Origin of the sequence: Arthrobacter sp. BB-1 (genome assembly GCF_006151685.1) — a bacterium.
Lineage (GTDB): Bacteria > Actinomycetota > Actinomycetes > Actinomycetales > Micrococcaceae > Arthrobacter.
Genome location: NZ_VDEV01000025.1, coordinates 1 through 57671, shown reverse-complemented (window position 1 = coordinate 57671; position 57671 = coordinate 1). Strand labels below are relative to the sequence as shown.

52 protein-coding genes, 1 tRNA gene and 1 pseudogene (1 of these 54 running past the window's edge) are annotated in these 57671 nt (G+C 66.4%); 34 read left to right on the top strand and 20 right to left on the bottom strand.

Translation table 11 applies throughout. The features are described 5' to 3' along the window. A protein-coding gene (guaB, locus tag FHJ30_RS13955; protein WP_139029878.1) for an IMP dehydrogenase crosses the window boundary here: on the top strand, nt 1-873 show its 3' portion. It extends 639 nt beyond the left edge of the window; the window shows 873 of its 1512 coding nt (coding positions 640-1512); its start codon lies beyond the left edge, outside the window; it ends in the stop codon at nt 871-873. An 84-nt stretch (nt 874-957) separates the two neighbouring features. Continuing rightward, the gene (locus FHJ30_RS13950) at nt 958-2835 is read left to right on the top strand and encodes an ABC transporter ATP-binding protein (RefSeq protein WP_139029877.1); all 1878 of its coding nucleotides are present in this window, start codon (nt 958-960) and stop codon (nt 2833-2835) included. Nucleotides 2836-2875: 40 nt separating this feature from the next. Here FHJ30_RS13950 and FHJ30_RS13945 read toward each other — a convergent pair whose 3' ends face one another. From FHJ30_RS13945 to FHJ30_RS13930, 4 genes are all read right to left on the bottom strand, one after another. After that, complete coding sequence (locus FHJ30_RS13945) at nt 2876-3379, bottom strand: hypothetical protein (protein WP_139029876.1); 504 nt, start codon at nt 3377-3379, stop codon at nt 2876-2878. A 5-nt stretch (nt 3380-3384) separates the two neighbouring features. Then, nucleotides 3385-4059: a hypothetical protein gene (locus tag FHJ30_RS13940; RefSeq protein ID WP_139029875.1), complete on the bottom strand. Its 675-nt coding sequence runs from the start codon at nt 4057-4059 to the stop codon at nt 3385-3387. 45 nt (nt 4060-4104) lie between these two features. Then, nucleotides 4105-4908: a hypothetical protein gene (locus tag FHJ30_RS13935; RefSeq protein WP_139029874.1), complete on the bottom strand. Its 804-nt coding sequence runs from the start codon at nt 4906-4908 to the stop codon at nt 4105-4107. A gap of 141 nt (nt 4909-5049) precedes the next feature. Next, nucleotides 5050-5697, bottom strand: coding sequence for a hypothetical protein (locus tag FHJ30_RS13930; RefSeq protein ID WP_139029873.1), 648 nt, complete (start codon nt 5695-5697; stop codon nt 5050-5052). A 49-nt stretch (nt 5698-5746) separates the two neighbouring features. Between FHJ30_RS13930 and FHJ30_RS13925 the strand changes: the two genes are divergently transcribed. From FHJ30_RS13925 to FHJ30_RS13895, 7 genes are all read left to right on the top strand, one after another. Continuing rightward, the gene (locus FHJ30_RS13925) at nt 5747-6883 is read left to right on the top strand and encodes a GuaB3 family IMP dehydrogenase-related protein (protein ID WP_139029872.1); all 1137 of its coding nucleotides are present in this window, start codon (nt 5747-5749) and stop codon (nt 6881-6883) included. Nucleotides 6884-6958: 75 nt separating this feature from the next. Next, on the top strand, nt 6959-8698 hold the full coding sequence (locus FHJ30_RS13920) for a glycerol-3-phosphate dehydrogenase/oxidase (protein ID WP_139029871.1): 1740 nt from the start codon (nt 6959-6961) through the stop codon (nt 8696-8698). A 41-nt stretch (nt 8699-8739) separates the two neighbouring features. Then, the gene (locus FHJ30_RS13915) at nt 8740-9228 is read left to right on the top strand and encodes a PTS sugar transporter subunit IIA (protein ID WP_139029870.1); all 489 of its coding nucleotides are present in this window, start codon (nt 8740-8742) and stop codon (nt 9226-9228) included. 53 nt (nt 9229-9281) lie between these two features. After that, complete coding sequence (locus FHJ30_RS13910; protein ID WP_139029869.1) at nt 9282-10133, top strand: SURF1 family protein; 852 nt, start codon at nt 9282-9284, stop codon at nt 10131-10133. Next, nucleotides 10130-10654 (top strand): DUF3817 domain-containing protein, encoded by a 525-nt coding sequence (locus FHJ30_RS13905; protein WP_139029868.1) that lies wholly within the window; start codon nt 10130-10132, stop codon nt 10652-10654. Before FHJ30_RS13910 ends, FHJ30_RS13905 begins: the two co-directional genes overlap by 4 nt. Nucleotides 10655-10746: 92 nt before the next feature. Beyond that, nucleotides 10747-12342, top strand: coding sequence for a glutamine-hydrolyzing GMP synthase (gene guaA, locus FHJ30_RS13900; RefSeq protein ID WP_157241662.1), 1596 nt, complete (start codon nt 10747-10749; stop codon nt 12340-12342). A 130-nt stretch (nt 12343-12472) separates the two neighbouring features. Further along, nucleotides 12473-16642, top strand: coding sequence for a DUF4011 domain-containing protein (locus FHJ30_RS13895; RefSeq protein ID WP_139029866.1), 4170 nt, complete (start codon nt 12473-12475; stop codon nt 16640-16642). A gap of 90 nt (nt 16643-16732) precedes the next feature. On the opposite strand, the gene FHJ30_RS13890 is transcribed toward FHJ30_RS13895, so the two are convergent. From FHJ30_RS13890 to FHJ30_RS13880, 3 genes are all read right to left on the bottom strand, one after another. Next, the gene (locus FHJ30_RS13890; RefSeq protein ID WP_139029865.1) at nt 16733-17518 is read right to left on the bottom strand and encodes an RcpC/CpaB family pilus assembly protein; all 786 of its coding nucleotides are present in this window, start codon (nt 17516-17518) and stop codon (nt 16733-16735) included. A gap of 104 nt (nt 17519-17622) precedes the next feature. After that, a complete protein-coding gene (locus FHJ30_RS13885) occupies nt 17623-17895 on the bottom strand; it encodes an FmdB family zinc ribbon protein (protein ID WP_139029864.1) in 273 nt (90 codons plus the stop codon). Nucleotides 17896-18020: 125 nt separating this feature from the next. Further along, a complete protein-coding gene (locus FHJ30_RS13880) occupies nt 18021-18644 on the bottom strand; it encodes a 5-formyltetrahydrofolate cyclo-ligase (protein WP_139029863.1) in 624 nt (207 codons plus the stop codon). A gap of 136 nt (nt 18645-18780) precedes the next feature. Between FHJ30_RS13880 and galU the strand changes: the two genes are divergently transcribed. From galU to FHJ30_RS13860, 4 genes are all read left to right on the top strand, one after another. Continuing rightward, the gene (galU, locus tag FHJ30_RS13875; RefSeq protein ID WP_139029862.1) at nt 18781-19686 is read left to right on the top strand and encodes a UTP--glucose-1-phosphate uridylyltransferase GalU; all 906 of its coding nucleotides are present in this window, start codon (nt 18781-18783) and stop codon (nt 19684-19686) included. Between the two features lie 4 nt (nt 19687-19690). Continuing rightward, nucleotides 19691-20311: a GNAT family N-acetyltransferase gene (locus FHJ30_RS13870; RefSeq protein ID WP_139029861.1), complete on the top strand. Its 621-nt coding sequence runs from the start codon at nt 19691-19693 to the stop codon at nt 20309-20311. Between the two features lie 105 nt (nt 20312-20416). Continuing rightward, on the top strand, nt 20417-21334 hold the full coding sequence (locus FHJ30_RS13865; RefSeq protein WP_139029897.1) for a hypothetical protein: 918 nt from the start codon (nt 20417-20419) through the stop codon (nt 21332-21334). Nucleotides 21335-21458: 124 nt separating this feature from the next. Further along, a tRNA-Ala gene (locus FHJ30_RS13860) sits at nt 21459-21531 on the top strand. Between the two features lie 85 nt (nt 21532-21616). Here the strand turns inward: FHJ30_RS13860 and FHJ30_RS13855 are convergent. From FHJ30_RS13855 to FHJ30_RS13840, 4 genes are read right to left on the bottom strand one after another with little or no spacing between them, the layout of a single operon-like run. Continuing rightward, a complete protein-coding gene (locus FHJ30_RS13855) occupies nt 21617-22141 on the bottom strand; it encodes a hypothetical protein (RefSeq protein WP_139029860.1) in 525 nt (174 codons plus the stop codon). A gap of 2 nt (nt 22142-22143) precedes the next feature. Further along, on the bottom strand, nt 22144-23139 hold the full coding sequence (gene corA / locus FHJ30_RS13850; RefSeq protein WP_139029859.1) for a magnesium/cobalt transporter CorA: 996 nt from the start codon (nt 23137-23139) through the stop codon (nt 22144-22146). 37 nt (nt 23140-23176) lie between these two features. Beyond that, on the bottom strand, nt 23177-23602 hold the full coding sequence (locus FHJ30_RS13845; RefSeq protein WP_139029858.1) for a DUF1761 domain-containing protein: 426 nt from the start codon (nt 23600-23602) through the stop codon (nt 23177-23179). Nucleotides 23603-23633: 31 nt separating this feature from the next. Continuing rightward, a complete protein-coding gene (locus tag FHJ30_RS13840) occupies nt 23634-24113 on the bottom strand; it encodes an Lrp/AsnC family transcriptional regulator (protein WP_139029857.1) in 480 nt (159 codons plus the stop codon). Nucleotides 24114-24284: 171 nt separating this feature from the next. Between FHJ30_RS13840 and FHJ30_RS13835 the strand changes: the two genes are divergently transcribed. Next, complete coding sequence (locus tag FHJ30_RS13835; RefSeq protein WP_139029856.1) at nt 24285-25538, top strand: MFS transporter; 1254 nt, start codon at nt 24285-24287, stop codon at nt 25536-25538. A gap of 18 nt (nt 25539-25556) precedes the next feature. Here FHJ30_RS13835 and FHJ30_RS13830 read toward each other — a convergent pair whose 3' ends face one another. After that, the gene (locus tag FHJ30_RS13830) at nt 25557-26060 is read right to left on the bottom strand and encodes an Lrp/AsnC family transcriptional regulator (RefSeq protein WP_139029855.1); all 504 of its coding nucleotides are present in this window, start codon (nt 26058-26060) and stop codon (nt 25557-25559) included. A 130-nt stretch (nt 26061-26190) separates the two neighbouring features. Continuing rightward, nucleotides 26191-27423 (bottom strand): MFS transporter, encoded by a 1233-nt coding sequence (locus tag FHJ30_RS13825; RefSeq protein ID WP_171059050.1) that lies wholly within the window; start codon nt 27421-27423, stop codon nt 26191-26193. 175 nt (nt 27424-27598) lie between these two features. Between FHJ30_RS13825 and FHJ30_RS13820 the strand changes: the two genes are divergently transcribed. Together FHJ30_RS13820 and FHJ30_RS13815 are read left to right on the top strand one after the other, a co-directional pair. Further along, on the top strand, nt 27599-28573 hold the full coding sequence (locus FHJ30_RS13820; RefSeq protein WP_139029854.1) for a LysR family transcriptional regulator: 975 nt from the start codon (nt 27599-27601) through the stop codon (nt 28571-28573). A 62-nt stretch (nt 28574-28635) separates the two neighbouring features. After that, entirely contained in the window at nt 28636-29565 is a 930-nt protein-coding gene (locus tag FHJ30_RS13815; protein WP_139029853.1) for an N-acetylglucosamine kinase, read from the top strand. 14 nt (nt 29566-29579) lie between these two features. Here the strand turns inward: FHJ30_RS13815 and FHJ30_RS13810 are convergent, their stop codons facing one another. Next, nucleotides 29580-30596, bottom strand: a complete 1017-nt coding sequence (locus FHJ30_RS13810; protein ID WP_139029852.1) for a pirin family protein — start codon at nt 30594-30596, stop codon at nt 29580-29582. A 247-nt stretch (nt 30597-30843) separates the two neighbouring features. Here FHJ30_RS13810 and FHJ30_RS13805 point away from each other — a divergent pair, with 247 nt between their 5' ends. The 6 genes from FHJ30_RS13805 to FHJ30_RS13780 all read left to right on the top strand — a co-directional run bounded on the left by FHJ30_RS13805 (nt 30844) and on the right by FHJ30_RS13780 (nt 36676). Further along, nucleotides 30844-31941 carry an ABC transporter ATP-binding protein gene (locus tag FHJ30_RS13805; protein WP_139029851.1) on the top strand — a complete coding sequence of 366 codons (1098 nt, stop codon included), beginning with the start codon at nt 30844-30846 and terminating at the stop codon, nt 31939-31941. Beyond that, nucleotides 31941-32684 (top strand): ABC transporter permease, encoded by a 744-nt coding sequence (locus FHJ30_RS13800; protein ID WP_139029850.1) that lies wholly within the window; start codon nt 31941-31943, stop codon nt 32682-32684. Before FHJ30_RS13805 ends, FHJ30_RS13800 begins: the two co-directional genes overlap by 1 nt. After that, nucleotides 32681-33424, top strand: coding sequence for an ABC transporter permease (locus FHJ30_RS13795; protein WP_139029849.1), 744 nt, complete (start codon nt 32681-32683; stop codon nt 33422-33424). Before FHJ30_RS13800 ends, FHJ30_RS13795 begins: the two co-directional genes overlap by 4 nt. Next, a complete protein-coding gene (locus tag FHJ30_RS13790; RefSeq protein WP_139029848.1) occupies nt 33421-34383 on the top strand; it encodes an ABC transporter substrate-binding protein in 963 nt (320 codons plus the stop codon). The genes FHJ30_RS13795 and FHJ30_RS13790 overlap by 4 nt, the downstream gene beginning before the upstream one ends. A 166-nt stretch (nt 34384-34549) precedes the next feature. Next, the gene (locus FHJ30_RS13785) at nt 34550-35770 is read left to right on the top strand and encodes a pyridoxal phosphate-dependent aminotransferase (RefSeq protein ID WP_139029847.1); all 1221 of its coding nucleotides are present in this window, start codon (nt 34550-34552) and stop codon (nt 35768-35770) included. Nucleotides 35771-35821: 51 nt separating this feature from the next. After that, nucleotides 35822-36676, top strand: coding sequence for a polyphosphate kinase 2 family protein (locus FHJ30_RS13780; protein ID WP_139029846.1), 855 nt, complete (start codon nt 35822-35824; stop codon nt 36674-36676). Between the two features lie 29 nt (nt 36677-36705). Here the strand turns inward: FHJ30_RS13780 and FHJ30_RS13775 are convergent, their stop codons facing one another. Together FHJ30_RS13775 and xseA are read right to left on the bottom strand one after the other, a co-directional pair. After that, a complete protein-coding gene (locus tag FHJ30_RS13775; protein ID WP_139029845.1) occupies nt 36706-36924 on the bottom strand; it encodes an exodeoxyribonuclease VII small subunit in 219 nt (72 codons plus the stop codon). Further along, nucleotides 36917-38257, bottom strand: a complete 1341-nt coding sequence (gene xseA, locus FHJ30_RS13770; protein WP_139029844.1) for an exodeoxyribonuclease VII large subunit — start codon at nt 38255-38257, stop codon at nt 36917-36919. Before xseA ends, FHJ30_RS13775 begins: the two co-directional genes overlap by 8 nt. Before the next feature lie 202 nt (nt 38258-38459). Between xseA and FHJ30_RS13765 the strand changes: the two genes are divergently transcribed. Together FHJ30_RS13765 and FHJ30_RS13760 are read left to right on the top strand one after the other, a co-directional pair. After that, nucleotides 38460-39311 carry a hypothetical protein gene (locus FHJ30_RS13765; RefSeq protein WP_139029843.1) on the top strand — a complete coding sequence of 284 codons (852 nt, stop codon included), beginning with the start codon at nt 38460-38462 and terminating at the stop codon, nt 39309-39311. Between the two features lie 9 nt (nt 39312-39320). Beyond that, a complete protein-coding gene (locus FHJ30_RS13760) occupies nt 39321-40400 on the top strand; it encodes a 4-hydroxy-3-methylbut-2-enyl diphosphate reductase (protein WP_139029842.1) in 1080 nt (359 codons plus the stop codon). 15 nt (nt 40401-40415) lie between these two features. Here FHJ30_RS13760 and FHJ30_RS13755 read toward each other — a convergent pair whose 3' ends face one another. Beyond that, nucleotides 40416-41657, bottom strand: a complete 1242-nt coding sequence (locus FHJ30_RS13755) for a DNA recombination protein RmuC (RefSeq protein WP_139029841.1) — start codon at nt 41655-41657, stop codon at nt 40416-40418. A 114-nt stretch (nt 41658-41771) separates the two neighbouring features. Here FHJ30_RS13755 and ychF point away from each other — a divergent pair, with 114 nt between their 5' ends. From ychF to FHJ30_RS13725, 6 genes are all read left to right on the top strand, one after another. Next, the gene (gene ychF / locus FHJ30_RS13750) at nt 41772-42857 is read left to right on the top strand and encodes a redox-regulated ATPase YchF (RefSeq protein WP_139029840.1); all 1086 of its coding nucleotides are present in this window, start codon (nt 41772-41774) and stop codon (nt 42855-42857) included. An 85-nt stretch (nt 42858-42942) separates the two neighbouring features. Beyond that, on the top strand, nt 42943-44715 hold the full coding sequence (locus FHJ30_RS13745; RefSeq protein ID WP_139029839.1) for an ABC transporter family substrate-binding protein: 1773 nt from the start codon (nt 42943-42945) through the stop codon (nt 44713-44715). Nucleotides 44716-45003: 288 nt separating this feature from the next. Further along, complete coding sequence (locus FHJ30_RS13740; protein WP_139029838.1) at nt 45004-46689, top strand: ABC transporter substrate-binding protein; 1686 nt, start codon at nt 45004-45006, stop codon at nt 46687-46689. 122 nt (nt 46690-46811) lie between these two features. Then, entirely contained in the window at nt 46812-47741 is a 930-nt protein-coding gene (locus FHJ30_RS13735) for an ABC transporter permease (RefSeq protein ID WP_139029837.1), read from the top strand. After that, nucleotides 47731-48675, top strand: a complete 945-nt coding sequence (locus tag FHJ30_RS13730) for an ABC transporter permease (protein WP_139029836.1) — start codon at nt 47731-47733, stop codon at nt 48673-48675. The genes FHJ30_RS13735 and FHJ30_RS13730 overlap by 11 nt, the downstream gene beginning before the upstream one ends. 11 nt (nt 48676-48686) lie before the next feature. Next, the gene (locus FHJ30_RS13725) at nt 48687-50393 is read left to right on the top strand and encodes an ABC transporter ATP-binding protein (RefSeq protein WP_139029835.1); all 1707 of its coding nucleotides are present in this window, start codon (nt 48687-48689) and stop codon (nt 50391-50393) included. 67 nt (nt 50394-50460) lie between these two features. On the opposite strand, the gene FHJ30_RS13720 is transcribed toward FHJ30_RS13725, so the two are convergent. Then, nucleotides 50461-51303 (bottom strand): SGNH/GDSL hydrolase family protein, encoded by an 843-nt coding sequence (locus tag FHJ30_RS13720; protein ID WP_139029834.1) that lies wholly within the window; start codon nt 51301-51303, stop codon nt 50461-50463. 271 nt (nt 51304-51574) lie between these two features. Between FHJ30_RS13720 and typA the strand changes: the two genes are divergently transcribed. Continuing rightward, entirely contained in the window at nt 51575-53503 is a 1929-nt protein-coding gene (gene typA / locus FHJ30_RS13715; RefSeq protein WP_013601707.1) for a translational GTPase TypA, read from the top strand. Nucleotides 53504-53867: 364 nt separating this feature from the next. On the opposite strand, the gene FHJ30_RS13710 is transcribed toward typA, so the two are convergent. Continuing rightward, a complete protein-coding gene (locus FHJ30_RS13710; RefSeq protein WP_139029833.1) occupies nt 53868-54107 on the bottom strand; it encodes a hypothetical protein in 240 nt (79 codons plus the stop codon). Nucleotides 54108-54244: 137 nt separating this feature from the next. On the opposite strand from FHJ30_RS13710, the gene fdxA reads away from it, so the two are divergent. From fdxA to FHJ30_RS13695, 3 genes are all read left to right on the top strand, one after another. Further along, entirely contained in the window at nt 54245-54571 is a 327-nt protein-coding gene (fdxA, locus tag FHJ30_RS13705) for a ferredoxin (RefSeq protein WP_013601705.1), read from the top strand. A gap of 14 nt (nt 54572-54585) precedes the next feature. Beyond that, entirely contained in the window at nt 54586-55734 is a 1149-nt protein-coding gene (gene dapC / locus FHJ30_RS13700) for a succinyldiaminopimelate transaminase (protein ID WP_139029832.1), read from the top strand. Between the two features lie 245 nt (nt 55735-55979). Continuing rightward, nucleotides 55980-57266 (top strand): citrate synthase, encoded by a 1287-nt coding sequence (locus FHJ30_RS13695; protein WP_139029831.1) that lies wholly within the window; start codon nt 55980-55982, stop codon nt 57264-57266. Nucleotides 57267-57413: 147 nt separating this feature from the next. Here FHJ30_RS13695 and FHJ30_RS13690 read toward each other — a convergent pair. Continuing rightward, nucleotides 57414-57671: pseudogene (locus FHJ30_RS13690) on the bottom strand (UDP-glucose 4-epimerase GalE); the annotation flags it as partial.

The window sequence follows — 57671 nt, the reverse complement described above, 5'->3', positions numbered from 1 at the left end:
TACCCCCTGGCCACCAAGGACGACGAAGGCCGGCTCCGCGTGGGCGCCGCCATCGGCTTCTTCGGGGACGGCTGGGAGCGGGCCATGGCGCTGGTTGACGCCGGCGTCGACGCCCTGTTCGTGGACACCGCCAACGGCCACTCACAGGGCGTGCTGGACATGATCCGCCGGCTCAAGTCCGATCCCGTTGCCGCACACGTGGACATCATCGGCGGCCAGGCAGCCACCCGCGAAGGTGCGCAGGCCCTGATCGACGCCGGCGCCGACGGCATCAAGGTGGGCGTGGGGCCCGGCTCCATCTGCACCACCCGTGTGGTTGCAGGCGTGGGTGTACCGCAGATCACCGCCATCTACGAGTCCGCCAAGGCCGCCATCCCGGCCGGCGTGCCGCTGATCGCCGACGGCGGGCTGCAGTACTCCGGCGACATCGGCAAGGCGCTGGTAGCCGGAGCCGACACCGTGATGCTCGGCTCCCTGCTTGCGGGCTGCGACGAGTCCCCGGGTGAGCTGATCTTCGTCAACGGCAAGCAGTTCAAGTCCTACCGCGGCATGGGCTCGCTGGGTGCCATGCAGTCGCGAGGCAAGAACACGTCCTACTCCAAGGACCGCTACTTCCAGGCGGACGTCTCCGGTGATGACAAGCTCATCCCCGAGGGCATCGAAGGCCGCGTGGCCTACCGCGGTCCGCTGTCCTCCGTGGCCTACCAGCTGGTGGGCGGCCTCCGCCAGACCATGTTCTACACCGGTGCGCCCACCGTTGCCGAGCTGAAGGCCCGCGGCAAGTTCGTCCGGATCACCCCGGCCGGCCTGAAGGAATCGCACCCGCACGACATCCAGATGACCGTCGAGGCGCCGAACTACGGCTCCCGCTGACCGCGCGTTCAGCATGATCCGGCAGGCCATGGGGTTTTCGAACTCCATGGCCTGCCCGCGTCTGTACGGAACTAGGCTGATTGCATGTCCGCACCACGCCATCCGGCGGAACTGACCCCCAAACGCGACCCCCAGCGCCGGCTGGCCCTGCGGCCGTATGCCCGGGCCGTAGCCCAAGTGCTGCGGGTCAGCTTCCGTGCCTCCCCGGGCGCGGTTGTCATGAAGGTCCTGGGCTCCCTGATCTCCGCCGTCCTTCCGCTGGTCACCACCTACTTCGCCGCGCTCACCACCACGGCGCTGGCAGCGGCCTACGCCGGTGATGCCGGCGCAGGGCAGTCGGCCATCATCTACGTCATCATCACCGCCGCGCTCGGCCTGTTCTGGGGCGCCTTCACCAGCGTGGACCGCTATATCCAGCAGCTGATGAGCTTCAAGGTGGGCGCCATCGTGGGCGACCAGATGTACGAAAGGTTCCTCGCGCTCGAGTTCTGGCGGTATGACGACAAGGAAACCGTTGACCTGTACGACCGGGCCAAGAGGTTCTCGGACTCCTACGCACGCGTCCTGGACCGGATCGCCGCCATCTTCACCCAGCTCGTCTCGGTGGTCCTCGCCGTCGGGGCGCTGCTGCTGGTGAGCTGGTGGATCGCGGTGATCGTGCTGGTGGCCATCGTGCCGAGCGTCTACCTGCAGTTCAAGCTGTCCAGGGAGCAGATTGCGCACTGGAATACACAGGTGGACTCGCGCCGGCAGCGGAGGATGATCGAAACGAACCTCCTCCGGCCGCAGCACATCGCGGAGATGCGGCTGTACGGCATCGTCGGCTTCCTGATGGACCTCCGCTCCCGCCTGCGGGACGCGGACGAGCGCCGCCGCCTTGATTACCAGCGGCGGTACATCCCCAAGCAGCTGGCCGCCGATTCCCTCCAGTACGGCGCAGAGGTGGTGTCCCTGGTCTGGGTGGTGGGGCAGATCATCGCCCGCGCCCAGCCCGTGGGGCAGTTCCTCTACGTGCAGCAGATTGTCAGCAGGGCGCTGTCCACCGCGAACAACCTCGTCTCCTCCCTCAGCTCGATTGACGAGGACCTGGCCAACCTCAAGGACTACGAACTGTTTATGGCCCTGCCCGTGCATTCGGAGCATGCGCCGCCGCTGCTGCAGTCCCCAAAAACCGTGGAGCTTAGGGACATCCGCTTCACCTATACCGGCAGCGACATCGAAGTGATCCGCGGGATCAGCCTCACCATCCGCGAGGGCCAGCACATCGCCATCGTGGGGGAGAACGGTGCCGGAAAGTCCACGTTGATCAGGATCCTGGCCGGGCTGTACCGCCCGGACTCCGGGCAGGTAATGCTCGACGGCGTGGACCTCGCCGCCGTCGACGTCACCTCCTGGCACCGCCACCTGGCGGTGCTGAGCCAGGAGTTCCTCAAATACGAGTTCGCCACCGCCGCCGAAAACATCTACTTCGGCGATGTCGACTCGCCGCGTGACGACGCCCGCATCCGCAGGGCCGCCGGAGATGCGGAGGCACTGGAATTCATCAACAAACTGCCCAATGGCCTGGAAAACCACGTCAGTAACTGGATGGAGGACCCGCGCGGCCGGAAGGGCAGCGGTCTCTCCGGCGGACAGTGGCAGCGGCTCGCGATGGCCCGCAACTTCTACCGGAACGCTTCATTCATGGTGATGGACGAGCCGACGTCGGCCATCGACGCCCTCGCTGAGCACCGGATCTTCACCCGCCTCTTCGCGGACCGCAGCAGCACCATCATCGCCATCAGCCACCGCCTGGCAACCATCGAGAAGGCGGACATCGTGTACATGCTGGAGGACGGCCGGATCGTTGAGCAGGGCACGCACACGGAACTGGTGGCGCTGCGCGGGCGGTACTTCCGGATGTTCGAGTCCCAGCTCAGCGTCCCCGCCAGCCCCGGCCAGGGACCAGCCGAAGCCGGTTGAGTCCCCCGGGCTCCGGCCGGGCGCCCTCGCGGCCGCCCACTCACCGGCGGCTGAGCCAGCCTTTGTAGAGACGGTCCCGGTGCCGGTGCAGGTGGCGCGAGTACAGCATTCCTGCTCCAACGGGCAAGGGAAACGCCGCCAGGAACGCAAGGATGGGCAGGACGTCGGGGGAGGTTCCCCGCGGTGCGGCCAGCATCACGGCTGCAACCAGCACCAGCATGGCCGCCACCATGCCGATCACGGTCCCCGGAACAATCCTGATGTACTGCTCAGCGCGGTTGACGTCATTCGCCGGGCGGGGCTCGCTGCGCGTAAAGCGTGGTCCCACGGCCATCAGCCACCCGGCTCCCGAGATGGCCAACCCCAGGAACGCCAGCACCAGCCCGTCCTCCGGGTTCTGGCCTGTGCCGGCCAAAACAGCGGCCTGGACCGTGCCTGGCACGGCGAAAACCATGCCCATCCACCAAAACCAGAAAACGCGGGCCCGGCGGTGGGCGTACCCCAGGGCCATTTGCGGGAAGCCTTCAGTGTTGGTCGCAGCCATGTTCCTCATGCCGGGGCCGCCAGCAGCGCCCGCACGGCCAGGCCGGGCTGCTGGGCCTCATCCAGGTCCCGGACTCCGAGTTGTCCGTCCTCGTCCAGTGGCGCCGAGGCAAGCTGAAGTGTGCCGTCCTCCAGGACCTTGATGTTGGCAATGACGGGGTCGGCTGTTTCGGCGCTGTACCGCCTTGAGCTCACGATGCCGCCGCCCTGGTTCCCCAGGGCTGCTGCCGCTTCATCCACCTGGGCCTGGACGAAGTCCAGCAATTCCACGTCCTCCCGGAGCGGAAGGCACAAATACTCGCTGAGGGGTCGGAGGAACACAGCCGCGCGGCCGGCGGGGGAGCCCACCAGGTAGCTCGGGGACGTGTACCCGGGACCAATCCGGGTCACGTCGTACCACTGTGATGATGTGCTGAAGATCTGCGCAAGAACCTTGGCCTCCCCCCGGAGGGACACTTCCTCGCCGTTGATCTCCAGCATGTCCCTGACGTTCAGTGTTCCCAGGCCGGCACGGACAAGATCGTGGTCATCAGCAAGTTCGGCCAGCCCAAGGACCCGGCGGGTCAGTGAAGTTCCGGCCCCGGGCACGAAGGCGAGCAGCGTAAGGATTTCGTGGCTCGTGATCCGGTAGGCGGGTGTGGCGGAGCCGGTCTCCGTTTCCGTACTGCTGGGGTCTGTCATTGTTTCCTCACAGGATCAGGTTGCCGGGTTGGTCCAGGCTCGGCCTCAGCCGAAACCGAGCTTACCGCCCACCCATCCAAGGGCGTCCTGGGCGCCGGAGGCCACATCCTTGGCGGCGCCTACCACTCCTGCGCCGAAGTCCCAGATCCGCTTGGTGACCGGAACATCCCCCGACATCATTCCCAGGAGTCCCCAGCCGAGGGCAAGTCCGCCCAGGACTACACCGGCAGGTGCTCCCACAATGGTCCCTGTCGCAACAACGGCAGCCACGGAGAGGCCGCCACCAATGAGGCCGTCCGCGATCCTGAAGGGGTCCTTTCCATCGATTCCGGAGAGGACGTCCAGGACACCGGTTGCCCCGCCCAGGACGCCCAGCACCTTCCCGGTGCCCTTCATGAAGTCGAAGAATTTACTGACGCCCGGCTGGACCTGCGCGAGCTCCAGGTTCCAGTTGAATTTGTCGGCAACAAACACCATGGCCGCAGCAATTCCTGATGCCGCGCTGCCGTCGTCAACTCCGATTTTTTCGAGGAGCCACTCGATGCCGGAGGGAGCATGCTGATAGTCCGGGTCCGTGAACGCATCACCCCACCCGCCTTCCGGGGCGGAACCCGCGGGATTTGTGCTGGTCCCGTTCCCGGAGGCGGGTGAAGAACCAGCGCCGCCCTGGTTGCTGGCGGTTTCCTGTTCGTCAGCGTGTTTCAACAACGCTGAAGACTGGTTTTGCAGGGACTCCGACGTTTTGTTGAGCATGGGACGGAGGGTGGAGGACCATTCGCTGCGGAACCTGTCGCCGTCGGTGCCCTTCCAGGCAGCGCACTGCACCAGCGCATTCACGGTCGATTCCACACCCTTCAGGCTCGACCCGGATGTTGCCAGTGACCGGGACAGCGTCCGCAGCTGATCGATGTCAGCCCCATATATTCCTGGCGCCACAGTTTGCCCCCAATGTTGTTGCCACAGTCCAAAGACCCCACAGCAAAACCTACGTCACTCCTGGGACCGCCGCGATGGGGAGTTGTCCCCGCTGCCACCAGTTTGCAGGATGGTCGTCCGGACCCGGGCGAGGCTTGGCTGGGGCGGAACACTGCTGAAACCGAACGTCACGGCGGGGCGGATGGGCGCCAGTGCGCCGGCGTCCGTGCCGTTCCAGCTGACGACGGCGGACGTGATGTTGTGGAGGTCGCTCACCCCGTAGTACTCCCGGCGGCCGCTTCCGGCCGTTCCGGCGGTCCGGGAGCCGCCGCTGAGCAGCCCCGCGACAGGACTGACCGCCCCCAGCCAGCGGGGATGGACGGCGAGGGGCCGGGGAACCGCCCGCAGCCCGCGGCCCAGGAAGGTCCGGCTGCCGATGCCGGCGCTCACGGCGAGCGGGCCGGCGTCGACCCTCAATGAGCCCCGCTCCAACCGGGCGGACACGCCGACCAGCACAACGTCGTCGAACGCGTAGGTGCCGGAGATGAAGTCCGCCACCTCTGCGGTGGGCGCCAGCAGCAGCCGCCGCCCGGACGGCTGCTGGAGCATCACGTCGGAAAACGCGCCGAACGGGGACTGTTGCCAGAGGCCCACCACCGCACGCAGCCCGGAGGAGGTGCCCAGGCCCGCAATGTGTCCATCAAAGATCCAGCGTCTGCCCACCGTGCCACTCTAGCCAAGGACACCGCAGCGGCTGGGATAACCTAGAGCAGTGACTTACGAGATCGAGATCGGCCGTGGCAAGCGTGGGCGTCGTGCCTACTCCCTGGATGACATAGCAATCGTCCCCAACCGTCGCACCCGCGACCCGAAGGACGTCTCCGTCTCCTGGCAGATCGACGCCTACCAGTTCGACATGCCGGTGATCGCCGCCCCGATGGACTCGGCGATGTCCCCGGCTACGGCCATTGCCCTCGGCAAGCTCGGCGGCCTCGGTGTCCTGGACCTCGAAGGCCTGTGGACCCGCTACGAGGACCCGCAGCCCATCCTGGACGAGATCGGAGCGCTGGAGGACGAAACCAACAGCCCCGCCGTGACCGGCCGCATGCAGGAGCTGTACCAGGCGCCCATCCAGCCTGAGCTGATCACCTCCCGCCTCGCCGAAATCCGGGAGGCCGGCGTGACGGTGGCGGGATCGCTCACCCCGCAGCGCACCCAGGAGCACTACAAGACCGTCCTCGCTGCCGGCGTGGACATCTTCGTCATCCGCGGCACCACCGTCTCCGCCGAGCACGTCTCCAAGGACCACGAGCCGCTCAACCTCAAGCAGTTCATCTACGAACTGGACGTCCCCGTCATCGTGGGCGGCGCCGCCGGCTACACGCCCGCCCTGCACCTCATGCGCACCGGCGCCGCCGGCGTCCTGGTTGGCTTCGGCGGCGGGGCCACCACCACCACCCGCCGCGCATTGGGCATCCACTCGCCCATGGCCTCCGCCATTTCCGACGTCGCTGCCGCCCGCCGCGACTACATGGATGAGTCCGGCGGCCGCTACGTCCACGTGATTGCCGACGGCGGCATGGGCACCTCGGGTGACATCGTCAAGGCCATCGCGATGGGCGCCGACGCCGTGATGCTCGGCAGCGCGCTGGCACGGGCGGAGGAGGCGCCCGGCAAGGGCTGGCACTGGGGCCAGGAAGCCCACCACCTCGAACTGCCCCGCGGCGACCGCGCCAACGTGGGCACCGTGGGCCCGCTGGAGGAAGTCTTGTTCGGGCCGGGACACCACACCAACGGCACCTCGAACCTCATCGGTGCGCTGCGCCGCTCCATGGCGACCACCGGCTACTCTGACCTGAAGGAATTCCAGCGGGTCGACGTCGTGGTTTCCCCTTACGCCGGAAACTGACGGACGCCTGCCCAAGCGTGCCGCCAGCAAGTAGGGTGGTTTTACTACCGGCACAAGAGGCACTGGAGGCGTTCAATGAAGAGATTTCCTGTTAACGGCGGGGCCCTCGGCCCGGAAGCCAGGGAAGCATCCATCCAACGGCTGCGCGCCACGTCGGAGCCCGGCCAGGAGCTGGACATCCTCATTGTCGGCGGCGGAATCGTGGGCACCGGAGCCGCCCTGGACGCCGTCACCCGCGGCCTGACGGTGGGCATCGTTGAGGCGAGCGACTGGGCGGCAGGCACGTCCTCCCGGTCCTCGAAGCTCATCCATGGCGGCCTCCGCTACCTGGAGATGCTTGATTTCGGCCTGGTGAAGGAGGCCCTGCAGGAGCGGGGCCTGCTGCTCTCGGAACTGGCGCCGCACCTGGCCCGGCCGGTGCCTTTCCTGTACCCGCTGACCAAGCCCTTCATCGAGCGCCCCTACGTGGGTGCCGGCATCGCACTGTACGACGTCATGTCCATCTCCAGCGGGCACAGCAGGGGAGTGCCGTTCCACAAGCACCTCACCCGACGTGGCACCCTGCGCGCCGCCCCCAGCCTCAAGAACGACGCCTTCGTGGGCTCCATCCGCTACTACGACGGCCAGGTGGACGACGCCAAATACTGCGCCAATTTGGTGCGGACTGCCGCCTACTACGGCGCCCACGCCGTCAACCAGATGAAAGTGGTGGATTTCCTCCGCGAGGGCGAACGGGTAGTGGGGGCCAAGGTGGTCAACCACGAGGACGGCACGCAGTTCAACATCAAAGCCAAGCAGGTCATCAACGCCACGGGCGTCTGGACGGACGAAACGCAGGCCATGGTGACCGACCGGGGCCAGCTGAAGGTGCGTGCCTCCAAGGGCATCCACCTGGTGGTGCCGCGCGACCGGTTCCAGTCAACGGTGGGGCTGATCCTGCGCACCGAGAAATCGGTGCTGTTCGTCATTCCCTGGGGCCGGCACTGGATCATCGGCACCACGGACACCGACTGGAACCTGGACAAGGCCCACCCGGCCGCCTCCAGCAAGGACATCGACTACATCCTGGAACACGTCAACAAGGTCCTCAAGCGGCCGCTGACCCGGGAGGATGTGGAGGGCGTCTACGCCGGCCTGCGTCCCCTCCTCGCCGGCGAAAACGACTCCACTGCCAAGCTGTCCCGTGAGCACGTGGTGGCCCATCCCGTTCCGGGCCTTGTGGTGGTGGCCGGGGGCAAGTGGACCACCTACCGCGTGATGGCCAAGGACGCGGTGGATGAAGCTACCCGCACCATGGACGAGCGGGTTCCGCCCAGCTGCACGGAAACCATCCCGCTGTTGGGCGCAAGCGGCTTCCGGGCGGCATGGAACCGGCGCAACCGGACCGCGGAGGAATCCGGAGTGCATGTGGCCCGCGTTGAGCACCTGCTGAACCGGTATGGCTCCATGACCGACGAGGTGCTGGCCATCATCGAAGAGAATCCGGCCCTGGCTGAGCCGATTCCCGGCGCTGACGACTACCTCCAGGCCGAGGCCGTGTACGCCGCCACCCACGAGGGCGCGCGGCATGTGCACGACGTCCTGACCCGGAGGACACGGATTTCCATCGAGGCGTGGGACCGCGGCGTGTCCGCGGTGCCGGTTGTCGCTAAACTAATGGGTGACGTTCTTGGCTGGAGTGACGCACAGCGCGAAAACGAGGTCCGGCACTACATCGCACGGGTGGAGGCCGAACGCCTCAGCCAGCAACAGCCGGACGACGAATCCGCAGACGCCGCCCGCCTGGGCGTGGAAGACATCGTGCCCTTGCGCTGAGGGATTCACGGCAACAGCACTCCTGACCGAAGGGATACGCCTTGGCGGAACCACTAGACCGGTACGACGCCGAGCTCACCACTCCCGAAATGGTGATCCTGGAGCTGGAGGCAACGGACAAGGCCGACGCCGCCACTCAGCTCGCCAAGCGGATGTACGCCGCCGGGCGCATCTCGGACCTGGACGGGTTCCTCAAGCATGTGAATGCCCGGGAGCACCAGCTGGCCACAGGACTCCCGGGCGGCATCGGCCTGCCGCATGCGCGCAGCGAGTTCGTCTCCCAGACCTCCATCGCCGTGGGCATCGCCAAATACGGGCATGCCTTGGATTTTGGCGCCGCCGATGGCCCTGCCACGGTGATCCTGCTGATCGCCACCCCCGCCAGTTCCTTCTCGGACCACCTTGAGGTCCTCGCAACGCTGGCCCGGTCGCTGTCCAAGGAGTCGTTCAGGGAATCGCTGCGCCGGGCCTACGATCCCGAGGTGATTGCGGAGCTCATCAACTCGAGCCTGGTGTTCTTCGATCACTGAGCAGCAGCTCCGGCGTTTAGTTGTTCTACAGCGGTACGAAGTACGGTTAAGACGTGTGGAAAACAGCCCTTAAGCCCCGATGGATCGCCGGTTTTGTCTTCGCGATCGCCATCTCCGGGGTCTTCGTGCTGCTGAGCCAATGGCAGTTCGGGCGGTCCACGCGGCCGGAAATCCCCGCCAACCCTGCCACTGAACAGGTCAAGCCACTGACGGACACCCTCCGGCCCGGCGAGTTCTTCCACGGGACCGATGCCGACCAGATGGTCTCGGCGCAGGGGTCCTATGACCCCGCAAAACAGCTCCTGGTCCCCGGCCGGCTGCATGACGGCAAGCCGGGCTACTGGGTAGTTACCGCCTTCGCCGTCTCCGGCGCCCCCACCCTGAGCGGCGTTGCCGCCTCACCCCAGACGTGGATTCCCGTGGCCCGCGGATGGGTGGCGGACCCCGCAGACGTCCCGGCGCCGCCGTCGGGCGTCCTCGAACTGACGGGGCGGCTCCTGCCGTCCGAGGCACCTGTGCCGGGAACGGCACCCCGGCCGGGCGAAGCCACCGCAGTGTCCGTGGCTGAGCTGATCAATTACTGGGAAGTCAGCAGTTACCCGGGCTTCGTCGCTGCCACTGCTGAACTAGCCGGCGGCGAGGACGTCAGCCCGGCCGCCGTGCCCGGCGGACTCCTTCCCCTGGATATCGGCCCGCAGCCGCCCGCCCAGCAGATCAACTGGCTCAACCTCTTCTATTCCCTCGAATGGGTGGTCTTCGCCGGCTTTGCCCTCTTCATCTGGTGGCGCCTGGTCAAGGACGACTACCACCGGGACCTTGAGGAGGCCCTCGATCATGATGGCGACCACCCTCTCCCTGAACAACCCGAGCATCCTGAACAGAACCAGCAAAAGGTACAGCCATGATTGATCCAAAACCGGCCACTCCCGCCGCCGGCACCAACGCAGGCACCAACACTGCAGGGAAGCCCCCCGGCAAGAAGCGGCGCTTCGGCGGCACGGAAGCCCAGATCCGCTCGGCCCTGAAGTTCTACAAAGTGCTCGCGTACCTCACCGGCACCATGCTGCTGCTCCTCTGCGCGGAACTGGCCGCCCGGTACGGCTTCGGGCAGTACCTGTTCGCCGGCGGCACCAACGCCGTCACCGGCCAGCCTTTCGGCTTTGGCTTCGCTGACGCGGAGCCCCCCGGGGTTCTGGGCGGAGTGAACCTGTCCGTGGCCGTCCTGATCGTGCACGGCTGGATGTACGTCGTCTACCTGATCTCGAACTTCCGGCTCTGGTCCCTGATGCGCTGGCCGTTCCTCAAGCTGATCCTGCTGGCACTGGGCGGCGTGGTCCCTTTCCTTTCCTTCATTGTGGAAAAGAAGGTCCACGCGGAGGTTGAGGCCGAGCTTGCCGCCAACCCGCAGGCCCCCCAGCGCTACTGACCAGCGCTTGCCCGGCGATGCCCGCCGGGGGAGTCTGCTGCGTCACAGCACCGCTTCTCAAGGTGCGCCGGCGCAACGGCGCAAAGTAGGCTATGACGGTGACTACTCCCACTGCATCCCAGACTTCCCAGAAGCCGGTGCTGGTTGTTGACTACGGTGCCCAGTACGCGCAGCTGATTGCCCGCCGCGTCCGGGAAGCGAACGTGTATTCGGAAGTGGTTCCGCATACGTACACCACCGAGCAGCTCCTGGCCAAGAACCCCGCCGCCATCATCCTGTCCGGCGGCCCGTCCAGCGTTTACGCGGACGGTGCCCCGAGCGTCGGGGCCGACCTCTTCGAGGCCGGGGTCCCGGTCTTCGGCATCTGCTACGGCTTCCAGGCCATGGCCAACGCCCTGGGCGGCAAGGTGGACAAGACCGGGCTGCGGGAGTACGGCTCCACCCAGACCACCATCATCGGCGAAGGCCGCTCGGTCCTGGAGGGCATGCCGCAGCACCAGAACACCTGGATGAGCCACGGCGACTCCGTGCACGAGGCCCCTGAGGGCTTCGAAGTGCTGGCGACGACGGCGGGCGCTGAGGTGGCTGCCTTCGCCAACGAGGAGAAGGGCCTGTTCGGCGTGCAGTGGCACCCCGAGGTCAAGCACTCCGCCTACGGCCAGCAGGTCCTGGAAAACTTCCTCTTCAAGGGCGCCCGGATCGAGCCCAACTGGACCACGGGCAACATCCTGGAGGAACAGGTGGAGCGGATCCGGAAGCAGATCGGCGACGCACGGGTGATCTGCGGCCTCTCCGGCGGCGTGGACTCCGCCGTCGCGGCTGCCCTGGTGCAGCGCGCTGTCGGTGACCAGCTGACCTGTGTGTTCGTGGACCACGGCCTGCTGCGCGAAGGCGAAGCCGAGCAGGTTGAGCGCGACTTCGTTGCCGCCACCGGCGTGAAGCTGTATGTCGCCAACGAGCAGGAGCGCTTCCTGTCCGCGCTTGCCGGTGTCAGCGATCCCGAAACGAAGCGCAAGATCATCGGCCGCGAGTTCATCCGCGCGTTCGAGGAAGCCGAGCTGGCCATCATCGCCGAGGCCGCCGCCCACGGCGAGAAGATCAAGTTCCTGGTGCAGGGCACCCTCTACCCGGACGTTGTCGAATCCGGCGGCGGCGAGGGCGCAGCGAACATCAAGAGCCACCACAACGTGGGCGGCCTGCCCGAGGACCTGCAGTTCGAGCTCGTGGAACCGCTCCGGGCACTCTTCAAGGACGAGGTCCGTGCCGTGGGCGCCCAGCTGGGCCTGCCGCAGGAGATTGTGGGGCGCCAGCCCTTCCCGGGGCCTGGACTTGGAATCCGGATCGTCGGCGAGGTCACCAAGGAACGCCTTGACCTGCTGCGCAAGGCGGACGCCATCGCCCGTGCCGAGCTCACTGCCGCGGGCCTGGACAACGAGGTCTGGCAGATGCCCGTGGTGCTGCTGGCCGATGTGCGCAGCGTTGGAGTCATGGGCGACGGCCGCACTTACGGCCACCCCATCGTGCTCCGCCCCGTCTCCTCTGAGGACGCCATGACGGCGGACTGGTCACGGCTTCCGTACGAACTGCTGGCCAGGATCTCCAACCGCATCACCAACGAGGTGGAGGGCGTCAACCGCGTGGTGCTCGACGTCACCAGCAAGCCGCCGGGAACCATCGAGTGGGAATAGCATCCTGAGTGGCCGGCCTCCGTCAATGGAGGCCGGCCACTGGTGTTCCGGGGTGAAATCCTCCGGAATTTCGGGCTTTGCAGTGTTGCGGTCTCTCAGTCCCGCCGCCTGAGCGGCTACTCTCGAACCTATGCCCGTATGGTCCAGGACGTCACGTGCAAGCGCAGAAAAGAAGGCAGTAGTGTCAGTTGGTCAAGGCCACCCGGAGGGCTCCGAGGAGCTCCGCAAATGGCTGTCCGGGCTTAAACCCGTCACCGGGGCAGACACCATGCTGCGCTTCACCAAGACGCCCGAGGGCTCCATCGACCTGACGCACGCCCATCCGTCAGGGCTGGCCCAGCTTATGGCGGGCCGCAAGACGCGGCTGTCCACCCTGATCCGGGACCGCCAGCAGTACGTCGTCGCGGCCAGGGCATCCCGGAACATCCGGTCCAAGATCTTCGAGCTGTCCAACGAGCGCGGCATTGACGCCGGCTATCTCTCCGCAGGCACCGTGGTGTGGACGTCGGCCGTCGGCGGCAAGCCCCAGCGCGTCTCGGCCCCGGTCATGCTCACCGCCATTTCGCTCACCGTCCGGCCGGGGGAGGACGACTACGAACTCCAGCTGACCGAGCAGGCGCACATCAACCCCGCCCTGGTGCGGCACCTGAAAAACATCCATGGCATTGTTTTTGACGTCAACGCCGTCACGCGGCTCGCCTACAGCACGGCCCGCTTTGATCCCCAGCCCGTCCTGGACCGGCTGGGCACGCTGATCAGGCCTATTCACGGCGCCGAGGCGCAGCACAACCTGCTGGTTTCCACGTTCGCGGACCTGTCCGGCAACCTGGACGACCCGTGGATCAATGACTCCAACCCGCTCATTTCCGCGCTGGCCACCGCCGGCGGAGGCGAAGTGGTGGACGTCGAGGAGCCGGACCCCTCACGGTTTCCTCCGCTGGACAGCAGGCACCCGAAGGACGAACTGCTCCTGCTGGACGCGGACACGGACCAGCAGTACGTCATTGACGCTGCCCGTGCCGGTGATTCCCTGGTGGTCAGGACCCCGCCGGGCACCGGCCAGACCCAGACCGCCATCAACACCATCGGCGCACTGGTGGATGCCGGCAAGACCGTCCTGGTGGTGGGGGACCGCCGCGCCAGCCTCAACGAAGTGTCCGGCCAGCTTGAGGGCCTGGGCCTGGAGTCCATCCTCTTCCAGCTGTCCGGGAACGTCACCGCCCAGCAGCTCAAGGCGCAGCTGGTCCGTGCCATCGTCCGCAACGAAAAGTCGCTGGAACCCCAGCTGGGGAACCTGCACAACACGCTGACTGAGCACCGCCACGCGCTGATGGACCATGTGGCATCGCTCCACAACGTCCGGCAGCGGTGGGGCTGCTCCCCATACCAGGCCATGCAGTCGCTGGCGGAGCTCACCTCGATCCACCCCGCCCCGGCCACCACTGTGCGGCTGAAGCGGAGCGTCCTGGACAGCATCCGGGACCGTGACGAGCTTGCGGGGAGGCTCCGCCGGGCAGCTGAGCTGGGAAGCTTCAGCAAGGCCTCCACCGCCAGCCCGTGGCACGGTGCCCGGCTGCTGACGCGGAAAGAGACCGAGGAAGCACAGGAGCTTGTCCGCTCGGTGGAAAAGAGCCTGCCGGCCCTCCGCGACCGCATGGAAGCCGTGGCTGAACATGCGGAAATCCGGCTGGGAGCCTCCTTCGCTGAATGGGGTGAACAGCTCGAGCTCCTGGTGGCGGTGCGGGGCAGCCTGGACAAGTTCACGCCGGACATTTTCGACCGCCCCGTGACGGACCTCATTTCGGCCACCGCGCCGTCGGCCTGGCGCAAGGAGCGCGGCATCGAGATGACCTCCATGCAGCGCTCAAGGCTGCGGAGGGTCGCGAAGGAGTATGTCAGGCCCGGGGTCCACATCGCCGACCTGCACACGTCCCTCCTGCTGGTACAGGAGCAGCGGGCGCTGTGGGCGGGTTATGCCACCACGCAGCGGCATCCCGCCGTGCCGTCCGGGCTCGCCGAGATGAACGCCATGTACCGCTCGCTGGACAGCGACCTTGCCCGCCTGGGCGAGGCCCTGCGCCACACGGCGGCCGGCGGTTCCCTGGCAGCCGTCCGGTACGAGGAACTCATGGAGCGCCTTGAACGGCTGGTGGCGGACACCGACACGCTGAAGACACTGCCCGAGCGCACCCTGCTCGTCGAGAACATGCGCGAGCACGGGCTCGGCGAGCTGCTGGCCGACCTCGCGGAGCGCGAGGTTCCCGCCAGCTCCGTGGCGGCCGAACTTGAGCTGGCATGGTGGCAGTCAGCCCTTGAGGCCATGATCAGCGGCGACGACTACCTGGCCATGTCCGATGGCGACGCGCTGCGGAAGCTGGAGGCCGAGTACCGCCTCGCGGACAATGCCCACATCGCCAGCGGCGCCGCCCGCCTCCGCTGGGACCTTGCCGAGCGGTGGCGCAGCGCCATTGCAGCCCATCCCCGCCAGGCTGACCTCCTCCGGAGCCTGCTCAAGGACGGGAGGGTGTCGCTGCCGTCGCTGACGGCGCAGGCACCTGAACTGATCGGAACGCTGGTTCCGGTCTGGTCCGTGAGCCCCTATCTCATGACCGGCCTGCTGCCGGCGGAACAGCGGTTTGACGCGGTAGTCATCCTGGACGCGGAGGCGACCTCGCTGCAGGCCGTGCTTCCGTCCATCGCCCGTGCCCGGCAAGTCATTGCCTTCGGCGATTCCCGGATTGCCAGCCCCCGCACTTTCACGGTAGGCGTTGAGCGCCTGGCACCGGGCGAATCGGCGCACCAGCGGGTGGAGAGCGCCTTCGGTGCCCTGTCCAAGGTCCTTCCGGTGTGGAGGCTCAACTTTGTCTATCGGGCGGTGGACGAGGACCTCGTCCTCCAGCTGAGCAAGAACTTTTACGACGGCGGCCTCCGCCGGCTCCCGGAAGGGCAGTCCGCCACCGGACTGGACCGGTCCCTGCTGGTGGAATACCTTCCGGACGGCACCGGGTTGCCCAGTGCGGACCACGAAGGCGTGGAATCCGTGGTGGCGGAAGTCAACCGGGTGGTCCATCTGGTCTTCGAGCACGCCCGGCTGCGTCCGCGTACGTCGCTGGCCGTGGTCACGGCCAGCCTCCGCCACGCGGCCAGGATCGGGGAATCCATCCGGCTCCAGCTGCCCAACTACCCGGCCCTGGCGGGCTTCTTCGGGGCCGGTCCGGAGTCCTTCCGTGTTGTTGACCTTGAACGGGCCCAGGGGCTGGTGCGCGACCATGTCATCTTCTCGCCCGGCTTTGGCCGGACACCCCACGGACGCGCCCTGCACAACTTCGGGCCCCTCTCTGCCGAAGGCGGCCGGGAGAAGTTCGCCCTGGCCATGACCCGCGCCCGCAGGTCGATGCATGTTCTCACGTGCTTCCGGCCGGAGGACCTGGACCAGACCAGGCTGACGCACGGTGCGGTGGACCTGTACGCCCTCCTTGACCGTGAAATCGCGGGAAACACGGACCTCGGAACTCCGGCTTCGCGCGCCGCGGCAAGCGAGCAGGCACTCGGAGCCGATCCGCTGGTGGCTGATCTCGGCGACCGCCTGCGCGCCCGCGGCGCCCGGGTGTGGCACCAGTACGATGGCGCCATCGACGTCGTGGCGGCCGCCGATCCGCTGAGCACCATGGGCCAGGAGGACGCAGACCTCCCATGGCCGGTGGCGATCGAATCGGACGGCACCGAACAGTACCGTGCCCTGAGCGTCCGGGAGCGCAGCCGGCTGCGTCCCCAGCTGCTGGAGCGCCTTGGCTGGCGCTACATGCCGCTGTGGACCATCGAGGTGTTCACTGATCCGTCCGCCTGCGCCGACCGCATCGCAGGGTACCTTGGCCTCGAAAAAAATGCGCTCTCCGGGCGAACGGCCACATCCATCGCCTTCCTGGACGACGACGTGGACCAGGCCCTCAACGGAATAGATGCCGTGTCCCGGCACACGGCATCGAACCATGAACCAATGCAGGCCGAAGGCCCGGACAGCAAGGAGGCGGGTGCCATGGCGCCGGACCACCAGGACAACGACGCTTCGGACAGCGGGCAGGCCGCCGCTGCACCTGCGCCCGGGCAGGACGAGGAGGGCGCCCGCGGCGCTGTTCCCGGCAGCGGGTCCACGGCTGCCCAGCCCGGCACGGCCGCCCAGCCCGGTGCGCCTGCCCTGCCAAAGAAGGCAGCTGAAGACGAACCCCGGGGCTGGGGCGACCGCGAAGACGACGACCACGATGCGTGGCTGAAGGAACAGAAACCTCCCCACTGGGGCTGAGGTTAGCTCCTGGCTGAGGCAAGTGCCTGCCCGTTGTGGAAGAAGCCGGCGCTGCGCCTCCGGCGCTGGCGCGGACCACAGACCCAAGGGCTACGGCCCCACCAGGACGAAAAAGAGCTTCCCCTGGGTGGAGGCGCCGGCAAGCCGGGCCGCCTGTTCCGCATTGGCTGCCACCACGATGAGTCCGTCAGTCTCCGCCGTGCCCAGCCACTGGCCGCCCTGCCCGCCCTGGCCGCCCTGCCCGCCCTGGCCGGACGTCCACAGCACAGGCACGCCAGAAGCCAAGACCTCCGGTGGTGCCTGCTGGTCGTAGCCGCTGGCTGCCGTCAGCACCACGTTCACGAGCTGACCGGGGGAAACGAGCTGGATGGACGATGGATCCGCCATGCGGAGGGGAACAGCCGCTGATCCGGGTGGAGTGCCCGCCAGGAGCCCCGGACCGAGCAGTTGGGCATCCGTCAGTAGCTGCCCCTTGCGCAGCGGGGCCGCGAGTTGCTTCCCTGCCGCCTCGCCCGGTTCATGGAGGAATCCGTCGGCCAGCATGCCGGGCGGGACCTGGACGGAGGCGAGGTCAGCGGACGCCATGGCGGTGCCTGCGGGCAGGTCCCGGGCGGCGGCCAGGGCGGAGACGGTGTAGACCGGCGCCGGCGTAAGTTGCTGGACCGTGATGGCGGCTGCGGCGCACAGGAGCAGCGCGGCCGCCAGCCTCCTGTTGCGGCTCAGCCAGCCGGCAAAGCGGGCCGGCGGGCGGCGGCTTGCGTTGCGGCCGGCGCCGGGGCCCCTGCCGTGGGGGCCACCGCGCTGTTTTTTCCCCGGGAGTCCACGTCTGTGTGGCGTGCGTGGGCTGACCAGGCGTAGCTGTCCGTTTGCAGGCATGTGCCCACGCTAGGGCGCATCTGAGGACCGCGGCAGGAGCCATGGCAGCTATGTGGACAACCGGGTCCAAACGCAGGCAGCCGCCCGGGCGGAGGAACCTTGGATCAGCTCGCGGCGGCCGCCGGAGCCGGAGCAGCAGACGCAGGAGCCGGCGTTGCTGGCGGCGCCGCGGGGGCGGCCGATACCGTGCTGCCCTTGGCGTCCCGGGAGTCCGTGCGGTAGAAGCCGGAACCCTTGAAGACGACGCCCACGCTGTTGAACTTCTTGCGCAGGGTCCCCTGGCACTCGGGGCAGGACGTCAGAGAGCTGTCCGAGAACGACTGGACGATGTCAAAGGCATGGCCGCAATCCTTGCAGGCGTACGCATACGTTGGCACTGGTGCTCCTCCTCTTGGGCAAACGAGAGGTCCCGGACTGCCGCACGGTCATCCAGCTGGATGTCTATTAGCAGTCACAGGGCCTGAGTGCTAATTCTACCATCCTCCTGCGCCGGCCTTCCCGGTCAGGCGGCCTCCGTTAGGCTCCGGAATCCGGAAGGAAGCACAACGCCCGGCACGGGCCGGTCGAATTCCTCTACAGGAATCCTGCCGGCAGGCAACAGTTCACCGTCGTAGATCACCGCGGCCAGCGGAATATGCTTCCCGGCTGATGCGAGGTGGCCCAGGAACTTGTCGTAATAACCGCCGCCCTGGCCCACCCTGCTGCCTGCAAGATCAATCGCGGTGGCAGGGATGAAAAGCGCGGCAGCTTCGCCGGCCACCTCAATCTCATGCCGTGTCCCCACAGGCTCCAGGATGGGGGCAAAGCTGCTCCTCACCAGGTCGACGCCCGGCGTCCAGAAGACCCACTTCAGCTCCCGCCCCGGTTCGCAGACGGGAAGGAGGACCTTGTGGCCGGCATCGTGGAGGGCCGCGATCAGCGGCAGCGTAGGCGGTTCCGCCCCGACGCCGAGGTAGGCGCAGACTGTCGCTGCGTTCCCCTGGGTTACTGAATCTGCCCACGCTGCGCCATGCTTCGCCAAGGCTTCCCCCGCGTCCTGGCGCTCCTGGAGCGTCAGGGAAGCCCGGCGGCGGCGATGGGCAACACGTATCTGGTCCTTGGCCGCCTTTATTTCCTCGAGCGTCATATCTTTCCTCCATAGCTGCCGCGCGGCGTCGGCCAATGCCCGGGCCAACGCGGTGCGCCGGTCCGTCCGGCAGCACCGGACATCGCTGGCCATCCAATGATTACTGAATGCTTGACGCTGACGTTAGATTAGTCCGGTGACTACCAGTAACCCGAGAGTGCGCAAAGCCGTCATTCCTGCCGCCGGACTTGGCACCAGGTTCCTGCCGGCAACCAAGGCGATGCCCAAGGAAATGCTTCCCGTTGTGGACAAGCCTGCCATCCAGTACGTGGTTGAGGAAGCCGTGAACGTCGGCCTCAACGATGTCCTGATGATCACCGGGCGGAACAAGCGGGCGCTGGAAGACCATTTCGACCGTGTGCCGTCACTGGAGTCCACCCTTGAAGGCAAGGGGGATGCCGAGAAGCTGGCGTCCGTCCAGGCCGCAAGCAACCTGGGCGACATCCACTACGTCCGGCAGGGGGACCCGCACGGACTGGGCCATGCAGTACTCCGGGCCAAGCAGCACGTTGGCAATGAAGCCTTCGCCGTGCTGCTGGGCGATGACCTCATCGATGCCCGGGACGAACTGCTCGGCACGATGATTGACGTGCAGGCCAAAACGGGCGGGTCCGTCGTCGCACTCATCGAAGTGGAACCGTCGCAGATCAGTGCCTACGGCTGTGCTGACATCGAACCGATCGACGGTGAGTCATACGTGCGGGTCAACCGGCTCGTGGAGAAGCCGAGCGCGGAGGAAGCGCCCTCCAACCTGGCGCTTATTGGCCGCTACGTACTCCACCCCGCAGTCTTCGACGTCCTCGAGCGCACGGGTCCGGGACGGGGCGGCGAAATCCAGCTGACAGACGCACTCCAGGAACTGGCCACGAGTGGCGGCGAAGGGCGCGGCGTCTACGGCGTCGTGTTCCGGGGGCGGCGTTACGACACCGGGGACAAGCTGAGCTACCTCAAGGCCTGTGTCCAGCTGGCCATTGACAGCGAGGACCTCGGCCCCGGCTTGCGGGAATGGCTGCCCGGCTTCACTGCCAGCCTGTCCAAGTAGTGCCATGCGTCCTGGTCCCATCTGGCCCGTAACACTGGAATGCGGGGATCTGGTCCTGCGGCCCATCCGGTACCGGGACAAAAAGGAATGGACCGAGGTCAGGTCCCGCAACAGCCAATGGCTGGCCCCGTGGGAAGCATCCAACCCGGATCCTTCCGGCGGCTTGCCGGACTACCGGCAAATGGTCCGGTCATTAAAGGCGCAGGCCGCCCAGGCAACGGCCTTGCCCTTCGTCATTACCGAGCGGCGGCCCGGCAGCGTCAATCCGCCCATTGTTGGCCAACTGACTGTCTCCTCCATTGTGTGGGGCTCGGCCATGATGGCGACCCTCGGCTACTGGGTGGACCAGGCCCGTGCGGGCCACGGCATTGCGCCCACCGCCGTCGCCATGGTGACGGACCATTGCTTCAAGACCCTGGGCCTGCACCGGATGGAAATCAACATCAGGCCGGAGAATGGACCCAGCCTGCGCGTGGTGGAGAAACTGGGATTCCGCGATGAGGGCTACCGGCCGCGGTACCTTCACATCAACGGTGAGTGGGCCGACCACCGCTCGTTCGCCCTGACCTCGGAAGAGGTCCCGGATGGACTCCTCCGGCCGTGGCTGGCCTCACACCCGTCATAAATCCAGTGAATTGCGGGCTGTACCACGACACACCGCAGCTAATGCTGCGGCAGCGGGTCGGATGCTCATACGGTTTTGAGTGTGGACTTCCCCCTTAGCAGCTCAGTGATCCTTGTGGTTGCCGTTGTGCTCTGGATTGTGTGGGTTGCGCCCTACGTCCTCCGGAACCGCAGGCACCAGTTTCAGCCCGCCGGCGATTTCCTGGCAGAGACCGCAGCCGATGAAACACCGGAACCGCCAGCCGCTTTGGTTTTGAACGTCGCCGCCCAGCAGGAGAAAGCCATGGACACCAGGAAGAGCGCCGGACCCGGGACCGCTGCTGCCGGCTCGCCGGCCGGAGACAAGTTCCGCATACGCTATGGCCGGACCGCAATTGCCCTGATCGGGCTGCTGTCGCTGGCCACAGCCTTCGTGTCCGGGGTGCTTCTCCTCTTCGGCTTGGGTTCCCCGGTCCTTCCGCTGGTGTGCGTGGCACTGACGGTCGGATCCTTGGTCCTGCTGCGTGGGCTTGCCGTCCGGGACAGAAGGGCCAAGGTCAATGCAGCCTTCCGGTCCGCGATGACCGCGCCTGCCCGGCAGCCCGCCGCTGCCGGGAACGTCCCGCCGAAACCGGAAGCAGCACCGGCAAAGAAGGACAACCCGCTGTTCGACGCCGAGGCGCACCAGCCGAAGGTCAAGCCGCTGACGGCAGTGGAACTGCGCGAGGCCGCCCTGGCCGTCGCTGTGGCCGCCGGGGATCCAAGTGCCGCAGCAGCCAGTGCCGCGGCCGCTGCGCCGGCTTCCGCAACGTGGGAGCCCGTGGAGGTCCCCAAGCCGGTCTATGTTGAGGCTGCAAAGGCCGAGCGCCCGGACCCCGAGCCGCTGGAGCTCCCGGCGGCGCCCAAGGCTGTTGGCAAGCCGTCCCTGAAGCAGGGTGCGGCCGCGCCGCCGGCGGCTCCTGCTGCCGCGGAGGGCCCCCAGCTGTCCAAGGCGCAGAGCGCCCTCAGTAATCTCGACGACGTGCTGCAGCGCCGCCGCGCCTGACAGGTGTTGTGCCGCCCAGGCTATGCCGTGCGGTTTCGCGACCGGGTTGGGCATGGCGGTTTGGCATTCCGCCGGGAAAATTTGTAGCCTAGGGTCACCCGTGCCCGCCAGGCGCGGATGTTCCGGGGCTATAGCTCAGTTGGTAGAGCGCTTCGTTCGCATCGAAGAGGTCAGGGGTTCGAATCCCCTTAGCTCCACAAAGAAGGCCCCGCTTGTGCGGGGCCTTCTCCGTTAACGGGGGCGGCTGTCCCCGTCAACGGACCGCCGTCGGAAGTTCTCCTGCTAACTCCCGGACACGCCCTCAACGGCGACGGTCTCGTCCGATTCAATCCTTTTAAGGCCCGCCAGGAGCCGGCTGATGCCGTCCAGGGAGGCACGCAGCAGGGCATCTTGGGCCGCAGAGGAGGCGGCTGCCCACTCCATCCGCCTGTTGCCCACAATAAAGACCGTCGCATTCCGGGCCGCGAGGACGGCAAGAACGGCGGCAAACTGCTCCCAGGCTTCCGCCCGAAACCCTGCATCCGCCGCCTCCGGTGCGGGTACGCCGTCAATAACGCACAGCTCCGGCCCGGCCGCCAGGCCGGTGTAGTCATCCGACGTGGTGCCCGGCGCGCACAGTTCGTCGAAGCTGATCCACAGCAGTTCGTGCTCCAGCGCCTTGGCATGGAACGTACGGGAGCCGGAGTGGAGGATCCGGTGCTGGTCGGGCTGCGGAAGGAACAGGCCGTAGGCGGCCAACTGGCGGCTGCTGCCGGGAACAATAATGCGGCCTTGCCGGAGAACCGGCGACTTCGGCCCTGTTTCCATGCCTAGAGCCAGCCCTTCCCCTTGAAGATGCCGTACATGAGGGCCGCCGTCGCGATCATCAATCCGATCGCCATCGGATACCCGAGCTCCCAGTGGAGCTCGGGCATGTGGTCGAAATTCATCCCGTAGACACCGGCAACGAAGGACGGCGCAAAGAGGATCGCAGCCCAGGACGAAATCTTCTTCACCTGTTCGTTCTGCTCGGCGCTGGCCTCGTTCTGCCGGTTGGCTGTGAGCGTGCCGTCCAGCGTCAGGGCGTTCTGCAGCAGGTCGCGGAAGGAGTCGGCCCGGGAAATGACCCGTTCCACGTGGTCTTCCACGTCGCGGAGGTTGTGCCGGAGGTCGGCCTCGACGTCGTACTTTTCAAAGCCCTGCTTGAGCTGGCGCATGATGTCCGGGAGGGGATGGATGGCCCGCTGGAACTGGATGACCTCGCGGGCAAGCTCATAGATGCGCCGGGATACGGCGGTGTCGCCGCTGAAGAGCTGGTCTTCAATCTCGTCGATGTCGTTTTCAAGTCCGGCCACCACGGGCCCGTAGTCATCCACAACCCTGTCCAGCAGTGCGTAGAGCACGGCCTCGGGCCCGTGCCGCAGCAGGTCCGGCCGGCCTTCCAGCCGCTGCCGTACCCGTGCCACGCCGGCCGTCTCGGCGTGCCGGACCGTGACCACGAAGTTCTTCCCCGTGAAGATGTGCAGTTCGCCGAATTCAACCGTTTCAGTCGCGTCCAGGTACCGTGCGGGCCGGAGGACGGTGAAGAGGTTGTCCTCATAGCGCTCGATCTTGGGGCGCTGGTGGGCGGAGATGGCGTCCTCCACGGCAAGCGCGTGCAGGCCGAACTCGGCGGCAACGGCTGCCATTTCCTCCGCCGTGGGCCGGTAGAGCCCGATCCACGCCATGCCTCCGTGCCGGGCAAGGGTTTCGAACGTCTGCTCCAGGTTTTCGGGCTCGGCGTGGCGCACGCCGTTCACGTAGACGGCGTTGTCGATGATGGTCATGGGCGGCGGCCTCCCGCCGGCAGGTCAACGGCGGCCATCAGGACATTCCGCCGATGATGGCACCGGCCACTGTCATGGCCACCAGGTCATGGCCGGAGTCGATCAGCGTGACGGCTGCGGGGCGCCCGGCAAAGCCGTTGTGGATGACGTGCCCGCCGGCCCTGAACACCAGTCCCAGGACCAGGGCGAACCAGCCGCCTGCCACGGCGCTGTCCAGGCCGAGCTTGGCGATCAGGATAGCGAGCAGGACCGAAGTCAGGGCTGCGGCCGCCATCATCGGGAGCCAGATTCCTGCCCCGCCGCTGATGTTCTTGAGATCGTCCTCGGTCTTGCCGATGGCAGCCATCCACCGGTTGCCCAGGACTGCGGGCATGTACCAGACAAAGCCGATGGCCATGGTCGCGAGGAAGGCCAGCAGCACGGCGAGCCAGTTGATCTGAGAAACGTACGAGAGCCAATCCATTCTGGAAATCCTAGCCGCCCCGGCCCGGACGTCAGGTGTTTGACGCCTTGGCCAGGCCGCTGATCAGCGGCTCGGTGCGGTAGGGGATATGGGTATGCAGCGCCAGCACGGTTTCGGTCCGGATCACGCCCTTGATTCTCAGGACCTGCCGCAGGGAGGACTGGAGGTTGTGGGTGTCCGTGGCCACCACGCGGCACCAGACATCGCCGCGGCCTGAGATCTCATGAACTTCCAGGACCTGGGGGATCAGGCGCAGCGCGGCCACCACACCGTCCAGCTCGCGGTGCGAAACTTCGATCGTCACGAAGGCCACCACGTCATAGCCCACGGCCTCCAGGTCCACTTCGCGGCCGCCCGGCCTCAGTACTCCTGCCCGGATGAGGCGCCGCAGCCGCGTCTGGGCCGTGTTGCGGGCGATGCCCAAGGATTCGCTGAGTTCACCGACCTGGATCCTGGGGTCCTGGATGAGGGCCAACAGGATTTTCAGGTCGGTGGCATCAAGATTGTTCATATGGTCATTCTGCATCACGTTGCCGGGCAAAATTTGATGGTTTTGCTCAATAGGTGCTCGGATCACCGACCAGTGGAGCAGAAGTGCCGCATTCTGGTGCCATCGGATACCCACCCCGCGCCGGGCTCCCACAAGGACAACCTGCCGCGGTAGACCCAAAAGGCGGCCCACATGACGGTCTTCAGTGAACTCCGGATGCGCCCCGCCCCGGCTGCTGCCAGGGGAGGCTGGGATGCATCCACCACGGCGCGGCTGGTGATGGCAGGCGCCGTCATTTTCGTTCTGCTGGTGGGAGCCAACCTGGCCACGCCGCTGTATCCGCTCCTGCAGGCGGAGCTCGGGCTGTCCAGCCTGGGCGTGACCGCCGCGTTCGCCAGCTATGTCCTGTCCCTCGTGGCCACGCTCATGCTGGCAGGGCACTGGTCGGACCACATCGGGCGCCGGGCTGCGCTCATCCTCGCCGTCGTCGTCGGGCTGGCAGGAGGCTGGGTCTTTGCGGAAGCGCAGACGCTCGCTGCCTTGTGCGCCGGGCGGGCGCTGCAGGGCACAGCCGTGGCGCTGGCAACCGGAGCCAGCGCCGCAGCGCTGCGGGAGCTCCTCCCGTCCCGTCCCGAGTGGGCATCCCGGTTCACCTTGCTGGCATCGTCCGGGGGAGTTGCGGCCGGACCGGTTATCGGGGGACTGCTGTCCCTCCTCCCGGGCCCCACCACAGCCCCCTATTACGTCCATTCCCTGGTTCTGGCCGGCCTCCTGGTGCCGCTGTACCTGCTTCATGCCCGCCCGGCAATCAACCCTCCAGCCCCGTCCAGGCCGCTGCAGGCCTTGGCGCCCCGCCGTCCGTCCGTATCGCGGGAGGCGAGGGGCGCCTTCTGGCTCGCAGCCGGCGTCGGCTTCCTCAGCTTTGCTGTTTTCGGCTTCTCCCTGTCGCTTGCCCCCGGCTACTTCGCGCAGGTCCTGGAGACGGACTCCCGCCCCCTGGTCGGCGTGCTGGCCGGCCTGGCCCTGGGGTCCTCGGCGCTGAGCCAGCTGCTGACCCTCCGGGGCCGCTTCGTGGTTCCGGCCGGGCTTGCGGTCCTGGGCGTGTCCGTGCTTCTCCTGGGGGCCGCGGGCGCCTGGCAGAGCCCGCTGCTGCTGGTGGCAGCCGCCGTTACGGCCGGGGCAGGGCAGGGCATCGCCTTCCGCACTGTTTTCAACGAGGTAGCGGCCAAGGTGGAGGCATCACGGCATGCGCAGATCGTCAGCACTGTCTACGTCATCACGTACCTGGGAAGCGCAGTGCCGGTCCTGGGCCTGGGCTGGGCCTCCGGCGTGGTTGGGGTGCCCGCCGCCGTGGCAGGTTTCGTTGTGCTGTGCGGCGCCGCTGCGTTGGCCCTCTCAGCGGTGACACTCCGCCTTGCCGTCACCGGCCGCAGGGCCGCCGCTTGACGCGTCCCGGCGGGGCGCTCACTCAGGGAGCGGCCCGTGGTTGCCCTGGATGTGTTCAAACACCAACGTGGTTTCCGTGTGCCCCACCACCGGATCCGTTGCCAGGTTGTCCAGCACCCAGTCCCGCAGGTCCTCGGTAGTGGCGACGGCGATATGCAGCAGGTAGTCCACGGAGCCTGAGGTGTGGAACGTGGACAGCACCGCGGGCAGGTGTGGCACACGGGCGGTGAAGCGGTCAATCTGGTCCCGGTCGTGGGCGCGCAGGCGCACGGCAACCAACGCCTGCACCGACCGTCCGATGGCGGAAAGGCTGAGCTTTGCCTCATAGCCCTGCACGATCCCGCGCTCGGACAGGGCACGCGTGCGCATCAGGGCGGTGGAGGGGGCAATCCCGACAAGTTCCGCCAGTTGCTTGTTGGAGATCCGCGCGTCCGCCACCAGCGCGGCCAGGAGCCGTTCGTCAATCGCATCCAGCGGCTCGAGGTGCGCCCCCGGCCTGGGAATCCTGGCGTTCGTGCTCACTGCAACTCCTCATTGGTCCTCTGTTCATCCTAGACCCGCGAATATGCGCTTTCACGTTCCCACGGAGCGCGCAGCCGAATTTTTGCACTGCCGCTTCCTTCGGAGGGGCAGATAATTCGTGCGGGGCGCTTTACGCTTCAGCCCGGGGATGGACGACGGCGACAGCGGCCGCAGTGAGGCAGGCCAGTATCATGACTGCCGCGGCCAGCGCGTTCCAGCCGAGGGACTGGAAGGCCAGGCCGCCCGCCCAGCCGATGATGCTGGAGCCCAGGTAGTAGGCCAGGTTATAGAGTGAGGCAGCCTGCGCCCGGCCGGTGCTGGCGAGGGCACCTGTCCAACCCGCCCCGATGCTGTGCGCGGCGAAGAAGCCGCCGGTGAACACCACGAGCCCCGCCAGTATCAGGGGGAGGGACTCGGTCAGCGTCAGGGCGAGGCCCGCCGTCGACAGCGCCAGGCCGGAGAGCAGGACGCTGCGGCGCCCGAAGCGAAGGGTCAGTCCTGCGGACCAGCGTGAGGTCACTGTCCCGGACAGGTAGGCCAGGAAGATCAGGCTGATCAGCGTTCCCGGCAGGCTGAACGGTTCGCCCGAAAGCCGGAACCCCAGGTAGTTGTAGACCGCCACGAACCCGCCCATCATCAGGAAGGCCTGACCGTAGAGGACCAGCAGACGGGCATTGCGCAGGTGGCCGCCCAAGGTCCGGAAGGCGCCGCGCAGGCCGGATGCGGGGGCGGAGACGAAGCCCCGGGCGCGCGGCACCAGGACCAGGAAGGCCACCGCGGCCACCGTGGCCAGGATCGAAACCGCCAGCGCGGCGGCGCGCCAGCCCCACAGCTCGCCGGCCGGCCCGGCCACCAGCCGGCCGGCAAGGCCGCCCAGCGTTGTTCCGGCGACGTAACTTCCCGCCGCCAGGGCCGCATGCGCTTTGGTGACCTCCTCGTTGAGGTACGCGATGGCAATGGCCGGAATGCCGCCCAGCGCCATGCCTTCCAGAAGACGCAGGGCAAGCAGCATGCCAAAGCTGGTGGACAGCGGCACCAGCAGCCCCAGGACGGTGGCCACCGAGATCCCCCACGTCATCGCCCGCACCCGGCCGACGCGGTCCGCAAGGAAGGACCAGGGGATCACGGTCACCGCAAGGCCCACGGTTGCCAGGGAAATGGTCAGGGCTGCGTCGGCCGCGGTGACCTGCAGGTCCGAGGCCAGGATCGGCAGGACGGCCTGGGTTGAATAGAGCTGCGCAAAGGTGGCCACCCCCGCAAAGGAAAGGCCGGCGAGGATCCTGGCGTACGCCGTCGACCCCTTGGCATGGCCGTCCCAGCGGGGGGAAGGACTGTTGCCTGCGGGACGGAGCATGTATGCCATTCGGCCAGCCTAGCTTTCACCCAATAGATGCCTCCAATGCATGGTTTGTGCCAAACTGATAGCCATTCCGCATGCTTTCCCAACTAGGTAGCGCTAAGTGTCGTTTTGAGCCCCCAAAACGACACTTAGCGCTACCTGGTTGGGGGGTGGGGGCGGGACAGGAAGGAGGCCGCCCGTGGAACCGGACCAGAAACAGCTGGTGCAGCTGCTCCCGCTGCTGCCCGTGCTCGCAGAACTTGGGCGGACCGAACACGTCACGGAAACCGCGGAACTCCTTGGCGTACCCCAGTCCACGGTGAGCCGTGCACTGGCGCGGGCGAGCGCCGTCGTGGGTACCGAACTCCTGGTCAGGGACGGCAGGGGAGTCCGCCTGACGCCGGCGGCGCGGACCCTGCTGCCCTACATTGAGCAGGCACTCACGGCGTTCCAGGCGGGGCTCGACGTTGTGCGCGACGAGTCCGACGTGGCAAGGGGAAGGATCTCCCTTTCGTTCCAGCACACCTTCGGTGAGGCCACGCTGCCGCTCCTGATCAGTGCCTTCCGGAACAGGCACCCCGGCGCCGTCTTCACCCTGAGCCAGGGCGCCCGCAATGCGTGCCTTGACGAACTCGCGGCGGGTGAGTCGGACCTCGCCCTGACGGCGCCGGTGGCGCCGTCAGGCCGGAACCTGTCCTCGGCGTCGCTTTACCGCGAGCCGCTCCGCCTGGTTGTGCACCACAGCCACCCTCTCGCCACCCGGCCGGCGGCCCGGCTTGCGGACATCAGGTCAGAGCCTTTTGTGGCCCTCGGTCCCGGCTACGGGATGCGGTCGCTCACGGATGCCCTGTTCCGCGAGGCCGGCTACCGGCCCCGTATCGCCTTCGAAAGCCAGGACTCACACACGGTCCGCGGCCTTGTCTCGGCAGGTCTGGGCGTGAGTATCCTGCCGCCGGGCGGGGATGCCCCCGGGCGGACCGTCAGCCCCGAAACCGGGAACCTCGGCTGGGTTGAAGTTCCGCTGGAGTCCGCCCTGGCGTTCCGCGAGGTAGGCCTCTCCTGGCGGCGGCGGAAGCCGGGCTCCGAGCCGGTGCCCGTCCGCCTGTTCCGGGACATGGTGGTGACGGAAGGGCCGGGGCTCCTGGCCGGGCTGGTCAGGCAGCGGTCCCGCTGACGAGCCCGCCGGGAAGTGCGGCGCCGGGTGTCCCGTTGCTCCGGCACCATTACCCTTGTGACGTGACCAACGCCGAAAACTCCGCCGCGCTCCCTGCCTCCAGCCCACTCCGTGGCGCCATCATCGGGCTGGATATCGGCGGGACCAAGACCCACGGCGTCCGTTTTGAGGACGGGATACCGGTTGCGGATGAGTCGGCCGGCAGTTCCAATGTGCAGAACGTCAGCCGCGCCGAGGCAGCAGCCAACCTTGCCGACCTCTTTTCGCGGATCGGCGGGGGCCACGTATCGCAGGTGTACGCCGGTTCCGGCGGCATTGACACCGACGACGACGCCGCCGCCCTTGCGTCCCTGATCCAGCCGCACGTCCCCGGCGCCCGGGTCACCGTGGTCCATGATTCGCGCCTTCTGCTGGCGGCCGGATACGCGAGCACCGGTGTTGCGGTGATCGCCGGCACGGGGTCGGCGGCCTGGGGCAGGAATGCAGACGGCGGCGAGGCCAGGGCGGGCGGCTGGGGGTACCTTCTGGGTGATGAAGGCAGCGGCTACTGGCTGGGCCGCGAAGCGGTGCGGCACAGCCTCCGGCGGATGAACCAGGGCCTGCCGGCCGACGTCCTGACCAATGCCCTCTTGCAGTCCTGCGGGGTGGACGATCCCAACCGGCTGATTGCGCTGTTCCATTCGCCCAAAACCGGCCGGCGCTTCTGGGCGCAGCAGGCCCGGCTGGTGGTGGAGGCGGCAGCCGGCGGCCACCCGGAGAGCCAGGCCCTGCTGGAGCAGGCCGGCGAAGACCTGTCAGCACTGGCCCTTCAGGTACTGGGCCTGCTGGGTATTGCCGGTCCGGTGATCCTGGGCGGGGGCCTGGGCATGAACGTGGCCCCGCTGCAGCATTCCTTCCGCCGCCACCTCACGGCTGCGGGCGTCACCGACGTCCGGGTGCTGGACCAGGAACCGGTGTTCGGTGTGCTGCAGCTGGTGGCCGAGCAGTCCTAGGCGGAGCAGTTCCCCTACAGCCGCTTCCGGGGCGTGAGCCGCACACCGGGCAGCGGGGGAGCAGGAATGCGGCCCGCCTCCGGCCCGGCGTCGGGCCCGTGGCCGGGGACCAGGCCGTACCGGGCTGCCGCCTCCTCGGCTTCGGGCAGTCCGGCCTGGGCTTCCCAGTCACTCCGTGCCTGCTCCACTTCGTCGTGCGTGCGGCCAACAAAGTTCCACCACATCAGCAGTTCCTCCTGGAAGGGCTCGCCTCCGATCAGCAGGAAGCGTGTGCCGGGAAGTGCCTGGACCTGCAGTTCTGTACGCCCGGTGCCCAGGTAGCCCAGCGGCCCGGGCGGAACCTCCTGGCCGTCCACCGCCAGGCCGCCGTCGAGCACCAGGATCCCGTGCTCGAAGCCGGCGTTGAGCGGCAGCACTGCGGACCCGCCACCGCACGAAACGTCAGCGCCCACGATCGGTGAGTACATCGTTGCCGGCGAGGCGACGCCGGCGAGTTCGCCCACCATGACAGTGGCGGTAAAACCCTGCCCGCTGGCCCGGGGAAGTTCGCGGTGCTGCTCGAACGCAGGCCGGCGGTGCCGTTCGCTCTCAGGCAGGGCCACCCAGAGCTGCAGGCCGCGCTGGACCGGGAGGTCCTCCCCGGCTGGCGGCAGCACGGCGAACTCCGAGTGGGAGACACCGTGGCCGGCCGTCATGATGTTCAGCTCGCCCGGCCGGACCACCACGTCGCTGCCGACGCTGTCGCGGTGCCTGATGTGGCCGGCCAGGGGCCAGGTCACGGTCTGGAGGCCGATATGGGGGTGGGGGAGCACGGACATCGCTGTCCGGTCAGGGCCGAAGCTGTCCAGGAAACACCACGCCCCGATGGTGGGAAGGCCGCGCTGCGGCAGCGTCCGCTGGACGTTCATGGCCCTGACTCCGCCCAGCGGCACTTCGCGCTGCGGCCACAGCTGCAGGCAGGGTCCGGACGTGCCGTCCGCGCCTGCCGGCGGGCACACTTCCTGCTGGGGCGCAATCTCCAAATTGGTCACGGATCCACTCTAGGCCGGACGGCCCACAGCCGGCACCGTTCCGGGCCCCCGGTTGCCTCCGCCGGAATAAGGACCCATCCGGGGCCCTCCTGGCTGCGAATGATTACAGTAGGGATTCCTTTGCCCGGATTCGGGACGCTGCAGGGTGTTGCCGGCCCCGGATTGGGTTACCGTAACTATCAGCGTGCTGATGACAGTGTCGCGGTGCTTCCAGGAGCCCGTCCCAGAGAACAGGTAAGTCCGCACCATGGACCAGGCGATGATCGAGTTTCAGAGCGTTACCAAGCAGTACCAGGGCGGGCAGCCTGCCGTGGACAACCTCTCCATGTCCATCAGCAAGGGCTCCATCACCGTCCTGGTTGGCCCGTCAGGCTGCGGCAAGACAACTACGCTGCGCATGATCAACAGGATGGTGGAACCCACATCCGGCACCATCACTGTGGGCGGCCGGGACGTGACCGCCGTCCCGGCCGCTGAACTGCGCCGCTCTATGGGGTACGTGATGCAGTCGGCAGGCCTGCTCCCGCACCGCTCCGTGCTGGACAACATCGCCACCGTGCCCCGGCTGAACGGGGTGTCCAAGTCCGACGCCCGCCGCCGTGCCGAGGAACTGCTGGACGTGGTGGGCCTGGCACGTTCACTGGGCAAGCGCTTCCCTTCCCAGCTTTCCGGCGGCCAGCAGCAGCGCGTCGGAGTGGCCCGCGCGCTCGCCGCCGATCCTCCCGTCCTGCTTATGGACGAACCCTTCAGCGCCGTGGATCCCGTGGTCCGGGACGAACTCCAGCAGGAACTGCTGAGGCTCCAGAAGGACCTGGCCAAAACCATCGTCTTTGTCACCCATGACATCGATGAAGCCACCGTCCTGGGGGACAAAGTAGCGGTCTTCGCAGTGGGCGGAAAGCTCGCCCAGTACGCCACGCCGGAGGAGATCCTCCGGGCGCCGGCAAATGACTTCGTTGCCTCGTTCGTCGGACGGGACCGTGGGTTCCGGCACCTTGGCTTCACCCCGTCCGACGGCGTTACCCTCCATCCGGTGCCCACGATCGTCCGCGGCCGCGGCGGCAACGCCGATCCGGACGCCGCCGGCGGCTGGCAGCTGGTGGTGGATGAGGAGCTGCGCCCGCTTGGCTGGTCGACTCCAGGCACTGACGGAGGCCTCATTCCGGGGGGTTCCCTGTTCCGCCCGGGGGAAAGCCTGCGCCGGGCGCTGGACGCCGCGCTCTCCTCGCCGTCGGGCCTGGGCGTGGCAGTGGATGAAGAGGGCAAGGTGAAGGGCGTGATCCGCGGCGGCGAAGTGCTGGCCCTCATTGAAGAGGCGCGCCAGCTCCGGCAGGCTGCGCTCTGATGGACTGGTTCCTCGCCAACAGCGGCATGGTGCTGGAGCGCGCCGGCCAGCACCTGGTGCTGGCCCTCGTCCCCATGGTCCTGGGGCTGGTCATCTCCATCCCCCTGGCCCAGCTGGCGCGGCAGAACCGGGCGCTCCGCTCGGTGGTGCTCACAGCCTCCTCGCTCCTGTACACCATCCCGTCGCTGGCACTGTTCATCATCCTGCCCACCATCCTGGGCACCAGGATCCTGGATCCACTCAACGTGGTGGTGGCCCTGACCATCTACGCCGTTGCCCTGCTGGTGCGGGCGGCCCTTGACGCCTTCGACTCTGTCAGCGGGGACGTGAGCCAGGCCGCCGTCGCCATGGGCTACAAACCGCTGGCGCGGTTCCTCCGCGTGGACCTGCCGCTGTCCCTGCCCGTCCTCTTCGCCGGGCTCCGGGTGGTCTCGGTCAGCAATATCTCCCTGGTCAGCGTGGCCGCGCTGCTGGGCATCGGAAACCTGGGGATGCTCTTCACCTCCGGACTCCAGCGGGACTTTGTCACCGAAGTGGTGGTGGGGATCATCGCCATCCTGGTCCTGGCACTGCTGATGGATGCGTTCCTGGTCCTGCTGGAACGGCTCCTGACCCCGTGGGAGCGCGCCGGGAAGAGGCCGGACAGGCAGCGGGAAGCCGGGCAGGCCGGTGAGGCACCTGCCGCAGCACTTGACCCGGCCCTCAGGCTGTCCGAGCCCAAGGCGGGAGGCGGAAACCCATGAGCGTTTTCTCCGACACCTTCGCCTGGCTTGCCGATCCGGAGAACTGGACCGGCAGCGCCGGGATCCCCGCCCGGCTGGGCGAACACCTCCAGTACACCGGCCTGGTGATGCTGATCGCCGCCGCCATCGCCGTCCCCGTAGGCATGTACGTAGGCCATACGGGCAGGGGAAGGGTCGCGGTGGTTGCGCTCGCCGGGGCGCTGCGGGCACTGCCCACGCTCGGCCTGCTCACGCTCTTCGTGCTCCTGGCCGGGATCGGGCTGATGCCGCCCATCTGGGCGCTGGTCATCCTCACTGTCCCGCCCCTGCTTGCGGGCACCTACGCCGGTATCTCCAGCGTGGACCGCAACGTGGTGGACGCCGCCCGTGCCATGGGCATGACCGAACTGCAGGTCCTGTTCCGGGCAGAGCTGCCCAACGCGCTCACCGTGATGTTCGGCGGCTTCCGCACCGGCGTGCTGCAGGTCATCGCCACGGTCTCCGTGGTGGCCTACATCAACCTGGGCGGCCTGGGCAGGTACCTCTTCGACGGGCTCGTCCTCAGCGACTTCCCCCAGATGCTCGGCGGTTCCCTGCTCATCGCGGCCCTGGCGATCGCAGTCGACCTTGTCCTTTCCCTTTTCCAGAGGCTGTTCCTGGCAACAGGCGCCTCGAGGCAGTCCCGCCGCAGCCAGCAGGCTGCGGCCGATCTCACAGACCCCGTCCCTACGGAGGCTGTGGTACAAGGAGGTAAATCATGAAAGAAAGCCGCCAACACCATCTCGGCCGGCGTGCGTTCAGCGGCCTCGCGGCAGGCCTCGGCCTGGCCATGGCGCTCTCTGCCTGCGGCGGATCCTCGGACCCACTAAGCAAGGCGCCGGCCAGCAGCGGTGCAGCCTCCGGGGGAGCAACATCCCTGGTCATTGGTTCAGCCGACTTCACAGAAAGCCAGATCATCGGCGAACTGTACGCCGGGGCGCTGAACGCAGCCGGGGTCACCGCCACCACCAAGCCCAACATCGGCTCCCGCGAGGTGTACTTCAAGGCCGTCCAGGACGGTTCCGTGGACGTCATTCCGGATTACACCGGCAACCTGCTGCTGCACGTGGACAAGGAAGCCTCGGAGGTTTCGGCGGAAGACATCGCCAAGGCCCTGCCGGACAAGCTGCCCGGCGGGCTTGCCATCCTGGAGCCGGCCAAGGCCGAAGACAAGGACGCCATGGTGGTCACCAAGGCAACCGCCGAAAAGTACCAGCTGAAGTCCATTGAGGACCTGGCCAAGGTCTGCAGCGAGATCGTCGTGGGGGCTCCGGCCACCTTTGCCGAGCGCGCCTACGGCCTGCCGGGGCTGAAGAAGAACTACAACTGCGAGCCCAAGAAACTGGAACCCTTCAGCGACGGCGGCGGTCCAGTGACCCTGAAGGCGCTCCTGGAGGACCAGGTCCAGGTGGCGGACATCTACACCACTACCCCGTCCATCGCGGACAACGACCTTGTGGTGCTCGAGGACCCCAAGAACAACTTCATCGCCCAGCAGGTGGTTCCGCTGTACAACGAGGCGAAGATGACGGACAAGGCCAAGGAAGCGCTCAACTCGGTGTCCCGCGTGCTGACCACCGAGGACCTGATCAACCTGAACCGGGCCGTCAGCGGCAGCCAGAAACAGGGCGCCAAGGAAGCCGCACAGGCGTGGCTGAAGGAAAAGGGCATCGTGAAGTAGGAGCCGCCCGGCACCCTTGGCAGTACTACTGTGCAGGAGTACGACGGCGGCTGCCGGACTTTCGGAAGTCCGGCAGCCGCCGTCGTCCGTCCTGCCTGCAGGAACCGCCGCACCGTGTGGCTGACGTCTCAACGGCGGTCCATCCTTCCTGTGGCATATTTGAGGGATGGCAGAATTCAGGCAGTCCACGAAACTCAACAACGTGCTTTACGACATCCGTGGACCGATCCTCCATGCCGCCCAGCAGATGGAGGCTGAGGGTCACCGGATCCTCAAGCTGAACATCGGAAACCCCGCACCGTTCGGATTCGAAGCGCCGGACGCCATCCTGGTGGACATGATCCGCCACCTGCCGCACGCCCAGGGGTACAGCGACTCCCGCGGCATCTTTTCCGCCCGGACCGCCGTGTCGCAGTACTACCAGACCCGCGGCATCCAGAACATCCACGTGGACGACATCTACCTGGGCAACGGGGTCAGCGAACTTATCACCATGTCCCTGATGGCCCTCCTTGACGACGGCGACGAGGTCCTGATCCCCACCCCGGACTACCCGCTCTGGACGGCCTCGGTGGCGCTGGCCAGCGGTAAGCCCGTGCACTACCTCTGCGATGAGGAGAGCGGCTGGCAGCCGGACCTGGAGGACATGGAAGCCAAGATCACGCCCCGCACCAAGGGCATTGTGGTCATCAACCCCAACAACCCCACCGGCGCCGTGTATCCGGAAGAGACGCTGCGCAAAATCGTGGCCCTCGCAGAGAAGCACGGCCTGGTGCTCTTCGCCGACGAGATCTACGAGAAAATCCTCTACGAGGATGCCGTCCACATCAACCTCGCCGGGCTCACCGGCGACGACGTCCTCTGCCTCACCTTCAGCGGCCTGTCCAAGGCCTACCGGGTGTGCGGGTACCGGGCCGGCTGGATGGCCATTTCGGGTCCCAAGAAGGACGCGGCGGACTACCTTGAAGGCATCAGCCTCCTGGCCAACATGCGCCTCTGCGCCAACGTGCCTGCCCAGCACGCGATCCAGACGGCGCTCGGCGGCTACCAGAGCATCAACGACCTGATCCTGCCGGGCGGGCGGCTGCTGGAGCAGCGCAACAAGGCGTACGACATGCTCAACGCCATCCCGGGCGTGAGCACCCAGCAGGCCCGGGGCGCCCTGTACCTCTTCCCCAAGCTCGACCCCGCGGTCTACCACATCCGCGACGACGAGAAGTTCGTCCTGGATCTCCTGAGGGAACAAAAAATCCTGGTCTCCCACGGCCGGGCGTTCAACTGGGTGCGCCCGGACCACTTCCGCATGGTGACGCTGCCCAACGTCAAGGACATCGAGGAAGCCGTGGGCCGGATGGGGGACTTCCTAAGCAGGTACCAAGGGAACTAGCCTGTGTCCACGGGCACTTCGGTCCCGTGGAACTTCGCGGAAAGGATTCCCATGCCCGACGCCATTGGCTTCGACCAGCACCCTTCAGAAACCCTGCGGGCGGGGAAGGGGTTCCTGCTGAGCGACGTCGATCCTGATTCCACGCCCGGCTACAGCGGCACCAAGGAGGACGGACAGGCCCTGCTCGCCGAAATGGACAGTGGGCTGGCCGAACTTCAGGAAAAGCTGTTTGCCGAGTCGCGGTTCGGCGGACGCAAGCGGATCCTGCTGATCCTCCAGGCCATGGACACTGCGGGCAAGGGCGGGATCGTCAACCACGTCATGGCGGCGATGAACCCCCAGGGCGTCCAGTTCAAGGCCTTCAAGGCACCCACGGACGAGGAGAAGTCCTACGACTTCCTGTGGCGCATCGAAAAGGAAGTGCCGGCCGCCGGGATGGTGGGCGTTTTCGACCGCTCACACTATGAGGATGTCCTGATCCACCGGGTGCGTGCGTGGGCGACTCCCGCGGAAATCAAACGGCGGTACGTGGCCATCAATGAATTCGAGACGCGGCTGACCGACTCCGGGACGAAGGTGGTCAAAGTCATGCTGCACATCAGCGGGGAGGAGCAGAGGGAACGGCTGCTGGCCCGCCTGGACAACCCGGCCAAGCACTGGAAATACAGCCGGGGGGACCTGGAGGAGCGCGCCTTCTGGGACGATTACATGAGCGCGTACCAGGCAGCAATCGATGAAACCAGCACCGCGGCCGCTCCCTGGCATGTTGTCCCGGCCAACAAGAAATGGTTTGCCAGGATCGCCGTCCAGCAGCTGCTGCTGGGTGCGCTGACCGACCTTGGCCTCGAGTGGCCCAAGGCGGAGTTCGACGTCGCCATGGAACGGGAACTGGCGGCGCGCTCCTGAACGCTTGCCTGCGTGCTTAAAGCCGCCGGCTAGAGCGGCTGGTCGCGGGCGGCGGCAAGCCGCTTCCGGGCGCCTTCCAGCCATTCCTCGCACCGGGCGGCCAAGGCTTCGCCGCGTTCCCACAGCGCCAGGGATTCCTCGAGGCTGGCCCCGCCGGCCTCAAGCTTCCCCACCACCGCGATGAGCTGCTCGCGGGCCTCTTCATAGCTCAGCGCCGCGATCCCGGCTCCTGCCGCCTGCTCAGTCATGTGGTACTCCAATTTCAGTAGTTGTCTCTTCAGGTGTTCCCGTGGAGGTTGCGCCGAAGCGGCCCTCCGCCACGCGGATGGACAGCGCGGCGCCGGCCGGGGCCTCGGCCGGGCGCCGGACCACGGCGTGCCCCGCGGCACCTGCTTGCGCCGCACGCTTTCCGGCGAGTTCGACGACCGCGTACCCCCGGTCCAGGGTCTTCTGCGGCGACAGCGCCCGCACCTGGGCCTTCAGGTGGTCCAGGTGGTCAGCCGCGCGGACCACGGTGGAACTGACCGCGGCCGACGACCTCCGCAGCAGCCGCTCAATCTCGTCCGAGCGGATGGTCACCAGTCCTTCCGGCGAAGCGAGCACGGGACGGGAATGGAGGGAAGCCAGCCGGTCCGATTCCCGGTCCACCAGCCGCTCAATGCACCGGCGCAGCTGCTCCCGGGCCTGGCGGACACCTGCCAGTTCTTCGGAAACGTCCGGGACGATCCGCTTGGCGGCATCCGTGGGGGTAGAGGCACGCAGGTCCGCGACGTCGTCGAGCAGCGGCCTGTCCGCCTCGTGGCCGATGGCACTCACCACCGGGGTAGCGGCTGCGGCGACGGCGCGGATCAGTTCTTCACTGTTGAAAGGCAGCAGGTCCTCCAGGGCGCCGCCGCCCCGGGCTATCACAATGACGTCCACCTCCGGCAGGGCGTCCAGGTCGCGGAGGGCACGGACCACCTGGGCCACGGCCGTGTTTCCCTGGACCGCCACCTCCCGGATTTCAAACTCAACCGCGGGCCAGCGCAGGGCCGCGTTGCGCAGGATGTCCTTCTTCGCGTCCGAATCGCGGCCCGTGATCAGGCCGATGCGGTGCGGCAGCAGGGGCAGGGGTTTCTTGCGGGAGTCAGCGAAAAGGCCCTCGGCGGAGAGCGCCTGGCGCAGCCGTTCAATCCGGGCAAGGAGATCGCCCAGGCCCACCGGCCTAATGTCCCGGACCAGCATGTTCAGCCGGCCGGTCTTGATCCAGAACTCCGGCTTCAGCAGGGCCACCACGCGCGACCCGCGCTCCAGCGGCAGGTTCTGGCGTTCCAGCACCTTGGTCCAGACCGAGGCGGGGAGCGAAACTTCCGCGTCCACGTCCCGCAACGTGAGGTAGGCGTTGGTGCCCCGGCGGTTCAGTTCGATGACCTGGCCTTCAACCCAAGCCGACGGCGTGCGGTCGATGTGGGCCTTCAGCTTCTGCGACAGCAGCTGGAGCGGCCACGGATTGTCCGGGGTGGTTTCGGCAGCAGTGGAGGGCAGCGTGGTGGGCGCCGTGGGTTGCTGGCCAGTGCCGGGAAGTGACGCCTGTTCAGACATGCGAACGCCCTCGCGGGGCTGGAGCTGCGGGCATGGGGTCCTTCGTCCGGTGTTTGGCTGTCTGTGTTCGGCCGTGTGGTTTGGGTGGGCGTTGGGCGCTCAATCAACCTTATCCATAAGCTGTACCACCCGGGGCTGACAAGAACCGGCCCACAGGCCTGCCTAGGATGGGTTGACGCCACCACCGACGAAGGAAACCGCTGTGCGAACTTTTGTTTCTGCTGCCGCCACCGTGCTGGCAGTCCTGCTGGCCGCCGTGGCGGTTCCGGCCATCTGGCTGGACCGCAACATCGTCCAGGAGCAGGGCTTCGTGGAGCTGGCTGCTCCGCTGGCAACAAATTCAGGGTTCCAGCAGGAGCTGGCGGTTGCGGCGGTGGGCACCATCGACACCAGCGCCGTTCCGGGTTTCCTCTCGGACCTGGTCCAGCCGGTGCTTGAAGACGCTGCTTCTTCACTGACAGGCCTCCCCGGCTATCCGGCCGCGTGGGAGGAGACGCTGCGCAGGAGCCACCGGCTCAGCTTCGCCAGCCCTGCAACGGACGACGGCGGAGGAGCGTCAGCTTCATCCCTCACCCTGGACGTCGCTCCCTTGGTGGCGCTGGGCGCCGAAGAGATTTCGCGCGCCACCAGGCTGCCGCTGGATCCGCCTGAACAAACCCTGATCAACGTGGGACAGCCCGTGTACAAGGAGTGGACCGAACGGCTCACCAGCTATGCGCCTGCAGGTTACCTGCTGGCAGGTGGCTCCGCGGTGGCGCTGCTCCTTGCCCTGGTGGCTGCACGGCGCCGCTGGACAGTGCTGGCCGGTGCCGGAGTTGGCGCGCTGCTCCTGGCCGCTGCCTGGGCGGCAGGCTCACAGGCGGCCTCTGCCGCCGTCGTGTCCGCGGACAGCGGAAATGAAGTTGCCAACATGTTCCGGGACGAGTTCGTGGCCGCCTCTGCCGCGGATTTCCAGGCCTGGACCATGGCAGCGGCGGTCACCGGCGGCGTGTTGCTGGTGCTGGGCCTCGTGGCCGGGTTCGCCTCGCGGAAGCGGTCGCGGGCAACCCGGTAGCATGGAGGAATGACCCCCTCAGCTGTTTCCCTTTCGATGCCCACCATCCCGCGTCGGCGCCGTTCACCTGAGGAAGTAGCTGCCGCAGCTCCGGTATCAGGAACCAAGAAGGTGCTGCTCGCTGCTCCCCGCGGTTACTGCGCCGGCGTGGACCGCGCCGTCATCGCCGTAGAGAAGGCCCTGGAGCATTACGGCCCGCCGGTCTACGTGCGGAAGCAGATCGTCCACAACGTCCACGTGGTCAGCTCCCTGGAGGAGCAGGGGGCCATCTTCGTGGACGAGACAGACGAAGTGCCCGAGGGCGCCCTGGTCATCTTCTCCGCCCACGGCGTCTCCCCGGCCGTGGTCCAGTCCGCGGAGGACCGCGGCCTGCGCACCATCGACGCCACGTGCCCCCTGGTGACCAAGGTTCACAAGGAAGCCGTCCGGTTCGCCAAGGATGACTTCGACATCCTGCTGATCGGCCACGACGGCCACGAGGAAGTCGAAGGCACGGCCGGCGAAGCCCCGGAGCACATCCAGATCATCAACGGCCCGCACGAGGTGGACAAGGTGACGGTCCGGGACCCGGAAAAGGTCATCTGGCTCTCGCAGACCACGCTCAGCGTCGACGAAACCATGGAGACCGTCCGGTTGCTCAAGCAGCGGTTTCCCACGCTCCAGGATCCGCCCAGCGACGACATCTGCTATGCCACAACCAACCGGCAGGTGGCCATCAAGAAGATCTCGCCGCAGGCAGACCTGGTCATCGTCGTGGGCTCGGCCAACTCCTCCAACTCCGTCCGGCTGGTGGAGGTGGCCCTTGAGTACGGCGCGAAGGCGTCCTACCGGGTCGATTTCGCCAACGAGGTTGATGAAACGTGGTTTGAAGGGGTTGCCACCGTCGGCGTGACGTCCGGGGCATCCGTCCCGGAGGTCCTGGTGCAGGACGTGCTGCGACTGCTGGCCGACTACGGCTACGGCACAGTGGAGGAAGTTGTCACGGCGGAGGAGGACCTGCTCTTCTCGCTGCCCAAGGAGCTCCGGGCCACCCTCAAGCAGGCCGGCGACGTCAGCCGCGCCCTCGGCGGACGCCGCGCGCGCAACTGACCCCGGACGGCCCTGTTACGCGGCTTCGTCGTCGCTCTGCAGTTCAGGCGCGGCAAGGGCCCGCGGCGTGGCTTCGACCACGGGCGGCGCGGCCAGCCCGGATTCCTCCAGCGAGTTCAGTTTCCGGGCTGTGGGGAGAACCCGGGCTTCCAGCGTTCCCACCATGGCGTTGTAGCGGTCCACTGACGACTTCAGCGAAGACCCCAGCTTGGTGACGTTCTCGCCCAGGGTTCCCATCCGGTCATACAGCTGCCGGGCAAGCTCGAACAGTTCCCGCGCACTGTCCGTCAGGACGTCCTGCCGCCACGTAAAGGCCACGGACTTCAAGACGGCCAGGAGCGTGCTGGGCGATGCCAGGACCACGTTCTTCGAGAGAGCATGGTCAAGGAGCCCGGCATCGGCCATGAGGGCGGCGGCAAGAATGGACTCAGCCGGGATGAAGCAGATCACCAGCTCAGGGGAGTTGCCGGGGATATCCCAGTACTTCTTATTGCCCAGCGAATCCACGTGTGCCCGCAATGCCTTGGCATGGGCCGCCAGCAGCGCCTGTTGGGTGCGGTGGCCGCCGACGGAGGCCGGACCGGCGGGACGTGTGCCGGAACCATCGGCCGGGCGGACGTCAGCGCCCAGCTCCTGGGCTTCCAGGTAGGAGGACAGGGGAACTTTGGCGTCAACCACCAGCTGTTTATCACCGGGCAGCTGGACCACCAGGTCCGGCCGCACGCTCGAGTCACCACCGGCGCTGTGGACCTGTTCCACGAAGTCCACGTGCCGGAGCATCCCCGAGGCTTCCACCACCCGCCGCAGCTGGACTTCACCCCACTGACCACGGGCGCTGTTGGACCGGAGGGCGGACTCAAGAGCGTGCGTGGAGCGGATCAGCTGTTCGTCCGAGAGCCTGGCCTCCTGAAGCTGCTGGGCCAGCTGTCCGTACTGTTCCACCCGGTCACGCTCCAGCAGCGCCACCTGCTGCTGGACGGCCGTGAGCTTCTCGGCCACCGGCGCAAGGGCGCGCAGCACGCTGCCGTCCTGGTTCCTGGCTTCACCCAGCTCCCTGTTCTGTGCCGCCAAAAGGCGCCGCTCGGCGTCGGCCGCGGCGAACTGCGCAGTGACCTCGGAAAGCCGCGACGATACGGCGTCGAAATCCTCCTCCAGTCCCTTGGCATTTCTTCGAAGCACAAAAAACACAGCCGCCGCACCCGCGAGGGCCCCCAGCAGCAGCATGAACAAAGCAAGAATCAAGGCGAAAGCATCCATGCCCTCACTGTCGCACGGGGCTGTGACATTTTGCCGAAGCGACATTTCGCCCCGCAGGGCCGGGCCTTTTGGCCGTTACTGTGCGTGGACGCCCTGCGGGTAGAATCAATGCTCGTGGCTCTTACTATTGGCATCGTCGGACTGCCCAACGTCGGCAAATCAACTCTTTTCAACGCACTCACCCGCAACCAGGTCCTGGCCGCGAACTACCCGTTCGCCACCATCGAACCGAACGTCGGCGTCGTCAACCTGCCCGACCCCCGGCTCCAGAAGCTCGCCGGCATCTTCGGCTCGCAGCGTGTGCTGCCCGCAGCGGTCTCCTTCGTGGACATCGCCGGCATCGTCAAGGGCGCCTCCGAAGGGGAAGGGCTGGGCAACCAGTTCCTGGCCAACATCCGCGAAGCGGAAGCCATCGCCGAAGTAGTCCGCGTCTTCGACGACCCCGACGTCATCCACGTCGACGGCAAGGTGGATCCACGCTCCGACATGGAGACCATCAACACCGAGCTGATCCTCGCCGATCTCCAGACCATCGATAAGGCCATCCCCCGGATCGAAAAAGAGGTCAAGATCAAGAAGCGGGAGGCAGCCGAGCTTGCAGCCATCAAGGCAGCCCAGGGCGTGCTGGAACGCGGGGACACAATCTATGCCTCCATCAAGAGTGACAAGCTGGAGATGGAGCACCTCAAGGAGCTCAGCCTCCTGACCGCCAAGCCCTTCATCTACGTTTTCAACGCCGACGAAGGCATCCTCGGCAGCCCGGAAAAGCAGGAGGAGTTGCGTGCCATGGTTGCGCCGGCCGACTGCATCTTCCTGGACGCCAAGCTCGAAGCGGACCTCGTGGAACTGGACGAGGAAGAGGCCCGCGAAATGCTGGAGATGAACGGCCAGGACGAGTCTGGCCTGGACCAGCTGGCGCGGGTCGGCTTCCATACGCTGGGCCTGCAGACGTACCTCACGGCCGGCCCCAAGGAAACCCGGGCCTGGACTATCCGCCAGGGGGACACCGCCCCGCAGGCGGCCGGCGTGATCCATACCGACTTCCAGCGCGGCTTCATCAAGGCCGAGGTGGTGGCCTTTGACGACCTTATTGAGGCCGGTTCCATGGCTGAGGCCAAGTCCCGCGGTAAGGTCAGGATTGAGGGCAAGGAATACGTCATGGCTGACGGCGACGTTGTGGAGTTCCGCTTCAACGTCTGATCCAGCGGACGCATTATCCTGAATACAGGGCGTGATCCTGCCAATTCCAGGAGCCCCTCCCGGAGAAGCACAACAAGGAGGCGGCATGCCGGTCAGGCGTCTGATGCAGTACATCACCGCGGCGGTTGCGGCTGCCCTGGTCCTGTCAGGCTGTTCCGGCAATGGCGGCAACGCCCCCGTGGTGGTGGGGGAGGCCAAGCGCGGCGGCAGCGTCACCGTCGCGGAGGTCAACGCCTTCTCGTCCTTCAACCCGTACAGCGCGGACGGGAACACCGACATCAACTCGAAAATCGGCTACATCACGCATTCGGGCTTCTACTACCTCGATGATGCTGCCAAGGTGGTGCGGAACGAAAAGTTCGGGCGCTTCGAGAAGGTATCGGACCAGCCGCTGAAGGTGCGGTACACCGTCAACGAAGGCGTCACGTGGTCCGACGGTGAAGCGATCGACGCCGGCGACCTCCTCCTCAGCTGGGCCGCGGGCTCAGGGTATTACGACGATGCCGACCCCGTCGCGGGGACAGGCACCAAGTATTTTTCGGTTGCCTCCGATACCAGCGGCCTTGCGGGCACGGTCCTTCCCGAAATCGGGGCTGACGGCCGCTCCATCACCCTTGAGTACGCCGTGCCCTACGCGGACTGGGAAGTGGCGTTCGACGTCGGCCTGCCCGCACATGTGGTGGCAGCGAAAGCCGGGCTTAATGACGAAGAAGACCTGATCGACCTCATCAAGGACTCACCCCGCGGGGACGCGGAGAAACCCGCGCCCAATGCACGGCTGAAGCAGGTCAGCGATTTCTGGAACTCCGGATTCGACTCCAAGGGCCTTCCCGAGGATCCCTCCGTGTTCCTCTCCAGCGGCCCGTACATCGTGCGCGAGATCACCCCGGAAGTTTCCATGAAACTCGTCCGGAACCGTGACTACGTCTGGGGCCAGGAGCCATGGCTGGATGAAATCAACGTGCGCTTCACCGGCGCCGCACCCACGGCAGTCGATGCGCTCCGGAACGGCCAGGCCGACATCATTTCGCCGCAGCCATCCGCCGGGACCGAGGAGCTCTTTGCAGGACTGGCCGGCCAGGGCATAACTGTTGAGCGGTACAACCAGTCGGGCTACGACCACCTGGACCTCAACTTTTCCGGGCCGTTCCGGGACGAAAACGTCCGCCGGGCATTCCTCAAGGCGGTCCCGCGGCAGGCAATCGTCGACGCCGTCGTGGGTGGCCTGCTGCCGGACGCGAAGCCGCTGGATTCCCACGTTTTCCTGCCTGGCCAGCCCAAGTACAACGACACTGTGAAGGACAACGGCTCCGCCGACTACGCCGAGGTGGACATCGATGGAGCGAAGGCACTCCTTGACGGCGAGACACCCACGATCCGGATCCTCTACAACCGTGACAACCCCAACCGTGCCAAAGTGTTTGCCCTGATCCGCGATTCGGCAGCCCGGGCAGGGTTCCAGGTCCTTGATGGCGGGCAGGCCAGCGCCGACTGGGCGCGGTCGCTCGGAGGCGGAGGCTACGAAGCCGCGCTGCTCGGATGGATCGGCACGGGCGCAGGCGTCAGCCGGATCCCCCAAATCTTCCGCACGGGTGCGGGAAGCAACTTCAACGGCTTTTCCGACGGCGACGCGGACAAGGCGATGGAGCAGCTGGCCGGGACAACCGACCTGGGGAAGCAGGATGAGCTCCTGGCCGAGATCGACAGGCAGATCTGGGAGAGTGCCTACGGACTCCCGCTGTACCAGACCGTTGGCACCACTGCCTTCAACGCCCGGGTTGCCGGTGTCAAGACGAGCTCCGGTCCACTGGGGATCTGGTGGAACGTGTGGGATTGGCGGCTTGCCGCCCCGTCGTGAGCCCTGCGCAGGGGAGCCTTGAGGCTGCGAGCAGGAGAGGCAGCTTCCATGTGACCGGATTCGCTGCCACGGCTACCGGCGAGTAGCATGTGACTTGCACAACTTCTGTTGACCGACTAAGCGTTCAGAGCGGGCCGGTCACGGTTTGGCAACGGAGTACCAGTATCTGGACTTCGTGCGGTTAGGCTTCTCGTATATGTAGGCTGCGTCACAGCGGACAGCTGGGTCTCGCCTGCGGGGAAGCACAAGATTCCCCCTCGTTATCTCCCACAACTCATAGGAGGCGGAATGCGTTTTACGCGCACTTCCAAAGCACTGGGCATAGTGGCAATAGCCGCGCTTGCCTTGACCGGCTGCGGCGCTGGAGGCGGCAGCACTGACGGAGCCAGCAACGCCGCCGGCGACCCGAACAAGGTCATCACTGCCTACAGCAACGAACCACAAAATCCGTTGCTGCCGGCGAACACCGGCGAAGTCTACGGCGGCCGCGTCGTCGAGCTTCTGTTCGAAGGCCTGCGGACCTACGACGCCGACGGCAAGCCCGTGAACGCCCTGGCAGAGTCCATCGAGTCTACTGACGCCCAGAACTGGACCATCAAGGTCAAGCAGGGCCAGAAGTTCACGAACGGTGAAGAGATCACCGCCAAGACCTTCGTGGATTCCTGGAACTTTGCGGCGAACTCGAAGAACCTGCAGCAGAACGGCTTCTTCTTCGAATCAATCGCCGGCTACGAGGAAGTCTCGGCTGTCACCACCGAGAAGTCTGCCGACGGCAAGACCACCACCACTCCCGCACCCACCGCGGACACCATGTCCGGCCTGGTTGCCACCGATGATTCCACCATCACGGTGAAGCTGGCCCAGCCCGAAGCCGACTGGTCACTGCGCCTCGGCTACTCCGCCTTCTTCCCGGTTCCCTCAGCTGCACTTGCAGACCCCAAGGCATTCGGCGAGAACCCGGTAGGCAACGGCCCGTACAAGATGGAGAAGGAGGGCGCCTGGGTTCACGACCAGTCCATCTCCCTCGTCAAGAACCCGGACTACAGCGGCCCCCGCGAGTCGAAAAACGGCGGCGTGATGTTCAAGTTCTACACGGATCCGGGCCCCGCATACACCGACCTGCAGTCGGATAACCTGGACGTCACCGACGTCCTGCCGTCCAACGCGCTGAAGACGTACGTTGCGGACTTCCCGGACCGTAACGCCACCAAGCCCGTTGCCACCAACTCCACCCTGAATATCCCGGGTTACAACCCGAACTTCCAGGGTGAAGCCGGCAAGCTGCGCCGCCAGGCACTTTCCTACGCCATCAACCGCGAGGAAATCGCCAAGGTTGTCTTCAACGGCACCCGTACCCCGGCCAAGGCTTTCGCGCCGCCGGTCATCGACGGGTTCAAGGAAGGCATCAAGGGCAGCGAGGTCCTGAAGTTTGACGCCGCGAAGGCCAAGGACCTCTGGGCCCAGGCCGAGAAGATCCAGCCGTACGACAGTTCCAAGCCGCTGCAGATCGCTTCCAACACCGATGGCGGCAACAAGGAATGGATCGACGCCGTAGCCAACGGCTTCAAGAACAACCTGGGAATCCAGGCCGAAATCCAGCCCTTCGCCAAGTTTGCCGAGGTCCTGAACCTGCGCAAGTCCCAGCAGCTCCCCGGCCTGACCCGTTCCGGCTGGCAGGGCGACTACCCGTCGCTCTACAACTTCCTGGGACCGATCTGGGCCACGGGCGCCTCCTCCAACTACGAGAAGTACTCGAACCCGGAGTTCGACAAGCTGCTCAAGGAGGGCCTGGCAGCCAAGACCACCGAAGAGGCCAACGCCAAGTTCAATGCAGCACAGGAGATCCTCTTCCAGGATCTTCCGGGCCTGCCGCTTTGGGACCAGGCGCGGCCGATCGTGTGGAGCAACAACGTCGTCAAGGCTGAAACCGGCTGGAACGGCAGCATCCTTTACTACGGCATCACGGCAAAGTAGTCCCAGAACTAACTTGTCGGCAAGCACATGGGGGTCCGGCCACCGCCGGGCCCCCATTGGCTTGCACGGCAGGAAGGCACCAATGAACCTGTTTTCTTCCCAACCGGAAGGCTGGTGATCCGGTGGTCCGCTTTATTCTGCGCCGACTCCTGCAAGTGATCCCTGTCTTCATCGGCACCACCCTTTTGGTCTACTACATGGTGTTCGCCCTTCCGGGTGATCCCATCGCGGCGCTGTTCGGGGACCGCCAGCCGCCCCAGGCCGTCATCGACACGCTGCGCAGCCAGTACCACCTGAATGAACCCTTCTGGGTGCAGTACGGGCTGTTCCTCAAGAACCTCTTTACGTTCAACCTGGGCAACGACTTCACCGGCCAGCCCATTGCTGCCAGCCTGGCCCGCGTGTTCCCGGTCACCGCGATGCTGGCCGTCGAAGCCCTGGCCATCCAAGCGATCTTCGGCGTCGCATTCGGCGTTTTCGCCGGCCTGCGCCGCGGCGGCTGGTTCGACTCCACCGTCCTCGTGGCCTCGCTCGTGGTCATCGCCGTTCCCACCTTCGTGCTGGGCTTCGTTTTCCAGCTCGTCTTCGGCGTCAAGCTCGGGTGGGCGAAACCCACCGTCGGCGCCAACGCCGACTGGGGGAGCCTGCTGCTGCCCGCCGTCGTCCTGGGCCTGGTGTCCTTCGCCTATGTCCTCCGCCTCACCCGCGCCTCGGTCAGCGAAAACATGAACGCCGACTACGTGCGCACGGCTACCGCCAAAGGCCTGTCCCGGCCCCGGGTGGTTGTTGCCCATATCCTGCGCAACTCCCTGATTCCTGTGGTGACCTACCTCGGAGCCAACCTCGGCGGCCTCATGGGCGGCGCGATCGTGACGGAGGGTATCTTCAACGTGCCCGGCGTCGGAAACAAGCTCTACCAGGCGGTCCTCCGCAGCGAAGGACCCACCATCGTTTCCATCGTCAGCGTGCTGGTGCTGGTCTTCGTAGTGGCCAACCTGCTTGTCGATCTCCTTTACGCCTGGCTTGACCCGAGGATCCGCTATGACCAGTAATAACAGCCACTTCGTGGCGCCCGTCGACGAAACCCCGCTGCTGGCAACGGATGCCGTCAAGACTGACCAGGCCCCGCTCAGCCTATGGTCCGACGCCTGGCGTAAGCTCCGCCGTCGTCCGCTGTTCATCATCTCAGCGCTGCTCATCGTGGCACTGACCGTGGTCGCACTGTTCCCCGGACTCTTCACTTCCGTGGCGCCCAACGAGGGCTGCGAACTGGCAAATTCCGAGGGCGGACCCACTGCCGGCCACCCCTTTGGCTTCACTTTCCAGGGCTGCGACGTGTACTCCCGGGTCATCCACGGGACCCAGGCCTCACTGTCAGTGGGCCTGCTTTCAGTGCTGTGCGTCCTTGTCATCGGTGTCACCCTCGGCGCCCTCGCGGGATACTACGGCGGGTGGATTGATGCCGTCCTCGCACGCCTTGGTGACATCTTCTTCGCCCTGCCGCTGATCCTCGGCGCGCTGGTCATCACCCAGCTTCCCCTGTTCCGCGAGAACAAGGGTGTTTGGACGGTGGTCTTTGTCATCTCGCTGCTGGCGTGGCCGCAAATGGCCCGCATCACCCGTGGCGCTGTCATCGAGGTACGCAACGCTGACTTCGTGACCGCCGCCCGTGCCTTGGGCGTCTCCAAGTTCGGAGCCCTCGTGCGCCATGTACTGCCGAACGCCCTCGCCCCGATCATCGTCCTTGCCACCTTGGAGCTTGGCGTGTTCATCGTGGCCGAAGCCACCCTGTCGTTCCTGGGTATCGGCCTGCCGCAGAGCATCATGTCCTGGGGCAATGACATCGCCGGGGCGCAGTCGTCCATTCGAACCAGGCCGGAAATCATGCTGTATCCGGCCGCGGCCCTGTCCATCACGGTCCTGAGCTTCATCATGCTGGGCGATGCCGTACGTGACGCCCTTGATCCCAAGAGCCGTCAGCGATGAGAGATAACGAGATGACCACTCCACAAATCCGCATCGACGAGGCCGGCGCCACCGGCGTCAGGCCGCTGCTGGAAATCCGCGACCTTGCCATTACGTTCAAGACCAGCGGCGGGGACGTCCAGGCAGTCCGCAACGCGCACCTGAGCATCATGCCGGGTGAGACCGTGGCCATTGTGGGGGAGTCGGGGTCCGGCAAGTCCACCACGGCCTTGGCGGCCATTGGGCTGCTGCCCAACAACGGTCGTGTTTCGGGCGGCCAGATCCTGCTCGACGGCGAGGACATTGCCCATGCCACCGAGCAGCGGATGATCGAGCTGCGCGGCAACACCATCGGCATGGTCCCGCAGGACCCCATGTCCAACCTCAATCCCGTCTGGAAAATCGGGTACCAGGTCAAGGAAACCCTGCGCGCCAACGGCAGGCCGAGCGGTCCGGAAGACATTGCGAAGGTACTGGCCGAAGCAGGCCTGCCCGATGCCCGCAGGCGTGCCAACCAGTATCCGCATGAGTTCTCCGGAGGCATGCGGCAGCGCGCGCTTATCGCCATCGGCCTCTCCTGCCAGCCGCGGCTGCTCATTGCCGACGAGCCGACGTCGGCGCTGGATGTGACCGTGCAGCGGCAGATCCTTGACCACCTGGACACCATGACCACGGAACTGGGCACCTCGGTGCTGCTCATCACCCACGACCTGGGCCTGGCAGCAGAACGGGCGGACAAGGTTGTGGTGATGTACCAGGGGCAGGTTGTGGAGGCCGGGCCTTCGCTGGAACTGCTCCGCAACCCCCAGCACCCCTACACCAAGAGACTCGTCGAGTCCGCACCTTCCCTTGCCAGCCGGCGTATCCAGGCTGCCAAGGAACAGGGCGTGGAAACGGCGGACCTCCTGGCGCCGGCCGCTGAAGCGGCAGCTTCGGACAATGTCCTGCAGATCCAGGACCTGCGCAAGGTCTACAAGCTCCGGCAGGGTTTCGGGAAAGCTACCGACTTCGCCGCCGTCGACGGCGTGAGCTTCGACGTCAAGCGGGGAACCACAACGGCGATCGTGGGGGAGTCCGGTTCCGGCAAGTCCACAGTGGCCAAGATGGTGCTCCAGCTGGAGAAGCCGACCGATGGCAGGATCCTCTTTGACGGTGTGGACACGTCCGTGCTGAAGGCGGGGGAACTCTTCAAGTTCCGGCGCCGGGTGCAGCCCATCTTCCAGGATCCGTACGGTTCCCTTGACCCGATGTACAACATCTTCCGCACCATTGAAGAGCCGCTGAGGGTTCACAAGATCGGGGACAGCGCGAGCCGCGAGAAGAAGGTCCGGGAACTGCTGGACCAGGTGGCCCTTCCGCAGTCCGCCATGCAGCGGTACCCCAATGAGCTCTCCGGCGGGCAGCGGCAGCGCGTTGCCATTGCCCGTGCCTTGGCGCTGGACCCGGAAGTGATCATCTGTGATGAAGCGGTGTCCGCCCTGGACGTCCTGGTCCAGGCGCAGGTGCTGAACCTGCTGGCGGACCTGCAGTCCAACCTCGGACTGACGTACCTCTTCATCACGCATGACCTCGCCGTGGTGCGCCAGATCGCGGACCATGTCTGCGTTATGGAAAAGGGGCGCCTGGTGGAGACCGGATCCACGGACGACGTCTTCGAATCGCCGCAGCAGGACTACACCAAGGCCCTACTCAATGCCATTCCCGGCGCCAAGCTGATGCTGCCGCCAGAAGTCGCATAGCGAAGCCGCGCCAACGCAGGACGGCTGGCGCCGGGGTCCTGGGACTCCGGGGCCAGCCGTTCCTGTCTCAGTCCTGGCCCAGCCCGGCGTCTCCGGTGCGTGCATCCAACAGAGGGGCGTCGTCCGCCGTCGGCTGTCGTTCCAGGCCCAGCTCACGGAGGCGGCCCCCAAGGAGCGTACCCAGCGCCCGGTGGCCCTCCGGGTTCATGTGCACGGAATCCGCGAGGTCCTTAACAAGGCCGTACCGGGTCAGCCAGTCACCCACGGACACGAAGGGCAAGCCGTGGCCCGCGGCCACGGATCCCAACAGGGCGTCCACCTCGCTTCGCCGGCCTCCGCCATGGCCTTCGCCACGGGCCAGCGTTCCGATCATCGCCAGGCGCGTGCCCGGATAGCGCCTCTGCAGCTCCCCGATCAGGCGGTCAGCATTGGTGATGATGTCGCTGTCACTGGCTCCGCTGGTGGCATCATTGCCGCCGCCCTGCACCACGATGATGGCGGGCGTGCCGGCCGGGAGCAGCCAGTCACCGCGCAGGAGGGCATCGATGTAATTGCCCGTGGCCCCCTTCGACGCGACAAAGCCGGTGCCGCCCTTGCCGCAGAAGTACACCCGGTATCCAGCAGCGGCAAGGCCCCGGCGCGGCCAGCCGTCCGCCGGTTCCGATTGTGAATCGCCGATCAGGAGGACGGTCCTGCCGATCTCCGGAACCACCGCCTCAAGCCGGCCGTTTCCGGGGTTGAGGACGCGGGAAAAGGCGGGCCCCACGTCCGCCGGGGAGGAACCCCCGGCGGACTGGGCGGGCAGGCCGCAGCCGGAGAGGAGAAGGGCAGCTGACAAGGCAATACCCGCAGCGACGCCGGCCGTGGCGCGGCGGCGGTTCCGGGCCGCGGGGGCCGTGGCTTTTCGCATCGGGTGTCTTTCGGGCTTGCGCTGCATGTCAGAGCAATCATGTGGCATGGCCGCAGGATAAGCCAGTGATTTTGCCCACATTAATGGGCCGTGGCGCGGCGTTTGTCAGGCCGCCCGGCCCGTGGGCAGCGGAAAAATTTAGGCCAATAAATGGCTCAGCGGCTAGACTTGGGGAAGGTGCCCTGTGCTAAGGGCCTGATCCGTCGTGCGTTCCGGTTGGAAATGTCGCGATACAACAGCTGACTTTCACCACTGAATCGAGCCATTACGCATGTCTGAAACCACCACCAACACCGCGGTCGCCACTGCATCACGCAGTGACCTCCGCAACGTCGCGATTGTGGCCCACGTTGACCACGGCAAGACCACCCTGGTTGACGCCATGCTCAAGCAGACCAACTCCTTTGCCGAGCACAACCACCTTGAAGACCGCGTGATGGACTCCGGTGACCTGGAGCGCGAAAAGGGCATCACCATCCTTGCCAAGAACACCACGGTGGCCTACAACGGTCCGTCCTCCAACGGCGAGACCATCACCATCAACGTCATCGACACCCCGGGCCACGCCGACTTCGGCGGCGAGGTGGAGCGCGGCCTGTCCATGGTTGACGGCGTCGTCCTCCTCGTTGATGCCTCTGAGGGCCCGCTGCCGCAGACCCGCTTTGTGCTGCGCAAGGCCCTTGCCGCGCACCTTCCCGTGATCCTGCTGGTCAACAAGACCGACCGTCCGGACGCCCGCATCGACGAAGTGGTCCACGAGTCCATGGACCTGCTCCTGGGCCTGGCCTCCGACCTGGCCGACGAGGTTCCGGACCTGGACCTGGACAAGGTTCTTGAGGTTCCGGTTGTCTACGCTGCCGCCAAGGTTGGCCGCGCGTCGCTCGAGCAGCCCGCCAACGGTGCCGCCCCGGACAACGAGGACCTTGAGCCGCTGTTCAAGACCATCATCGAGCACATCCCGGCTCCCACCTACAACCCCGAAGGTGTCCTGCAGGCGCACGTCACCAACCTGGACGCGTCCCCGTTCCTGGGCCGCCTGGCGCTCCTGCGCATCTACAACGGCACCCTGCGCAAGGGCCAGACGGTTGCCTGGGCCCGCGCCAATGGTGAGCTCAAGAACGTCAAGATCACCGAGCTCCTGGCCACCAAGGCGCTGGACCGCGTCCCGGCCGAGTCCGCCGGACCGGGCGAGATTGTCGCCGTCGCCGGCATCGAGGAAATCACCATCGGTGAGACCCTGACCGATGCCGAGAACCCGCAGCCGCTGCCGCTGATCACCGTGGACGATCCCGCGATCTCCATGACCATCGGTATCAACACCTCGCCGCTGGCCGGCAAGGTCAAGGGCGCCAAGGTCACCGCCCGCCAGGTGAAGGACCGCCTGGACAAGGAACTGATCGGTAACGTCTCCATCAAGGTTCTGCCCACCGAGCGTCCCGACGCCTGGGAAGTCCAGGGCCGTGGCGAGCTCGCCCTGGCCATCCTGGTGGAGCAGATGCGCCGCGAAGGCTTCGAACTGACCGTGGGCAAGCCGCAGGTTGTCACCAAGACCATCGACGGCAAGGTCCACGAGCCGATGGAGCACATGACCATCGACGTGCCGGAAGAGTACCTCGGCGCCGTCACGCAGCTCATGGCAGCCCGCAAGGGCCGCATGACCAACATGGCCAACCACGGCACCGGCTGGTGCCGCATGGAGTTCATCGTTCCGGCCCGTGGCCTGATCGGTTTCCGCACCAAGTTCCTCACGGACACCCGCGGCGCCGGCATCGCAGCCTCCATTTCCGAGGGCTACGAGCCGTGGGCCGGCCCCATCGAATACCGCACCAACGGCTCGATGATCGCTGACCGCGCCGGCGTTGTGACGCCGTTCGCCATGATCAACCTGCAGGAACGCGGCTCCTTCTTCGTGAAGCCCACGTCCGAGGTCTACGAGGGCATGATCGTGGGCGAGAACTCCCGCGCCGACGACATGGACGTCAACATCACCAAGGAAAAGAAGCTCACCAACATGCGTGCAGCCTCCTCCGACACCTTCGAGAACCTGACGCCGCCGCGCGACCTCACCCTCGAAGAGTCCCTGGAATTCGCCCGCGAGGACGAGTGCGTCGAGGTCACCCCGGAAGCCATCCGCATCCGCAAGGTCATCCTGGACACCAACGAGCGTGCCAAGGCCAACCGCGCCCGCGCCAAGGTCTAGCCACTCCTGACTCACAGAATGCCACCGGCCCCGTGCCGGTGGCATTCTGCGTTCCGCGCCGCGCAGCAATAGCCGCCGGACTATTGAAGCGGCCGTGCTTGACGGCACGGTGCTCGGGGAGGCGCGGGGCATGTATTCACTGCCCGACGCCGACCCGCTGCTCATTCACGCCGGGCGCCATTGGGATTGGTCCGGTTTTCGGCCTTGAGGGAAGGGTTTCCAGGGGTGCGGCAAAAGAGTGTTCTTGGTTTGGTGGCAAGAATCCGGCCCGAATCAGGATCCATCATCGAGACGATGGCCCGCTACCTGCTGGAAGAAGCCGGGTTCACTGCGCAGGGGCAGTCCCTGCCCAGTGAAGGGCGTCTTAGGCGCGCGGGCGGCGCCGCTCCGGGGCGGGCGGAACGGCCTTGGCGGCAACAACACGCTCCAAGGGAATGACGACGTCGGCCTGCCGCGTGCGGATGGTGCATGCACCGGCGTCGCACGCCACCAGGTGCCCGAGGGCATCCGTGAGCCCGTCCTCGATGCGGTAGCGCACCACAACCCGCGTTCCGGGCGCTGCGGCGGAGAGGAACCCGGCAGGGGCAGGTGTAGGCTGACTCACCAGTTCATACTAGGGCGCCCGGCTAGGTTCGCGGGAACAGGCTGGGAGATAATAGGCTCAGATGTCAAGAGTCCGGCCGCAGCTGCCGGATGCAAGAGCCGGCGGGTCGCCGGAACCAACGTGGAGAGGCCAGGGACGTGACGTACGTAATCGCGCAGCCGTGTGTAGATGTCAAGGACAAGGCATGTATTGAAGAGTGCCCCGTCGACTGCATCTACGAAGGTGAGCGTTCGCTGTACATCCATCCGGACGAGTGCGTGGACTGCGGCGCCTGTGAACCGGTGTGCCCGGTTGAAGCCATTTACTACGAGGATGACACCCCGGAAGAGTGGGCTGACTACTACAAGGCCAATGTGGAGTTCTTTGATGACCTCGGGTCTCCCGGAGGTGCCGCAAAGATCGGCAACACGGGCAAGGACCACCCCATGATCGCCGCACTGCCGCCGCAGAACCAAGACCACTGACGCGGGCAGGGACCGTGACCGCAGCAGCGAAAACGTTTGGCCTGGACCTGCCTGACTACCCGTGGGAGGCCATGGCGCCATACGTCGCCAAGGCCGCGCAGCACCCGGACGGGGCGGTCAACCTGTCCATCGGCACCCCCGTCGACCCCACCCCCGCGCTGATCCAGGATGCGTTGAAGGCGGCGGCAGATGCCCCGGGATATCCGACAGTCCACGGCACCCCGGCCCTTCGGGAGGCCATCGCAGGATGGTTCGAGCGGCGCCGCGGCGTCACGGGACTCGATGCGCGCAACATCATGCCTACCGTGGGCTCCAAGGAGCTGGTGGCGTGGCTGCCGCTCCTGTTAGGGCTAAAGCCCGGAGACGTCGTCGTACGCCCCAAGGTGGCCTACCCCACATATGACATCGGGGCCACCCTGGCCGGCGCCACGTCCGTAGCGACGGACAACCTGGACGAACTGGACGACGCCATGCGGGCGCGCGTGCGGCTCATCTGGGTCAACTCGCCCGGGAACCCAACAGGCAGTGTCCGCGGCGTCGAATCCCTGAAAGCGCTTGTGGACCAGTCCCGTGAGCTTGGCGCAGTGGTGGCCTCGGACGAGTGCTACGCGGAGCTTGGCTGGGGAGCCTGGGACGTCCAGCGCGGCGGCCAGGCCGTGCCCAGCATCCTGGATCCACGCGTAGCCGGCGGATCGCACCAGGGGCTGCTGGCCGTCTACTCGCTGAGCAAGCAGTCCAATGTGGCAGGTTACCGTGCAGCGTTCGTAGCCGGGGATCCTGACCTGATGCCCAACCTGGTCAACAGCCGCAAGCATGCAGGCATGATTGTCCCGTACCCGGTCCAGGAGGCCATGCGCGTGGCGCTCGGCGACGACGCCCACGTCGAGGCGCAGAAGGACCTGTACCGCGGACGCCGTGAACGGCTGGTCCCTGCCCTGCTGGACTTCGGCCTGGAGATCAAGGAATCCGACGCCGGACTGTACCTTTGGTCCACCGCGGGCGAGAGCACGTGGGACACGGTGGCGCGGCTGGCAGAGCGCGGCATCGTGGTGGGCCCCGGCGTCTTCTACGGCGATGCGGGCAACGGCTTTGTCCGCGTGGCTTTGACGGGTACGGACGAGCGCATCGACGCAGCCGTGTCCCGGCTGGCAGCAGGGCGGTAACAGCTACAGCCTCGTAACAAACGTGTGACTCGCGCCACAAGTGCCTTATTTTAAGGGCTCCGGCAGCGTCTTGGATTAGTGACACCCGCCAAGGAGCGGGTACTTTTTAAGTGACTATCAATGGTGGCCCTCTACAAGAAGGCAGCCCGGGTGTTGGAACCTGTGTTCTCAGGGTCAGTGCGCGGCTCACCTGATGTTGGATCAAGCTTTCGACAGAGGCCCAGAAGCCTCATGAAGGGGACTCCATGACTGAGACCAACAACGCAGCGACCCTGCTCCACGCAGGAGGCGAGCTTAAGCTCCCGCGCATCCAGGTTATTGAAGGGAACGAAGGCTACGACGTTTCCAAGCTGCTGAAGCAGACGGGCGCAGTCACGTTTGACCCCGGCTTCATGAACACCGCAGCCACCACCTCGGCTATCACCTACATCGATGGCGATGCGGGCATCCTGCGGTACCGCGGATACCCCATCGAGCAGCTCGCGCAGCACTCCAGCTTCCTCGAGGTGTCCTACCTGCTGATCTACGGCAACCTGCCCACACCCACGGAACTGGACGAGTTCGACCAGAAGATCCGGCGGCACACGCTGCTGCATGAGGAGCTCAAGGGCTTCTTCGGCGGCTTCCCCCGCGACGCGCACCCCATGCCCGTCCTGTCCTCGGCCGTTTCCGCGCTGTCCACCTTCTACCAGGACTCGCTGGACCCGTTCAACGCAGAACAGGTGGAAGTCTCCACCATCCGCCTCATGGCCAAGCTCCCGGTCATCGCGGCGTACGCGCACAAGAAGTCCATCGGCCAGCCCATGCTGTACCCGGACAACTCCCACAACCTCGTGGAAAACTTCCTGCGCCTCAGCTTTGGGCTCCCGGCCGAGCAGTACGAAGTGGACCCGATCGTCGCGAAGGCGCTGGACCTGCTCCTGATCCTGCACGCGGACCACGAGCAGAACTGCTCCACCTCCACGGTGAGGCTGGTGGGCTCCTCCAACGCCAACCTGTTCGCGTCAGTGTCCGCAGGCATTAACGCCCTGTTTGGGCCTGCCCACGGCGGCGCCAACGAGGCTGTGCTCAAGATGCTCCGCCAGATCCAGGCCGACGGCACCAAGCCCGAGGACTACATGGAGAAGGTCAAGAACAAGGAAGACGGCGTCCGCCTCATGGGCTTCGGGCACCGCGTCTACAAGAACTACGATCCGCGCGCCAAGATCGTCAAGGCCACCGCGCACGAGATCCTCACCAAGCTCGGCGGCAACGACGAGCTGCTGGACATCGCCCTGCGCCTGGAAGAAAAGGCGCTGAACGATGACTACTTCATCCAGCGCAAGCTCTACCCGAACGTCGACTTCTACACGGGCCTGATCTACAAGGCCATGGGCTTCCCGGAGAAGATGTTCACCGTGCTCTTCGCCATCGGCCGCCTCCCGGGCTGGATCGCCCAGTGGCGCGAGATGATCAGCGATCCGAACACCAAGATCGGCCGCCCGCGCCAGCTGTACATCGGCGAACCGGAGCGGGACTACCCGGTCCGCTAGCCACCGGTTCCGCAAAGCCTGGAGTACGACATCGGCCGCCCACCTTCCAAAGGTGGGCGGCCGACGTCGTTAATTCTTCATCGATTGCTCCGTACGGGTCGTTTTCGGGCCTCAAAACGACTGGTACGGAGCAACCGACGGGTGGGGTCAGGAGGTGTAGCCCTGGGGGTTGTTCTTCTGCCAGCGCCAGTGGTCCTCGCACATTTCGTCAACCGTTTTGGTGGTGGACCAGCTGAGGTCGGCGAGGGCGGAGGTTGCGTCGGCCCAGAAGGCGGGGAGGTCGCCGGCGCGGCGGCCGGTGATTTCGTACGGGATGGGCCTGCCCACCGCCTTTTCAAACGAGCGGAGGACTTCAAGGACGGAGGAGCCCTTGCCGGAGCCGAGGTTCCAGCGGAACACTCCTGT

Coding starts and splice junctions, on each gene's coding strand:
- FHJ30_RS13950 (WP_139029877.1), top strand. CDS start 958: ATGTCCGCACCACGCCATCCGGCGGAACTGACCCCCAAACGCGACCCC.
- FHJ30_RS13945 (WP_139029876.1), bottom strand. CDS start 3,379: ATGGCTGCGACCAACACTGAAGGCTTCCCGCAAATGGCCCTGGGGTAC.
- FHJ30_RS13940 (WP_139029875.1), bottom strand. CDS start 4,059: ATGACAGACCCCAGCAGTACGGAAACGGAGACCGGCTCCGCCACACCC.
- FHJ30_RS13920 (WP_139029871.1), top strand. CDS start 6,959: ATGAAGAGATTTCCTGTTAACGGCGGGGCCCTCGGCCCGGAAGCCAGG.
- FHJ30_RS13905 (WP_139029868.1), top strand. CDS start 10,130: ATGATTGATCCAAAACCGGCCACTCCCGCCGCCGGCACCAACGCAGGC.
- guaA (WP_157241662.1), top strand. CDS start 10,747: ATGACGGTGACTACTCCCACTGCATCCCAGACTTCCCAGAAGCCGGTG.
- FHJ30_RS13895 (WP_139029866.1), top strand. CDS start 12,473: ATGCCCGTATGGTCCAGGACGTCACGTGCAAGCGCAGAAAAGAAGGCA.
- FHJ30_RS13890 (WP_139029865.1), bottom strand. CDS start 17,518: ATGCCTGCAAACGGACAGCTACGCCTGGTCAGCCCACGCACGCCACAC.
- FHJ30_RS13880 (WP_139029863.1), bottom strand. CDS start 18,644: ATGACGCTCGAGGAAATAAAGGCGGCCAAGGACCAGATACGTGTTGCC.
- FHJ30_RS13870 (WP_139029861.1), top strand. CDS start 19,691: ATGCGTCCTGGTCCCATCTGGCCCGTAACACTGGAATGCGGGGATCTG.
- FHJ30_RS13855 (WP_139029860.1), bottom strand. CDS start 22,141: ATGGAAACAGGGCCGAAGTCGCCGGTTCTCCGGCAAGGCCGCATTATT.
- corA (WP_139029859.1), bottom strand. CDS start 23,139: ATGACCATCATCGACAACGCCGTCTACGTGAACGGCGTGCGCCACGCC.
- FHJ30_RS13845 (WP_139029858.1), bottom strand. CDS start 23,602: ATGGATTGGCTCTCGTACGTTTCTCAGATCAACTGGCTCGCCGTGCTG.
- FHJ30_RS13840 (WP_139029857.1), bottom strand. CDS start 24,113: ATGAACAATCTTGATGCCACCGACCTGAAAATCCTGTTGGCCCTCATC.
- FHJ30_RS13835 (WP_139029856.1), top strand. CDS start 24,285: ATGACGGTCTTCAGTGAACTCCGGATGCGCCCCGCCCCGGCTGCTGCC.
- FHJ30_RS13825 (WP_171059050.1), bottom strand. CDS start 27,423: ATGGCATACATGCTCCGTCCCGCAGGCAACAGTCCTTCCCCCCGCTGG.
- FHJ30_RS13805 (WP_139029851.1), top strand. CDS start 30,844: ATGGACCAGGCGATGATCGAGTTTCAGAGCGTTACCAAGCAGTACCAG.
- FHJ30_RS13800 (WP_139029850.1), top strand. CDS start 31,941: ATGGACTGGTTCCTCGCCAACAGCGGCATGGTGCTGGAGCGCGCCGGC.
- FHJ30_RS13795 (WP_139029849.1), top strand. CDS start 32,681: ATGAGCGTTTTCTCCGACACCTTCGCCTGGCTTGCCGATCCGGAGAAC.
- FHJ30_RS13790 (WP_139029848.1), top strand. CDS start 33,421: ATGAAAGAAAGCCGCCAACACCATCTCGGCCGGCGTGCGTTCAGCGGC.
- FHJ30_RS13785 (WP_139029847.1), top strand. CDS start 34,550: ATGGCAGAATTCAGGCAGTCCACGAAACTCAACAACGTGCTTTACGAC.
- FHJ30_RS13780 (WP_139029846.1), top strand. CDS start 35,822: ATGCCCGACGCCATTGGCTTCGACCAGCACCCTTCAGAAACCCTGCGG.
- FHJ30_RS13775 (WP_139029845.1), bottom strand. CDS start 36,924: ATGACTGAGCAGGCGGCAGGAGCCGGGATCGCGGCGCTGAGCTATGAA.
- xseA (WP_139029844.1), bottom strand. CDS start 38,257: ATGTCTGAACAGGCGTCACTTCCCGGCACTGGCCAGCAACCCACGGCG.
- FHJ30_RS13760 (WP_139029842.1), top strand. CDS start 39,321: ATGACCCCCTCAGCTGTTTCCCTTTCGATGCCCACCATCCCGCGTCGG.
- FHJ30_RS13755 (WP_139029841.1), bottom strand. CDS start 41,657: ATGGATGCTTTCGCCTTGATTCTTGCTTTGTTCATGCTGCTGCTGGGG.
- FHJ30_RS13745 (WP_139029839.1), top strand. CDS start 42,943: ATGCCGGTCAGGCGTCTGATGCAGTACATCACCGCGGCGGTTGCGGCT.
- FHJ30_RS13740 (WP_139029838.1), top strand. CDS start 45,004: ATGCGTTTTACGCGCACTTCCAAAGCACTGGGCATAGTGGCAATAGCC.
- FHJ30_RS13730 (WP_139029836.1), top strand. CDS start 47,731: ATGACCAGTAATAACAGCCACTTCGTGGCGCCCGTCGACGAAACCCCG.
- FHJ30_RS13725 (WP_139029835.1), top strand. CDS start 48,687: ATGACCACTCCACAAATCCGCATCGACGAGGCCGGCGCCACCGGCGTC.
- FHJ30_RS13720 (WP_139029834.1), bottom strand. CDS start 51,303: ATGCGAAAAGCCACGGCCCCCGCGGCCCGGAACCGCCGCCGCGCCACG.
- typA (WP_013601707.1), top strand. CDS start 51,575: ATGTCTGAAACCACCACCAACACCGCGGTCGCCACTGCATCACGCAGT.
- FHJ30_RS13695 (WP_139029831.1), top strand. CDS start 55,980: ATGACTGAGACCAACAACGCAGCGACCCTGCTCCACGCAGGAGGCGAG.